At 68.0% G+C, this 57,671-nt stretch carries 38 protein-coding genes and 1 tRNA gene (2 of these 39 only partly in view); 26 read left to right on the top strand and 13 right to left on the bottom strand.

The window, feature by feature from the left end; genetic code table 11:
* Positions 1 to 758, top strand: the 3' portion of a protein-coding gene (locus QM841_RS00555; protein ID WP_283330547.1) for a hypothetical protein. The gene continues 190 nt to the left of window position 1, outside the view; the window shows 758 of its 948 coding nt (coding positions 191-948); its start codon lies off the left edge, out of view; the stop codon is at positions 756 to 758.
* 104 nt (positions 759 to 862) lie between these two features.
* On the opposite strand, the gene QM841_RS00560 is transcribed toward QM841_RS00555, so the two are convergent.
* Positions 863 to 1,687, bottom strand: coding sequence for a crotonase/enoyl-CoA hydratase family protein (locus tag QM841_RS00560; RefSeq protein WP_283330548.1), 825 nt, complete (start codon positions 1,685 to 1,687; stop codon positions 863 to 865).
* A 79-nt stretch (positions 1,688 to 1,766) separates the two neighbouring features.
* Here QM841_RS00560 and QM841_RS00565 point away from each other — a divergent pair, with 79 nt between their 5' ends.
* The gene (locus tag QM841_RS00565; protein WP_283330954.1) at positions 1,767 to 3,419 is read left to right on the top strand and encodes an acyl-CoA synthetase; all 1,653 of its coding nucleotides are present in this window, start codon (positions 1,767 to 1,769) and stop codon (positions 3,417 to 3,419) included.
* On the top strand, positions 3,420 to 4,535 hold the full coding sequence (locus tag QM841_RS00570) for an NAD(P)H-dependent flavin oxidoreductase (RefSeq protein WP_005262901.1): 1,116 nt from the start codon (positions 3,420 to 3,422) through the stop codon (positions 4,533 to 4,535).
* 41 nt (positions 4,536 to 4,576) lie between these two features.
* Here QM841_RS00570 and QM841_RS00575 read toward each other — a convergent pair whose 3' ends face one another.
* Genes QM841_RS00575 through QM841_RS00585 form a run of 3 tightly spaced genes read right to left on the bottom strand, consistent with a single transcriptional unit; the run spans position 4,577 to position 8,458 of the window.
* Complete coding sequence (locus QM841_RS00575; RefSeq protein WP_283330549.1) at positions 4,577 to 6,148, bottom strand: long-chain-fatty-acid--CoA ligase; 1,572 nt, start codon at positions 6,146 to 6,148, stop codon at positions 4,577 to 4,579.
* On the bottom strand, positions 6,145 to 7,266 hold the full coding sequence (locus QM841_RS00580) for an acyl-CoA dehydrogenase family protein (RefSeq protein ID WP_283330550.1): 1,122 nt from the start codon (positions 7,264 to 7,266) through the stop codon (positions 6,145 to 6,147). Before QM841_RS00580 ends, QM841_RS00575 begins: the two co-directional genes overlap by 4 nt.
* 10 nt (positions 7,267 to 7,276) lie before the next feature.
* Positions 7,277 to 8,458, bottom strand: a complete 1,182-nt coding sequence (locus QM841_RS00585) for an acyl-CoA dehydrogenase family protein (protein ID WP_054245864.1) — start codon at positions 8,456 to 8,458, stop codon at positions 7,277 to 7,279.
* A gap of 247 nt (positions 8,459 to 8,705) precedes the next feature.
* Here QM841_RS00585 and QM841_RS00590 point away from each other — a divergent pair, with 247 nt between their 5' ends.
* From QM841_RS00590 to QM841_RS00655, 14 genes are all read left to right on the top strand, one after another.
* A complete protein-coding gene (locus tag QM841_RS00590) occupies positions 8,706 to 8,897 on the top strand; it encodes a ferredoxin (protein WP_283330551.1) in 192 nt (63 codons plus the stop codon).
* A gap of 103 nt (positions 8,898 to 9,000) precedes the next feature.
* A complete protein-coding gene (locus tag QM841_RS00595; protein WP_283330552.1) occupies positions 9,001 to 9,918 on the top strand; it encodes a 3-oxoacyl-ACP reductase in 918 nt (305 codons plus the stop codon).
* A gap of 578 nt (positions 9,919 to 10,496) precedes the next feature.
* Positions 10,497 to 11,261 (top strand): MlaE family ABC transporter permease, encoded by a 765-nt coding sequence (locus tag QM841_RS00600; RefSeq protein ID WP_016884001.1) that lies wholly within the window; start codon positions 10,497 to 10,499, stop codon positions 11,259 to 11,261.
* Between the two features lie 20 nt (positions 11,262 to 11,281).
* The gene (locus QM841_RS00605; RefSeq protein WP_005244538.1) at positions 11,282 to 12,133 is read left to right on the top strand and encodes an MlaE family ABC transporter permease; all 852 of its coding nucleotides are present in this window, start codon (positions 11,282 to 11,284) and stop codon (positions 12,131 to 12,133) included.
* 12 nt (positions 12,134 to 12,145) lie between these two features.
* The gene (locus QM841_RS00610) at positions 12,146 to 13,321 is read left to right on the top strand and encodes an MCE family protein (RefSeq protein WP_009477765.1); all 1,176 of its coding nucleotides are present in this window, start codon (positions 12,146 to 12,148) and stop codon (positions 13,319 to 13,321) included.
* Positions 13,318 to 14,340, top strand: a complete 1,023-nt coding sequence (locus QM841_RS00615) for an MCE family protein (protein WP_005562660.1) — start codon at positions 13,318 to 13,320, stop codon at positions 14,338 to 14,340. The genes QM841_RS00610 and QM841_RS00615 overlap by 4 nt, the downstream gene beginning before the upstream one ends.
* A 2-nt stretch (positions 14,341 to 14,342) precedes the next feature.
* Complete coding sequence (locus QM841_RS00620) at positions 14,343 to 15,398, top strand: MCE family protein (protein WP_283330553.1); 1,056 nt, start codon at positions 14,343 to 14,345, stop codon at positions 15,396 to 15,398.
* Positions 15,395 to 16,687, top strand: a complete 1,293-nt coding sequence (locus QM841_RS00625; protein ID WP_280778855.1) for an MCE family protein — start codon at positions 15,395 to 15,397, stop codon at positions 16,685 to 16,687. Before QM841_RS00620 ends, QM841_RS00625 begins: the two co-directional genes overlap by 4 nt.
* Positions 16,684 to 17,913, top strand: coding sequence for an MCE family protein (locus QM841_RS00630; RefSeq protein ID WP_283330554.1), 1,230 nt, complete (start codon positions 16,684 to 16,686; stop codon positions 17,911 to 17,913). The genes QM841_RS00625 and QM841_RS00630 overlap by 4 nt, the downstream gene beginning before the upstream one ends.
* Positions 17,910 to 19,325, top strand: coding sequence for an MCE family protein (locus QM841_RS00635; protein WP_283330555.1), 1,416 nt, complete (start codon positions 17,910 to 17,912; stop codon positions 19,323 to 19,325). The genes QM841_RS00630 and QM841_RS00635 overlap by 4 nt, the downstream gene beginning before the upstream one ends.
* Entirely contained in the window at positions 19,322 to 20,065 is a 744-nt protein-coding gene (locus QM841_RS00640) for an Rv1363c family protein (protein WP_283330556.1), read from the top strand. The genes QM841_RS00635 and QM841_RS00640 overlap by 4 nt, the downstream gene beginning before the upstream one ends.
* Entirely contained in the window at positions 20,062 to 20,580 is a 519-nt protein-coding gene (locus tag QM841_RS00645; protein ID WP_283292838.1) for an Rv1363c family protein, read from the top strand. The genes QM841_RS00640 and QM841_RS00645 overlap by 4 nt, the downstream gene beginning before the upstream one ends.
* Positions 20,581 to 20,582: 2 nt before the next feature.
* Positions 20,583 to 21,407 carry a nuclear transport factor 2 family protein gene (locus QM841_RS00650; protein ID WP_283330557.1) on the top strand — a complete coding sequence of 275 codons (825 nt, stop codon included), beginning with the start codon at positions 20,583 to 20,585 and terminating at the stop codon, positions 21,405 to 21,407.
* An 88-nt stretch (positions 21,408 to 21,495) separates the two neighbouring features.
* Positions 21,496 to 22,506, top strand: coding sequence for an NAD-dependent epimerase/dehydratase family protein (locus tag QM841_RS00655; protein ID WP_283330558.1), 1,011 nt, complete (start codon positions 21,496 to 21,498; stop codon positions 22,504 to 22,506).
* Here the strand turns inward: QM841_RS00655 and QM841_RS00660 are convergent.
* Together QM841_RS00660 and QM841_RS00665 are read right to left on the bottom strand one after the other, a co-directional pair.
* Positions 22,476 to 24,023: an alpha,alpha-trehalose-phosphate synthase (UDP-forming) gene (locus QM841_RS00660; protein ID WP_105412841.1), complete on the bottom strand. Its 1,548-nt coding sequence runs from the start codon at positions 24,021 to 24,023 to the stop codon at positions 22,476 to 22,478. The genes QM841_RS00655 and QM841_RS00660 overlap by 31 nt on opposite strands.
* A 33-nt stretch (positions 24,024 to 24,056) precedes the next feature.
* Positions 24,057 to 24,230, bottom strand: coding sequence for a hypothetical protein (locus QM841_RS00665; RefSeq protein ID WP_005262874.1), 174 nt, complete (start codon positions 24,228 to 24,230; stop codon positions 24,057 to 24,059).
* Positions 24,231 to 24,397: 167 nt separating this feature from the next.
* On the opposite strand from QM841_RS00665, the gene QM841_RS00670 reads away from it, so the two are divergent.
* Together QM841_RS00670 and QM841_RS00675 are read left to right on the top strand one after the other, a co-directional pair.
* Positions 24,398 to 26,101 carry an ABC transporter ATP-binding protein gene (locus QM841_RS00670; RefSeq protein WP_283330559.1) on the top strand — a complete coding sequence of 568 codons (1,704 nt, stop codon included), beginning with the start codon at positions 24,398 to 24,400 and terminating at the stop codon, positions 26,099 to 26,101.
* Positions 26,098 to 27,846, top strand: a complete 1,749-nt coding sequence (locus QM841_RS00675; protein ID WP_283330560.1) for an ABC transporter ATP-binding protein — start codon at positions 26,098 to 26,100, stop codon at positions 27,844 to 27,846. Before QM841_RS00670 ends, QM841_RS00675 begins: the two co-directional genes overlap by 4 nt.
* A gap of 58 nt (positions 27,847 to 27,904) precedes the next feature.
* On the opposite strand, the gene QM841_RS00680 is transcribed toward QM841_RS00675, so the two are convergent.
* Positions 27,905 to 28,840 carry a methionyl-tRNA formyltransferase gene (locus QM841_RS00680; RefSeq protein WP_105412844.1) on the bottom strand — a complete coding sequence of 312 codons (936 nt, stop codon included), beginning with the start codon at positions 28,838 to 28,840 and terminating at the stop codon, positions 27,905 to 27,907.
* A gap of 110 nt (positions 28,841 to 28,950) precedes the next feature.
* Between QM841_RS00680 and QM841_RS00685 the strand changes: the two genes are divergently transcribed.
* From QM841_RS00685 to QM841_RS00705, 5 genes are all read left to right on the top strand, one after another.
* Positions 28,951 to 29,754, top strand: coding sequence for an alpha/beta fold hydrolase (locus tag QM841_RS00685; protein ID WP_105412845.1), 804 nt, complete (start codon positions 28,951 to 28,953; stop codon positions 29,752 to 29,754).
* A gap of 44 nt (positions 29,755 to 29,798) precedes the next feature.
* Positions 29,799 to 30,998 (top strand): sensor domain-containing diguanylate cyclase, encoded by a 1,200-nt coding sequence (locus QM841_RS00690; protein WP_283330561.1) that lies wholly within the window; start codon positions 29,799 to 29,801, stop codon positions 30,996 to 30,998.
* Between the two features lie 289 nt (positions 30,999 to 31,287).
* The gene (locus QM841_RS00695; protein WP_283330955.1) at positions 31,288 to 48,063 is read left to right on the top strand and encodes a non-ribosomal peptide synthetase; all 16,776 of its coding nucleotides are present in this window, start codon (positions 31,288 to 31,290) and stop codon (positions 48,061 to 48,063) included.
* A 159-nt stretch (positions 48,064 to 48,222) separates the two neighbouring features.
* The gene (locus QM841_RS00700) at positions 48,223 to 49,569 is read left to right on the top strand and encodes a lysine N(6)-hydroxylase/L-ornithine N(5)-oxygenase family protein (protein ID WP_283330562.1); all 1,347 of its coding nucleotides are present in this window, start codon (positions 48,223 to 48,225) and stop codon (positions 49,567 to 49,569) included.
* Complete coding sequence (locus QM841_RS00705) at positions 49,566 to 49,817, top strand: MbtH family protein (protein ID WP_005244517.1); 252 nt, start codon at positions 49,566 to 49,568, stop codon at positions 49,815 to 49,817. Before QM841_RS00700 ends, QM841_RS00705 begins: the two co-directional genes overlap by 4 nt.
* A gap of 106 nt (positions 49,818 to 49,923) precedes the next feature.
* Here QM841_RS00705 and QM841_RS00710 read toward each other — a convergent pair whose 3' ends face one another.
* Positions 49,924 to 51,363, bottom strand: a complete 1,440-nt coding sequence (locus QM841_RS00710) for a threonine/serine exporter family protein (RefSeq protein ID WP_280778839.1) — start codon at positions 51,361 to 51,363, stop codon at positions 49,924 to 49,926.
* Between the two features lies 1 nt (position 51,364).
* Positions 51,365 to 51,742 (bottom strand): nuclear transport factor 2 family protein, encoded by a 378-nt coding sequence (locus tag QM841_RS00715; protein ID WP_009477786.1) that lies wholly within the window; start codon positions 51,740 to 51,742, stop codon positions 51,365 to 51,367.
* A 72-nt stretch (positions 51,743 to 51,814) separates the two neighbouring features.
* On the opposite strand from QM841_RS00715, the gene QM841_RS00720 reads away from it, so the two are divergent.
* A tRNA-Thr gene (locus QM841_RS00720) sits at positions 51,815 to 51,889 on the top strand.
* Between the two features lie 111 nt (positions 51,890 to 52,000).
* Here the strand turns inward: QM841_RS00720 and QM841_RS00725 are convergent.
* The 4 genes from QM841_RS00725 to QM841_RS00740 all read right to left on the bottom strand — a co-directional run bounded on the left by QM841_RS00725 (position 52,001) and on the right by QM841_RS00740 (position 57,064).
* Entirely contained in the window at positions 52,001 to 53,413 is a 1,413-nt protein-coding gene (locus QM841_RS00725; RefSeq protein WP_283330563.1) for a lipase family protein, read from the bottom strand.
* 100 nt (positions 53,414 to 53,513) lie between these two features.
* Entirely contained in the window at positions 53,514 to 54,149 is a 636-nt protein-coding gene (locus QM841_RS00730) for a TetR/AcrR family transcriptional regulator (protein ID WP_283330564.1), read from the bottom strand.
* A gap of 42 nt (positions 54,150 to 54,191) precedes the next feature.
* Positions 54,192 to 56,084 carry a glycoside hydrolase family 15 protein gene (locus QM841_RS00735; RefSeq protein ID WP_280778836.1) on the bottom strand — a complete coding sequence of 631 codons (1,893 nt, stop codon included), beginning with the start codon at positions 56,082 to 56,084 and terminating at the stop codon, positions 54,192 to 54,194.
* Positions 56,085 to 56,176: 92 nt separating this feature from the next.
* Positions 56,177 to 57,064 carry a sigma-70 family RNA polymerase sigma factor gene (locus tag QM841_RS00740; protein ID WP_283330565.1) on the bottom strand — a complete coding sequence of 296 codons (888 nt, stop codon included), beginning with the start codon at positions 57,062 to 57,064 and terminating at the stop codon, positions 56,177 to 56,179.
* A gap of 105 nt (positions 57,065 to 57,169) precedes the next feature.
* Here QM841_RS00740 and QM841_RS00745 point away from each other — a divergent pair, with 105 nt between their 5' ends.
* Positions 57,170 to 57,671, top strand: the 5' portion of a protein-coding gene (locus QM841_RS00745) for an SDR family oxidoreductase (protein WP_283330566.1). 263 nt of this gene lie beyond the right edge of the window; 502 of the gene's 765 nt are visible here — the first part of the coding sequence; its start codon is at positions 57,170 to 57,172; its stop codon lies beyond the right edge, outside the window.

Genomic DNA, 57,671 nt, shown 5'->3' on the forward strand with positions numbered 1-57,671 from the left:
TCCAGCACCGAGTGCTCGCAGCTCGTCTGTTCTGCGGTCGCGACTCGCTCGTCACAGGACGCTCGGCACTGCGGTGCCACGGCTTCGGGAGCTACTCCGGTGACGTGGACGTGCTCGTCGCAGTCGATCGCCGCGTGCAGTCGACGGGCTTCATCAAGGTCGAGCGCACGTCGCGCATGCCCGACGCCGACGTGCGCGGAGATGTCGCGTGCGCACCGTTGCCGAGGGCACTGCTCGACGCGGCGCGCAGGTGCACGACCGTCGACGCGGCGCGGGCAACGATCGCGGAAGTCGTCCAGCGCGGAGCGGTCACCGCGGAAGAACTCGTCGTCGAACTCGAGGCGGGCAGTGGTCGCGGATCCGCGATCCCCCGGATCGTGCTGCGGGAAATGACGGCCAACGTCCACTCCGTCTCCGAGGCGCATGCGCGTCGGTTGTGGCTGCGCAGTGGGCTTCCCGAGATGATGTTCAACAGGAAGATCGCCGATGTCGGCGGACGGTTCATCGCGATGCCGGACGGTTGGATCGACGAGGTCGCGTTCGCCTGGGACATCGACTCGCTCGATTGGCACCTTGCGCCTCAGCAGTACAAGCACACGGTGGAGCGTCGGACGCGGATGCAGAACGCCGGCATCATCGTGCTGCCGACACTGCCGAGCGCTGTTCGTGATCAGCCGGAGCGGGTGATCGCCGACCTCCGGGCCCACTTCGAGCTCGCCGCGTCGCGTCCGAGGCCGAATGTTCGGATGCTGCCCTAGCCGCGCCTAGCCGCGCCTAGCCGGGCCTGGACGAACGGGACGCTCGTTCGATCTGACGCAACGAGCGTCCCGTTCGTCCGGAAAGGGGAGGGGACCGCCCGGGGTCAGCGGCCCTCGAATTTCGGCGCGCGCTTTTCGGAGAAGGCGCGGGGGCCTTCCTTCGCGTCGGCGCTCTTGAAGACCTCGGTGCCGAGGGCGGCGTCGACTTGAAATGCCTCCTCCTCGTGCATGCCTTCGGTGTCCCGGATGGTCTTCAGGATCGCCTGGACGGCGAGGGGTCCGTTGGCGGAGATGAGGTCGGCGAGTTCGAGGGCCTTGTCGAGGGCCTGACCGTCGGGGACGACGTGTCCGATGAGGCCGATCTCCTTGGCCTCGGGGGCCTTGATGTGACGTCCGGTCAGCAGGATCTCCGCGGCGACGGTGTACGGGATCTGCCGGACGAGGCGCACGGCGGAGCCGCCGAGGGGGAAGAGTCCCCATTTGGCTTCGGAGACACCGAATTTGGCGCTCTCCCCGGCGACCCGGATGTCGGTGCCCTGCAGGATTTCGGTGCCGCCGGCGATGGCGGGACCCTCGACTGCGGCGATGAGGGGCTTGGTGAGGCGCCGTCCCTTGAGGAGCGCCTCGATCTTCGACAGGTCCCAGCCGCCGCCCGAGAACGAGTCGCCGGGGTGCTGCGACGTCATGGCCTTGAGGTCGGCGCCCGCGCAGAATGCGCCGCCTGCGCCGGTGAGGATGGCGACCCGGATGTCCGGGTCGGAGTCGACCTGATCCCACGCGTCCCGCATGATCGCCATCATTTCGCCGGACAGCGCGTTCTTCGCCTCGGGGCGGTTCATCGTGACGATGAGGACGTGCCCGCGCTTCTCCACGAGGCAGTGCGGCGACTGTGCCGAAATGTCGGATTTCTCGGTCGTTGTAGAGGACACTGAAGTCTCCCGAAGGGTGTGTGAGCTGGCTCTCAAATTGGGTCTTGCCAGAAACGGTAACACGTTCTACTTTGTTGACGTGGCCCTTAATATCGCAGACCTCGTAGAGCACGCAATCGACCTCGTTCCGGACCGCGTCGCGTTGGTGTCCGACGACCGGGAAGTGACGTACGCGCAGATGGAGGAGAGGGCCAATCGCCTCGGCCACTACCTGCGCGAACAGGGTGTCCAGCCCGGCGACAAAGTGGGCATCTACTGCCGGAACACGATCGAGGCGATCGAGGCCATGGTGGCGGTCTTCAAGATCCGTGCCGTGATGGTGAACGTCAACTACCGGTACATCGAGAACGAGTTGCAATATATCTTCGACAATTCGGACATGGTCGCGCTCGTTCACGAGCGCCGCTACTCCGACAAGGTGGCGAGCGTGCTCCCCGAGACGCCGCTCCTGAAGACCACCGTCGTGGTCGAGGACGGCACCGATCTCGACTACGAGGGCATCGAATACGAGGCCGCACTGGCGCAGGGTTCCCCCGACCGCGACTTCGGCGAGCGCACTGGCGACGACCTGTACATGCTCTACACCGGTGGCACCACCGGCAAACCCAAGGGCGTCATGTGGCGTCACGAGGACGTCTGGCGGGTGCTCGGCGGCGGCATCAACTTCATGACCGGTGAATACGTCGAGGACGAGTGGGACCTCGCGAAGCTGGGCGCCGAGAGCCCCGGCATGACCCGCTTCCCGATCCCGCCGATGATCCACGGCGGCAGCCAGTGGGCGGTGTTCCAGAGTCTGTTCGGCGGCGGAAAGTGCGTGATGCACCCCGAATTCGACGGCCACGACGTGTGGCGGATCGTCGATCAGCACAAGGTCAACCTCATCTTCATCACCGGCGACGCGATGGCACGACCGATGCTCGACGCGCTGGTGGAGGGCGACAAGGCGAGCGGCGAGCCGTACGACCTGTCGTCGCTGTTCCTGATGGCGAGTTCGGCGGCGCTGTTCTCGCCCAGCATCAAGGAGAAGTACCTCGAACTGCTGCCCAACCGGATGATCACCGACTCCATCGGTTCGTCCGAGACCGGTTTCGGCGGCCTCAGCGTGGTCGCGAAGGGTGACTCGCACGGCGGCGGCCCGACGGTGAAGATCGACGCGTCCACCTCCGTCCTCGGCGAGGACGGCAACCCGGTCGAACCCGGCTCCGGCGTGATCGGCATCCTGGCGCGCAAGGGGCACATCCCCATCGGCTACTACAAGGACGAAGAGAAGACCAAAGCCACGTTCAAGGAGATCAACGGCATCCGCTACTCCATCCCCGGCGACTTCGCGCAGGTGGAGGCGGACGGCACGGTGACGATGCTCGGCCGCGGGTCGGTGTCCATCAACAGCGGCGGCGAGAAGATCTTCCCCGAGGAGGTCGAGGGCGCGCTCAAGTCGCATCCGGACGTTTTCGACGCCATCGTGGTCGGCATCCCCGACGAACGGTTCGGCCAGCGGGTCGCCGCCGTCATCCAGGCCCGAGGCGGGGCGCGCCCGAGCCTGCACGAGATCGCCGACGCGGCACGCAAGGAGATTGCCGGATACAAGGTTCCGCGCAGCCTCTGGTTTGTCGACGAGATCAAGCGCTCGCCGGCGGGTAAGCCCGACTACCGCTGGGCCAAGGAACAGACCGAGACCCGACCGGCCGACGACCACAACGGCAACGGCTCGCCCGAAAGCAAAGGCGCGTAAATGCACACCAGTTTGAGCGAGAAGTTCGGCATCGAGTACCCGGTCTTCGGGTTCACTCCCTCCGAGCACGTGGCCGCGGCGATCTCCCGGGCCGGCGGTCTGGGTGTGCTCGGTTGCGTCCGGTTCAACGACCCCGAGGAACTCGAGGCCGTCCTGTCGTGGATGGACGAGAACACCGACGGCAAGCCGTACGGTGTCGACATCGTGATGCCTGCGAAGGTTCCCACCGAGGGCACATCGGTGGACCTCGAGTCGCTGATCCCCGCGGAACACCGCGCGTTCGTCGACCGGACCCTGGCCGAGCTGGGCGTGCCGCCATTGGATTCGGGCGCCGAACACGCGACCGGTGTGCTCGGGTGGCTGCACTCGGTGGCGCGTTCGCATGTGGACGTCGCGCTGAACCATCGAATTGCCCTGATCGCCAACGCTCTCGGTTCGCCGCCGAAGGATGTCATCGACCAGGCCCACGAGAAGGGCGTTCCGGTGGCCGCGCTGGCCGGCGCCGTGGAGCACGCGCGCAGGCACGTCGCGAACGGTGTCGACATCGTCATCGCGCAGGGGTACGAGGCCGGTGGGCACACCGGTGAGATCGCGTCGATGGTGCTGGTTCCCGAGATCGTCGATGCCATCGGTGATTCCGCCGCGGTCCTCGCGGCCGGTGGTATCGGCAGCGGACGTCAGGTCGCTGCTGCGCTGTCGCTGGGGGCGGCGGGGGTGTGGATGGGGTCGTACTGGCTCACCACCTCCGAGTACAAACTCGGCAGCGCGTCGTCCGAGGGGCCGTCGGCGATCCAGCGCGCCCTGCTCGGTGCGACGTCCGCCGACACGGTGCGGTCCCGGATCTACTCGGGCAAGCCCGCGCGCCTGCTCAAGACCAAGTGGACCGACGCCTGGTCGAAGCCGGATGCACCGGCGCCGCTGCCGATGCCGCTGCAGAATCTGCTGGTCAGCGAGGCACATCAGCGGATCGCCGCGTCGGAGAACCCGGATGTCGTCGCGATGCCGGTGGGACAGATCGTCGGCCGGATGAACGAGATCCGTCCGGTGGCCGAGGTGATGGACGAACTCGTCAAGGGCTTCGACTCGGCGGTGTCCCGCCTCGACAGCTTCCGATAGCCGATGTGAGTGGCAAAGTATGCGTCAGCACACTTTGCCACTCACCTGGGGGAGTAGCCGGTTCCCTCGCGGACCCACACCGGATCGGTGCACTCGGCGGCCTCGGCGCTCAATACGCGGGTGAGGACCTTGAACGTGGCGGTCCGCGGGAACTCGGCACACACCCGGATCAGACTCGGGCGCTGCTTCGGACCAAGGTCGGACTGCGCGTCGAGGAAGCGTGTGAAGGCCACGGGATCGAAGTCACGCGTCGGGACGACGGCCGCCATCACCCGGTCCCCGACGTCGGGATCGGGCACCGCGTACACCGACACCTGGGCGAAGCCGTCGTACCGCATCAGGATGCGTTCGATGGGCGCCGAACCGATGTTCTCGCCGTCGACGCGCAACCATCCGGAACTGCGTCCCGCGAAGTACACGAACCCGTCGGCGTCCCGGTAGGCGAGGTCGCCGCTCCAGTACTTGCCGTCGCGGATCCGCTCGGCGTCGGCCTCGGGATTGTTGTAGTAGCCCGCGAACGCCCCCGATCCGGCGACGTTGACGAGTTCGCCGGTCGCGGCCTCGGCATTGAGCACCCGGCCGGCGGAATCGAATTCGGCCGGGGGACAGGGGTTGCCGGTCTCGGGGTCGAGGATCGCGATGCCCTCGGGGAGCTTGCCCAGAGAACCTGCCGGCGCCTCGGGGCTGCCGGAGATGGCGACACCGCCCTCGGTGGAGCCGAATCCGTCGACCACCGCGGTGCCGAAGCGGCGCGCGAACGCCGCGACCGCGGGCGCGGACCCCTCGTTGCCGTACATCACCCGAAGGGTGTTGTCGGCGTCATCGGACATTTCCGGGGTAGCCAGCACATACGACAGCGGCTTTCCGACGTAGTTGGCGTACGTGACGCCGAATTTCCGCACGTCGGACAGGAAGTTCGACGCGGAGAACTTGCGCCGCAATGCAATCGAGCTGTGTCCCGCGAGCGCCACGGACCACGCCGCCATCATGGCGTTGGAATGGAACATGGGCATCGACATGTAGACGACGTCGTCCGGGGTCAGGCCGAAGCGTTCGGCGAGCATGATGCCGGGGCCGGTGATCTTCGCGTGGGTGCAGCGCACCGCCTTCGGATCGCCGCTCGTGCCCGACGTGAAGATGAGCATGAACAGGTCTTCGGCCGCGGCGGCCCTCGGCGTGAATTCGGGGCGCTCGCCGGCGAGCAGGGCATACCAGTCCGGTGAATCCACGTTGACGACGGGAACGCAGGGGTCGAGACCGTCCAGCAGCGCGGACCGCCCGGATTCGGTGAAGACCACCTGGCAGTCGGCCAGCGCGATGTCGCGGGCCAGTGCCGCCCCGCGTCGAGTGGTGTTGAGCCCCACGAGGACGGCGCCGGACAGCGCCGCCGCTCCGGCGAGGAGCGAGAACTCGGGGACGTTGTCCATCAGCACACCGAAGTGCCGGGGCCGCTGTGCATCGAGCAGGTCGTCGAGGACAGCCGCGCGCCGCAGGCTCGCGCGTACGTGTTCGGACCACGACAGGAACCGGTCCTCGAAGTACAGGCCCTGGGCGTCGGACTTCGAGACGCCCAGGAGCAGGTCCGATACCGTGCGCGCAAGCGTGGCGGTCATGCCGGGACGGTGGCCAGTTCGGCGCCGAGGATCCGCAACTGCTGCGTGGCCGAACCGAGCCGGAATTCGAGTGCCTTGGCCGCGAGGAAGTACCGATGCACGGGGTGGTCCTCGTCGAGTCCGACGCCACCGTGGACGTGGACGAGGGTATGGGCCACCCGGTGTCCGGCGTCGGACGCCCAGAAGTTGGCGGTCTGGATGTCGCCTTCGCTGGGCAGGCCCTCGCTGAGCCGCCACGCCGCCTGCCACAGCGTGAGCCGGACGCCCTTCACGTCGATGTAGCCGTCGGCGAGTCGCTGGGCCACGGCCTGGAAACTGCCGATGGGCCGACCGAACTGCACCCGCTCGCGGGCGTAGGCCGCAGTGAGTTTGAGGGCTTCGTCGAGGACGCCGTACTGGTACGCGCAGGCGCCGAGCGAGCCGCGCTCGACGAGCCAGTCCACGATCTCGCCGCCCTGGTCGGCGGCGCCGAGCACGCGGTCCTCGGCCAGCGACACTCCGTGGAGGGTCACCTCACCGGTGCTGGCCAGGTCGACGGTCTGCTGGCGGGTGACGGTCACTCCGGCGTCGTCGGGGCGGACGAGGAAGACGGCTACACCGTCCGGGGTAGTTGCCGGGACCAGGAAGAGGTCGGCGGACGGCGCCGCGTCGACGACGATCTTGGTGCCGTCGAGGGTCCAGCCGTCCGCGCCGCGTTCGGCACGCGTGACGGGCGCACCCGGAGTGTCGTTGAGTTCCTCGTCGAGGGCGACGGTGAGGATCTTCTCTCCACGCGCTGCCGGAGTACCCCAGTCGGAACGCTGTCGTTCGGTTCCGAACTTCGCGATCGCCCCTGCCGCCATCACGATCGACGACAGATAGGGCACCGGCGCGACGGCGCGGCCCAGTTCGACGAGGATGCTGCACTGCTCGAGGACGCCGAAACCGTCGCCGCCCACCGACTCCGGCAGCGCGGCGCTCAGGACACCGGACGACGCGAGCGCGGACCACAGGCGGCGATCGAGGCGGTCCTCCGCGTTGTCGAGTTCGCGCAGCCGGTCGTTGGTGACGAGGTCCGAGACGATTCCTCGGGTGAGGCCGGCCAGGTCCTGCTGGGCCTCGGTGGGGGTGAAGTCCATTGTCGTAGTCCTAACGCTTCGCGGGGGGCAGGCCGAGGGCGGTCATGGCGATGATGTCGCGCTGCACCTCGTTTGTTCCGCCGCCGAACGTGAGGATCAGCGACGACCGGTGCATCCGTTCGAGTCGCCCGCGGAGCAGGACCCCGGGGGAGTTCTGCCGCAGCGTGGCCGAAGGTCCGAGGATCTCCATCAGCAGCCGGTACGCCTCCGTGGCGAACTCCGTGCCGTAGACCTTGTTGGCCGACGCCGCCTCCGGGCCCGGCGCGTGGTCGGTGGACGAGGCGATCTCCCAGTTCATCAACTTGAGGTACTCGGCCTTGGCGTGGACCCGGGCCAGATTGATCTGCACCCATTCCTGGTCGATGACGCGGCGCCCGTCCGGCAACTTGGTGTTCTGCGCCCATTCGCGCACTTCACGCTGGGCGGTGAGGACCGGCCCGGCGGAGGTCAGGGCGACGCGCTCGTGGTTGAGCTGATTGGTGATCAGTGCCCAGCCGCCGTGTTCGGGGCCGACCAGCGCGGACGACGGAACCCGAACGTCCTGGTAGTAGGTGGCGCTCGTGTCCGGACCCGCCATCGTGTGGACCGGGGTGTACGAGAAGCCGTCGGCGGTGGTCGGGACGATCAGCATGCTGATGCCCTTGTGCTTCTTGGCTTCGGGATCGGTGCGGCACGCCAGCCACACGTAATCGGCGTAGGCGATCAGGCTCGTCCACATCTTCTGGCCGTTGATGACGTAGTCGTCGCCGTCCTTGACGGCGGTGGTCCGGAGGCTGGCGAGGTCGGTGCCCGCTTCGGGCTCGGAGTAGCCGATGGAGAAGTGCAGTTCGCCGGCCGAGATCTTGGGCAGGAAGAACGCCTTCTGCTCGGGGGTGCCGAAGTGCATGATCGTCGGCGCCACCGAGTTGATGGTGAGGAAGGGGACCGGGGCGCCGGCGATGGCGGCCTCGTCCGTGAAGATCAGCTGCTCCATGGCCGACCGTTCCTGGCCGCCGTACTCCTTGGGCCACCCGAGCGTCAGCCAGCCGTCCTTGCCCATCTGAGCGACGACGTCGCGGTAGACGTTGCCCTCGCCGTATTCGCCGGTGGTGGCGGCCAGTGCCTCTCGACGCTCCGGCGTCATCAGCTTCGCGAAGTACGCGCGCAGCTCTTCCCGCAGCTGCTGCTGCTGCGGTGTGTAGGTGATGTGCATCGAAATACCTCTCCAGTCCGAGAGCGGAAGCAGCTGAAATCTGGCACAGGTTCCAGTCTCTGCGGTGCATTCGCGGAGTCGGCCCCGGCCGGCCCCGGAGCGTGCCCGGTAGGCGTGCTCGCAGTCGTGGAACGAATCATTGCACACGACTGGAACAGGTTCTAGTGTTATCGCAGGAACGGAGTGCGCCGCAGCCCGGCGGCACCCGGATCCGCGAGTGACGAGACGAGGAGAAGTGAGGGTTGCCATGGAGGTCAGAGTCGATTTCGACCGTTGCGAGGCCAATGGTGTGTGCGTGGGGATCGCACCCGACATCTTCGAGCTCGACGACGACGATCAGCTGCACATTTCGAGTGCCGTTCCTCCCGCTGACCGGGAGGAATACGTGCGTACGGCGATCGCCCAGTGTCCGAGGGCCGCGCTCACCGAGCACCCCTGAGGATTGTTGCCCGGAATGAGAACACGTTCTACAGTGACGTCGACCTACCGCCGTGTCGTGTTCGCGACCTGCGGCGAGTGCACAGAACCAGGAGAGCGTGTTCATGAATGCTGTGGCTGACCGCGATGTGAACGTGGACGGCAAGGTCGCCGTCGTGACCGGCGCCGGATCCGGCCTCGGGAAGTACGAGGCGATCGCACTGGCCCGCGCGGGTGCGTCCGTCGTCGTCAACGACCTGGTTGCGAACGACGTCGTGGAGGCCACGCTCGAGGAGATCCGGGGCCTGGGCGCGAAGGTCGAGTTCGTGGCCGGCGACATCGGGGAACGGTCCACCGCCGACGCGATCATGGAGGCGGCGCAGAGCCGGCTCGGCAGCCTCGACATCCTGGTGAACAATGCGGGCATCACGCGGGATCGCATGCTGTTCAACATGTCCGACGAGGACTGGGACCTGGTGCTGAAGGTTCATCTGCGCGGCCACTTCCTGCTGTGCCGCGCAGCCGCGTCGTACTGGCGGGGCAAGTCCAAGGAGGCCGGTGCGCCCGTATACGGGCGCATCATCAACACCTCGTCCGAGGCGGGACTGCTCGGCCCCGAGGGGCAGGCGAACTACGGCGCCGCCAAAGCAGGCATCACGGCGCTCACGCTGTCGGCGGCCCGTGGGCTGTCCCGGTACGGCGTCCGAGCCAACGCGATCTGCCCCCGCGCCCGCACGTCGATGACGGAGAACGTCTTCGGAGAGGCGCCGGCCGAGGGGGTCGACCCGTTGTCGCCCGAGCATGTGGCCGCGCTCGTCGCGTACCTCGCATCGCCCGCCGCCGACTCCGTGAACGGCCAGGTCTTCGTCGTCTACGGCCCGATGGTGGCGTTGATGGCGGCACCGGTCGTGGAGCGGCGTTTCGACGCCGCGGACGGTCGGTGGACACCCGGCGCGCTCGCGGCGGAGCTCGGGAACTACTTCGGGGATCGGGATCCTGCCGCGATGTTCTCGGCCTCCGCGGCGCTACGCGAACTGGGCTGATCTGCGTCCTGGGGCCGAAGAACCGACACGAAGGTTGTTTCCGTATCGTTTCCGCAGGTAATGCCCCCGCGATGGGCGATACTGAAGGCAACTGAAGAGCGGCGGAACGGGGGGCCGGGTGACCGTGGAGGGTGTTCGAGTGGTGTGCCGGATATGACTAGATCGTGTTCTAGTTCTGCTGTCGTCGAGCAGTTCGATCGAGCGTGCCCGGCCGGTCCGGCGACTCCCGGGGCCTGCCTCCTCACGCGGTCGCCCGGAACCGAGGCCGGCGACGATTTCGACGGTCGTCGGTACGTGACGAAATTCGCTCAAAGTTCTTGTGCTATAACCTCTTAAGTCCACGCCTCGGCCTTCTCGCTCGGCGCGAATCGTCGGATCCGATCGGGCGGAGACACGCCCGGCGTTTCGGTCGAATTCGGCCCTCGGGACGTGCTGAATGTGGGACGATTCATGCTGATGAGCGACCACCTTTGACAGGTGAACACGTTCTAGTTAATATGACCTGAGTCACAGACCGCTGGGGGGCTGGGCTCGAACTGACAGTCGGTGCTGGGCGAGATCATGGACGAGGAGGACGGATGGTAGACCTCCTCGAGGTGCCGTTGCGTGCGGTCGGCGGGTTCTTCACGATGTCGGGCGAAACGTTGAGGGCAGTCTTTTCGAGGCCCTTCCAGCGTCGCGAGTTCGTGGACCAGGCGTGGTTCGTCGCCCGGGTCTCGATGGTGCCCACCGTGCTGGTGGCCATCCCGTTCACCGTCCTGGTGAGCTTCACGATCAACATCCTCCTCCGCGAGATCGGCGCCGCCGACCTCAGTGGCGCCGGCGCCGCTCTCGGCACCGTCACCCAGGTCGGCCCCATCGTCACCGTGCTCATCGTGGCGGGTGCAGGCGCCACCGCCATCTGCGCAGACCTCTCCGCCCGCACCATCCGCGAAGAGATCGACGCGATGCGGGTGCTGGGCATCAATCCGATCCACCGCCTGGTCGTGCCACGAGTGCTGGCGTCGACCGCCGTGGCGCTCCTGCTCAACGGGCTGGTCTGCACCATCGGCATCCTCGGCGGCTTCGTCTTCTCGGTCTACATCCAGGACGTCAACCCGGGTGCGTTCGTCAACGGCATCACCCTGCTCACCGGATTCGGGGAGCTCGTGATCTCGGAAGTCAAAGCCGGTCTGTTCGGCATGATCGCCGGTCTCGTCGCCGCCTACCTCGGCCTGAACGTCAGGGGTGGCGCGAAGAGCGTCGGTGACGCCGTCAACCAGACCGTCGTGTTCTCGTTCATGGCCCTGTTCGTGGTCAACGTTCTCGTCACCGCCGTCGGCATCAAGCTGACGGCAGGGTGATCGACATGGTGGTGGAGTAGATGGCACTAGCGGCGGCCGGGCGCTTTCCCCGAACTCGCAAACGGTTCGCGTCGGCGTCCCGCTCGATCGACCGGCTCGGTGAGCAGGCGCTGTTCTTCGCGCGTGCCATCGGATGGGCTCCCCGCGCCCTGATGCACTACCCGAAGGAGACGCTGCGGCTCATCGCCGAGATCAGCATGGGCACGGGTGCGCTCGCGGTAATCGGCGGAACGGTCGTCATCGTCGGCTTCCTGACCCTGTTCACCGGCGGCACCATCGCGGTACAGGGCTACAGCTCGCTCGGCAACATCGGCGTCGAGGCCCTCACCGGCTTCTTCGCGGCCTTCATCAACGTGCGTATCGCGGCGCCGGTCATCGCGGGCATCGGGCTGGCGGCCACCATCGGCGCCGGCTCCACCGCCCAGCTCGGCGCCATGCGCGTCTCGGAGGAGATCGACGCGCTGGAGACGATGGCGATCCCGTCGATCCCGTACCTGGTCAGCACACGTGTGATGGCGGGGATGATCGCCATCATCCCGCTGTACGCCCTGGCGGTGATCGCGTCGTTCATGGCCAGCCGGTTCGCGACGGTGGTGCTGTACGACCAGTCGTCCGGCGTGTACGACCACTACTTCTCGACGTTCTTGATACCCACGGACATCCTGTGGTCGTTCGCCCAGGCCATCGTCATGGCGATCGCGATCATGCTCATCCACACCTACTACGGTTTCAACGCCTCGGGCGGTCCGGTCGGCGTCGGTGTGGCCGTCGGCAACGCGGTGCGCTCCTCGCTGATCGCCGTCGTCACCGTCACCCTGCTCATCTCGCTCGCCATCTACGGCGGGTCCGGCAACTTCAACCTTTCGGGATAGGAGTGCCGGTAGATGACTGATTCGGGTGGGAAGAAGAAGCTCGCGGCACTCGTCCTCGTGGTGAGTCTTCTCGCGATCATCGGTGTGTCACTGGCCATGTTCAACGGAACCTTCAGCGAGACCACGCCCGTCACCGTCACGTCGGATCGCTCCGGGCTGGTGATGGAACCCGACGCCAAGGTCAAGCTCCTCGGTGTCGAGGTCGGCCGTGTCGGCTCCATCGAACACGTAACGGACGGCGCCGAGCTGAAACTGGCGATGTATCCCGACATGATGTCGCTGATTCCGTCCAACGCCACCGTGGAGATCAAGTCCACCACCGTGTTCGGCGCCAAGTACGTCAACTTCGTGATGCCGGACAACCCGTCGTCCACCCCTCTTCAGGCAGGGGACGTGATCGCGTCCGACAACGTCACCGTCGAGTTCAACACGGTCTTCCAGCACCTGTCCGACGTGCTGGCCCAGGTACAGCCGGAGAAGCTCAACGCCACCCTCGGGGCCATCTCGTCGGCGCTGCGCGGGCGGGGTGAGGAACTCGGCGCCCTGCTCGAGCAGAGCGACAGCTACCTGGCGAAGATGAATCCGAGTCTGCCTCAGCTGCAGGAAGATTTCGCGAAGGCCGCGCAGGTCACCGACGTGTACGCCGACACCGCACCGGATCTGCTGCGAGTGCTCGACAACGCGACGGCCACCAGCGGCACGGTCGTCGACGAACAGGACAACCTGGATGCCGTGCTGCTCAACGTCACCGGGCTGGCCGACACGGCCAACACCGTACTGACCGAGAACGAGCAGAACCTGAACTCCTCCCTCGACCTGTTGCTCCCGACGACGGATCTGCTGGCCGAGTACTCGCCCGAGATCTCCTGCTTCATCGTCGGCCTGAACAATGTGATCCCCCTCGCCGAACAGCTCATCGGTGGCAATCAGCCGGGCATCGCGCTGAGCGCCAGCTTCATGTACGGGCAGGAGCCGTACACCTATCCGAAGGACCTGCCGAAAGTGAATGCGACAGGTGGGCCGAACTGCCACGGTCTTCCCAATCCTGATCTCAGCAAGCATGCGAACTTCGTCGTGGCCGACACCGGAACGGTGCCGTTCGTGCCGTCGACGGAAGTCCAGGTGCACCTGCCCAAGGTGTTCCAGCTGCTGTTCGCGGGTGTGTACCCCGGGCAGGGTGGGCAGTGACTGTGCGAGCGACCACGGTCAAGCTGTTGATCTTCGCGACGGTGATGTCGGTGATCTTCGCCGGACTCGCCCTGGTGTTCAGCCAGTATCGGTTCAGCAGCTCCGACGGCTACCATGCCACGTTCACGGACGTGTCCGGCCTCAAGCCCGGCGACAAGGTGCGCATCGCTGGCGTTCCGGTCGGAGCCGTCGAGAAGGTGAGCATCGACGACGACAATCTCGCCGACGTCGACTTCACCGTCGACACCAAGTACTCGCTGTTCGACGGGACCAAGGCCACGGTGCGGTACGAGAACCTCGTCGGCGACCGGTACATGGAACTTCTCGAAGGCGCCGGATCGGTGGAACCCCTGCCGGACGGCGGATCCATCCCCGTCGAGAACACTTCTCCCGCACTCGATCTCGACCTTCTGCTGGGTGGGTTCAAACCGTTGCTGCGGGCACTGGACCCGCAGCAGGTCAACGATCTGTCCCAGGCGCTGGTCCAGGTGTTCCAGGGGCAGGGCGGAACCCTCGTCTCGCTCCTCGGCAGCACGAGTTCGTTCACGAACACCCTCGCCGACCGGGACCAGTTGATCGGTGAGGTGATCACGAACCTCAACCAGGTGCTCGGCACCATCAACGACCGCGGCGATCAGTTCCGGTCGACGCTCGACCAGTTGCAGCAGTTGGTCAGCGGGCTGTCCCAGGACCGCGATCAGATCGGTGACGCCATTCCCCGCATCGCGGGGGCGACGGGGGATCTCGCGAATCTGCTCGAAGGTGTGCGGCCACCGTTGCAGAGCACGATCGCCGAGGCCAATCGCACTGCAACTCAGCTCCAGGCGGGGGAGGACGACCTCGACTGGGTTCTCCAGAATCTGCCCGACGCCTACCGGCGGCTCATCCGCATCGGCACGTACGGCAGCTTCTTCCAGATGTACGTCTGCACGGTCAAGTTCAAGTTCTCCGGCCCGGACGGATCGGATCTGCTCCTCAATATGCCGGGCGGTCAGACGGCAGGGAGGTGTGCACCGTAGCCATGAAACGCGAACGTAATCCCGTACAGGTGGGAATCATCGGTGTCGCCATCGCGAGCATGATCGTGATCGCGACCCTGCAATACGATCAGCTGCAATTCCTTTCGGGCGGAACGCAGTACTCCGCCTACTTCGAGGACGCGGGTGGGCTGATGACCGGCGACGCGGTGACGCTCGCCGGCGTCGACGTCGGGAAGGTCGCCGACGTCGAACTCGATGAGCAGCACGTGCTCGTCAGGTTCACGATCGAGGACGGCATCGTCCTGGGCGACGCCACCGAGGCGAACATCAAGACCAACACCGTTCTCGGGCGCAAGTCGCTGGCCGTCACCCCGCTCGGGTACGAGACGATGCCGGTGGGGTCGACGATTCCGTTGGAACGCACCAACTCTCCGTACTCCCTCAACGACGCGCTCGGCGACCTGTCGAACACCGTGTCCGAGCTCGACACCGACGAGGTCAACAACGCGTTGAACGCGATGTCCGGCGCTCTCGAGAACACACCGCCCGAGCTGCGCACCGCACTGGACGGCCTGACCCGGTTGTCGGAGAGCATCAATTCGCGGGACGAGACGCTGCGACAGCTGCTCTCGCGTGCCGAGAACGTGACCGGAATCCTCGCCGAGCGCAGCGGGCAGATCAACTCGCTGATCGTCGACGGGAACCAGCTGTTCGGCGAGCTCGACCGTCGCCGCACGGCGATCAGCCAGCTGATCGTGAACATTTCCGCGGTGTCCCGGCAGCTCACGGGATTGGTCCAGGACAACGAGGAGCAGATGAAACCGACGCTCGACAAACTGAACTCGGTGGTCGACGTCCTGCAGCGGAACAAGGACAACATCTCGCAGGCTCTCGACGGCCTCGCGCCGTACGCCACTCAGCTCGGGGAATCGGTCGGTAGCGGTCCGTTCTTCATGGCGTACGTCTACAACATCGGCATCGGCAACCTGTTCCAGGGGCTCAGCGACGCGGTGACGTGGCCGGAGCACCTCCCCAACGACCTCCAGGCCTACCTGCAGACAGGTCCGTCCATCGAGCTGAGGGAACCGCCGCGATGACGACGAACCCGGAAATCACCAACACGCGGAAGAAGTGGCTGATTCGCGGCGGCGTCGCCGCGGTCGTCGTGGTGCTGATCGTGGGCGCCGCAGTGATGTTCGTGCCCAAGCTCTTCCAGAACACGATCACCGCGTACTTCCCGACGACCACCGGGCTGTATTCGGGCGACGACGTCCGCGTCCTCGGTGTGAAGGTGGGGACGATCGACTCGATCGAGCCCGGTGCCGATTTCGCACGGGTCACGATGAACGTGCAGAAGAGCGTCGACATCCCGGCGGACGCGAAGGCCGTCATCGTCGCACCCAGCCTGGTGTCGGGACGGTTCGTGCAGCTGACACCCGTCTACGCGGGTGGGCCGACGATGGGCGACGGCGCGAGCATCCCCGTGGAGCGCACCGCCGTCCCGGTGGAGTGGGACGAGATCAAGACCGAGCTGAACAAGCTGTCGGAGGCGCTCGGACCGCAGGGCGCCGACCCGCAGGGCTCGCTCGGCACGTTCATCGACACCGCCGCCGACAATCTCGACGGCAACGGAGAGTCGTTGCGGAACACGCTGCGGGAACTGTCGGAGACCATGCGGACCCTGTCCGACGGCCGGACCGACCTGTTCTCCACCATCCGCAACCTGCAGACGTTCGTGGCCGCACTGTCGTCGAGCAACGAGCAGATCGTCCAGTTCGAGGGCAGGCTTGCGTCGGTGTCGAATATGCTCGCCACCAACTCCGACGAACTCGGAACCGCGCTGAACGATCTCGACCTCGCACTCGGCGACGTCAACCGGTTCGTCGTGGAGAACCGGGCAAGCCTCAGCGAGCAGGTCGGCCGCCTGGCCGACGCCACCCAGGTGCTCGCCGACAAGAGGCCGCAGATCGAGCAGGTGCTCCACGTCGCGCCCACGGCGCTGGCCAACTTCAGCAACATCTACAAGCCGGCGCAGGGATCACTGGTCGGTGCGGTCGCGATGGCGAACTTCGGGAACCCGGTGAACTTCATGTGCGGTGCCATCCAGAGCCTGCAGGCCAATGAGGCGAACCGAAGCGCGGACCTGTGCACGCAGTACCTGTCGCCGGTCCTGAACTCGCTGACGGCGAACTACCTGCCCATCCTCACCAACCCGACGACGGGGGTGAACGCATTCCCCGACCAGATCGAATTCACGCCGCCGAGCCTCGGGGCCTCCGTACCCCCGCGGTCCGCGCCGCCGATGACCGGGGCCCTCGCCGGGATGCCGACCGTCGCCGTGCCCAAGGACCTCAACGATCTGCTGCAGCCGGGAGGTGGGCGATGACGAAGCGCACACGGTTGCGTCGCGGCGCCATCGCGGCTGTGGCGATCACGTTGTCCCTCACCCTGACCGGGTGCGAGTGGGAAGGGCTGAACTCGCTTCCCCTGCCGGGCACCGAGGGACAGGGCGACGACGCGTACACGGTCGAGATCCAGATGCCCAATGTCACGACGCTGTCGCAGAACTCGCCGGTCCGCGTGAACGACGTGACGGTGGGTTCGGTGACGGGCATCGACGTGCAGGACTGGCATGCACTGGTCACCGTCTCGATCAACGGCGACGTCCAACTGCCTGCCAATGCGACGGCCAAGATCGGCCAGACCAGCCTCCTCGGCTCGCAGCACCTCGAACTGGCTCCGCCGACCGACGCCGAGCCCGAAGGCCGGCTCGAGAACGGCGACGTGATCCCCATCGAGCGGGCGGGCGCCTACCCGACCACCGAGCAGACGTTGTCGTCACTGTCGGTGGTGCTCAACGGTGGCGGCATCGCCCAGATCCACGACATCACCCAGGAACTCAACGCCGCACTGGGTGGCCGGGAGGACTCGATCCGGGATCTTCTCCCGCAGCTCGACCAGCTCGTCACGAGCCTGGATCAGCAGCGCGGCGACATCATCGGCGCGATGGAGGGACTCGACCGGTTGGCGGGCACCGTCAACGAGCAGAAGGCCACCCTGGACGCGGCGCTGGACGGCATCCCGCCCGCGCTGGAAGTGCTCGTCACCCAACGGCAGAACCTCACCACCGCGCTGGTCGAGGTGGGCAAGCTCAGCGACACCGCTTCCCGTCTCGTGGAGAACAGCGGCGAGGAACTGAAAGCGAACCTGGCAAACCTGACACCGGTGCTGCGTGAACTCGCCAACTCGGGTAGCGCGCTGACCGAGGTGCTGACCCTGATGCTCACGTACCCGTTCCCGATGAAGACGATGGACAAGGCGATTCAGGGTGATTACGCGAACCTCATGATGACGATCGACATGACCAACGAACGCGTCGACAGCAACTTCCTGACCGGAACCGGCCTCGGCGGATCGCTCGGCGGCGTCGAGGGCGCCGTGGGATCGCTCGCCGGGGTGGCGGGGCAGTCGGGCAATCCCCTGCAGGCACCCCTGCAGCCGGCTCCGAAGCCGGCACCCGCACCGCCGATGATTCCGGGTCTTCCACAGATACCCGGACTGCCGCAGATCCCGGGCCTTCCGCCGCAATTGGGAGGGGCGCCTACGCCATGAGAATGACGAGATTCGTTCGCATTCAGCTGATCATCTTCTCGATTCTCACCGTCATCGGGCTCGTGGTGATGTCGATCCAGTACGTGAAGGTGCCGGTGCTGTTCGGCGTCGGGCGCTACGAAGTCAGCGTCCGACTGCCGTCCACCGGTGGGCTCTACTCGCACGCCAATGTCGCTTACCGCGGCACCAACATCGGTGTCGTCGAGAACGTGACGCTCACCGGCGACGGTGTGGAAGCGAAGATGTCACTCGACAGCGACTACAAGATTCCGGCCGACGTCGACGCGGCAGTCAAGAGCGTGTCGGCGGTCGGCGAGCAGTACGTCGATCTGATTCCCCGGGACGGCGCCGCCGAGGCCGACGGCCCGTACCTCGCGGACGGCGACGTGATCCCGTTGGACCGGGCCACCATTCCGCAGGACGTCGGCGAAATGCTCGACCAGGCCGACGAACTGCTCGCCAGCATTTCGGACACCAGGCTGCAGACGGTGATCGACGAGGCGTTCACGGCGTTCAACGGATCGGGCCCCGACCTGCAGCGGCTCATCGACTCGGCCCGGTTGTTCGTCGAGGAGGCCGATGCGAACAGCGACGCGACGAAGGCCCTGATCGACCAGGTCGGCCCACTGCTCGACACCCAGGTGGTCAGCAGCGACGCCATCCGGTCGTGGACCCAGGACCTGGTGACGTTCACCGACCAGTTGCGGGCGAGCGACCCGAGCCTGCGGTCGGTGCTGGAGAAGGGCCCGGGAACGGCGCAGGAAGCCACCCGGCTGTTCCAGGACCTGCAACCGACACTGCCGATTCTGCTGCGGAATCTGGTGAGCGTCGGCCAGGTCGGGGTGATCTACAACAAGAGCATCGAACAGGTGCTGGTCATCTACCCACCCCTGACCGCGGCGCTCGTGACGGCCGCGACCGGCGGGCCGGTGGAGGACGGCGCGATTGTCGACTTCGCCCTGCAACTGCACGACCCGCCGGCCTGCACGACGGGATTCCTGCCCCCGGAGCAACGCCGGTCGGGAGATCAGACCGACCCGATCGCGACACCGAACGACCTGTACTGCAAGGCCGCTCCGGACGACCCGTCCGTGGTGCGCGGCGCGCGGAACCTGCCGTGCATGGAGTTCCCGGGACGTCGCGCGCCGACGGTCGAGGCGTGCCGCGAGGGCTGGGAGGCGTCGGGCAACAACCCGCCGTACGGGCCGATCATGCCGCCGGATGTACCCTCGTACACAGCCGTTCCGAGTTCCTACGAAGGCGCCGCGGGTGCACCGGTCGCGGCCGTGCCCTACGACCCGGCCACCGGTAGCTTCATTGGTTCGGATGGAAAGACGTACACCCAACCGGATCTGGCGGTGCAGGGAAAGGACTCGACGTGGCAGACGATGATGACAGGTCAGCAGATTTGAGTTCCAGCACAGACGAGCGCGCAACCGACTCCGCGGAGCAGGCGACCGAGCAGAGCTCCGCGGCGAAGGACCGGAGCAGGCGAAGAGCGGTCCGGCACGCCGGCCCGCCGGTGGGGGAGACCGAGGCCCCGAAGCCGGTGGTCCTGGCCAAGCCGACAGACGCGAACGCCGCGCCCGAGGCGGAAAAGGTGTCGACGGCGAAGGTCGCGTCCCCGGACGCTCCGGCGCCCGACGCGCCGAAGCAGCGTCGTCCCCTGAAGTCGTTGCTCGCGTGGGGTGTTACCGCGGCGGTCGTCGTCGCACTGGTCGTCGCGGCGGTGGTCCTGCTGCTCGACCAACAGTCCGCACAGGAACGGGACGACCGCCGTCAGGCCTTCGTCGACACGGCCCGGCAGACGGTGCTCAACCTGACAACCATCCATCCCGAGACCGCGAAGGAAGACGTCGACCGGATCATCGCCGGCGCGTCGGGTCAGTTCCTCGAAGAGTTCCAGGGCCGTGAGGATCCGTTCGTCGGCGTCGTGCGGGATGCGAATGTGACTACCGAGGGCCAGGTTGTCGAGGCCGGTGTCGAGAACGGGAGCGAGACCTCGATCTCGGCGAACGTTCTGGTGGCCGCGCGGACGATGGTCAGCAGCAAGGAACAGCCCGAACCCTCACCGCGCGACTTCCGAATGCGAGTGACCGTCAGCGACGTCGACGGAAAGTTGACCGCATCGAAGGTGGAGTTCGTCCCATGACCGACAACAACGAAGACAAGCGAAAGTTCGCCGTCACCAAGCAGACAGCGCTGAAGATCGCGGCCGCGGTCGTGGTGGTCGCCCTCGCGGTGGTGGTGGGTTTCCTCTGGTACGACCACCGGCAGGACCAACTCGCGGAGCAGGCGCGCACCGAGGCCGTCGACGCCGCGGGCAAGCAGGCCGTCGCGATGCTGGCGTACGACTTCGCCGACGTCGACAACCAGTTGGCGGCTGCCGCAGACGGACTCACCGGTTCTTTCCGCGACGACTACACCACGCTCGTGCAGGAAACGATCGCGCCGGGCGCCAAGGAGAAGCAACTCACCGTGCAGGTGTCGGTGCAGGCCGCGGCGCCCGTGTCGACCACACCCGACGAGGCGGTGGTTCTGCTGTACCTCAACCAGACGACGACGAGCGCCGACGCTCCCGACGCCCGGACGTCGGGCAGCCGCGTGCGGGTGTCGCTGCAGAAGGTCGACGACGACTGGCTCGTCGATCAGCTGACCCCGGTGTAGCGGTGCCGGACTCCACGCCGACCGTGGCGGAACTCCTTGCTGTCGTGGGGCGTTCACCGTCCGCGGTCGCGGTGCACGACCGCGCCGCGTGGGTCGGGCTGTTCTCGGACGGCGCTCGGGTCAACGACCCGGTGGGCTCGCGGCCACACGTCGGCACGAAGGCGATCGAACGGTTCTACGACACGTTCATCGCCCCCAATTCGATCACATTCCATGTGAAGCGGGACGTGGTGTGCGGAATGACCGTGGTCCGCGACCTCGACCTCGAGACCCGGATGTCGACGGGAGTGGTGCTGACGGTGCCGATGCACCTGCGCTACGACCTGGTGGCGGAGTCGGGTGTCGTGGCCGTCGACGGGTTGTATGCGCACTGGGAACTGTCCGTGATGATCGCCCAGTTGGCCGCGGCGGGGTGGCGGGGCGCGGCGGCGTCGGTGAAGCTGGCGCCGCAACTTCTCGCGAATCAGGGCGTTCTCGGTGTAACAGGTTTCATGCGAGGCCTGCGGACCGTCGGGCGTCCGGGCAGGAATGCCGCCATCGGATTTCTGGTCGCCGTCCGCCGTCAGGACGCGGCCGCAATGTCGGAGAGGCTTGCTCCCGGTGCGGTTCTCGAACTGTCACCGGATGCCCCGCTCTCGCCCACTCACTTCGCGGACAGTCTCCGTGACCTGCAGTGGAGCAAGATGATCGTGGCGGGGCGTGCCGTGACCGCATCCGTGCGCGCTGCCGGGTGGGAGGGTGTGGCCCTGCTGGAGTTCGCACACCGATCCCACGAGATCGCACGAGTGCGGATGTTCGTCGAGGCAGTCACCCCCTTCACAAAATGAAACAAGTTCTAGTACTGTCGGGGTCTCCTGGCCGATTGCCGACGCACGACGCTGCGTTGCCTGGCCACAACCGAACGGGGAGTCGTCGATGAAGGTTGCAGTAACCGGCGCCGCGGGATTCGTGGGCAACAATCTGCTGAATCTGCTGGTCGAGGCGGGGCACGAGGTGACCGCAATCGACCGCGTGCGTTCCCGGTACGCACCCGAATACGGGGTCACGTGGGTGAATGCCGATGTACTCGACGTCGAATCCATGAAGCGGGCGCTGGACGGCGCCGAGGTGGTCTACCACCTGGTCGCGATGATCACCCTCGCCCAGAAGGACGACCTGGCCTGGACCGTCAACACCAAGGGCGTGCGTACCGTCGCCGAAGCCGCTCTCGCAGTGGGTGTTCGGCGGATGGTGCATTGCAGTTCGGTGCACTCCTTCGATCAGAGCAATTGCGGCGGAACGCTCGACGAGAACTCACCCCGGTCCGTCGACGCGTCGATCCCGGTGTACGACAGGTCCAAATGGGCGGGCGAGATCGAACTCAGTGAGGTGGTCGAGGCCGGGCTCGATGCGGTGATCTGCAATCCCACCGGGGTGTACGGGCCCGTCGACTACGGACTGTCGCGGGTGAACGCATTGCTGCGCAACGCCGCTCGCGGCCGGGTTCCCGCGGCGGTGCAGGGCGGTTTCGACTTCGTCGACGTCCGCGACGTCGCCGCCGGACTGATCGCCGCCGGGGAAAAGGGCCGGACCGGTGAGAACTACCTGATCTCGGGGCACATGCTCGGCATGCACGATGCCGTGAGGAGGGCTGCGCGTGCGGCGGGTCGTCGGGGGCCGCTGTACTCGTTCCCACTCAGCGTCATCGAACGCGTGCTGCCGATCGCCGAACCGATCGGGGCCCGGTTCGGATCCGACGTTCTGTCACGGTCGGCGATGTCGGCGCTGCTCGCGGCGCCCGTCATCGACGGCTCCAAGGCGCGGTCCGAACTCGGCTACGTTCCGCGTCCCGCCGACGAGACGATCCGCGACTTCGTCGGCTTCCTGGTGACGTCCGGTCAGCTGAGCCGGGGAGGTCAGTTCTCCCCGGTCGCGTCCTCGTTGTAGTCGGACTCGGAAGCCTCAGCGGGCGCGATCAGCGCGGGGCCGGCGGCGCCGCCGTGAGCGAGGGCGTCGAGGAAGGACCTGGCCCACCGGTCGACGTCGTGTGCGAGGACCTGCCTGCGCAGGGCCCGCATGTGGCGTCGGCCGTCCTCCTTCGGCTGGCCCAGGGCCTGCTCCATCGCGTCCTTGACACTGTCGAGATCGTGCGGATTGCACAGGAACGCCTGACGCAGTTCGGCGGCCGCGCCGGTGAACTCGCTGAGCAGCAGTGCGCCGCCGAGATCACTGCGGCACGCCACGTACTCCTTGGCGACGAGGTTCATGCCGTCACGCAGCGGAGTCACCAGCATCACGTCGGCGGCGACGAAGAACGCGATCAGCTCCTCGCGGGGGATCGGCCGGTGCAGGTAGTGCACCACCGGCCTGCCGACCTCGCTGTACTCGCCGTTGATCCGCGACACCTTGCGTTCGATGTCGTCGCGCATCTGCACGTAGCTGTCGACCCGCTCGCGGCTCGGCGTGGCCAACTGCACCATCACCGTGTCGGCCGGGTCGATGCGCTGCTCGTCGAGCAACTCGTGCAGCGCGGCGAGGCGGACGTCGATGCCCTTCGTGTAATCGAGGCGGTCGACGCCGAGCATGATGTGTTTGGGATTGCCCAGTTCCTTGCGGATCTTCTTGGCGCGGTCCCGGATCGACTTGGATCGGGACTGTTCGTCCAGCTGCCCCGAATCGATGGAGATCGGAAACGCGCCGACGCGCACGGTGCGGAATCCCACCTGCACGACGCCGAGCTTGGAGCGCACGCCCACGTTGCCGCGGGACGTCTGCTGACCGGCGAGTTTGCGGGCCAGGTAGAGGAAGTTCTGGGCACCGCCCGGGAGGTGGAACCCGATCAGGTCGGCGCCGAGCAGGCCCTCGATGATCTCGGTGCGCCACGGCATCTGCATGAACAGTTCCACCGGCGGGAACGGAATGTGCAGGAAGAATCCGATGGTGAGGTCGGGGCGAAGCATGCGCAGCATCTTCGGAACGAGCTGCAGCTGATAGTCCTGGATCCATACCGTGGCGCCGTGCGCGGCCGCCTTCGACGTGGCCTCCGCGAAGCGCCGGTTGACCTCGACGTAGGCGTTCCACCAGTCGCGGTTGTACTCGGGCTTGACGATGACGTCGTGGTACAGCGGCCAGAGGGTGGCGTTGGAGAAGCCCTCGTAGTAGTCGGCGATCTCCGCGGCGCTCAGCGGAACCGGGTAGAGCTCCAGGTCGTCCTCGACGACGGGATCGAGCTCGGCGTCCGCGACCCCCGCCCAGCCGACCCATGCGCCCTTGTTGCGGCGCAGGATCGGCTCGAGCGCGGTGACGAGGCCACCGGGGCTGCGCTTCCAGCGTGTGGTGCCGTCCGGAAGGCGTTCGAGGTCGACGGGGAGTCGGTTCGCGACGACGACGAAGTCGGCTTGCCCGGAAACAGGATCAGAAGTCGAGCGTGATGACGATGCTGACGATTCCGAACTGGCAGCCACGGGCTTCCTTCGCAGTCGAAGTGGATGAAATTCTCAGTCGAGCTTGCTGGTGGGTCCGATTCCGAGCATGGAGAGCAGCATCCTGCACTCGTCGGCATCTTCGGCGTATGCAGCGACAACGCGCTGCGCCTGGCGGGCGGTCTCGTCGGCTAGGGGTTCGAGATCCTCGTCCGCGATGTCGTTTTCGGCGGTCGTCTTCGCGGCCATCTTTGTCCTCTCGGGCTTGCTGCTGCGTCACGCGCAGTAGTTCGTATCGGCGACTCTATGAGAACCGGGCATGTCAACGCTAGTTGCCCATCGATTAGGGTTCATCTAGTTAGGGTCTGCTTACTTCGTTGGTGGGTGGGGAAGCGTCGGCGTTGGGAGTTACGCGCGTGAAGACTGGTGGCACCGCAATTCTGCGTCGCACGCTGGTGCGGAATCGTGTTCGGCTGGGGATCGGCACCGTGCTCGTCTGCCTGCACCAGGTGGCCGAGACACTGGTCCCGATATCGATCGGCGTGATCGTCGACCGGGCCGTCGCGACCGGAGACGTGTTCGCTCTCGCGGTGTGGCTGTGCGCCCTGGCGCTGCTGTTCCTGGTGCTCACCGCGGCGTGGCGGTTCGGTGCGCGGTTCATCGTCGTGGCGATGCAGAACGAGGCCCACCAGCTGCGGATGGAGGTCGCGCACCGCATCCTCGACCCGCGGGGAGTGCGCACCGACCTGCGGGCCGGTGAGCTGCTGTCCGTGTCGACGTCGGACGCCGACCGCGCGGCCTGGATCGCGGACATCACACCGCGGGCCGCGGCGGCCCTCACCGCGGCGATCGGATCCGCCGTCGCCCTGCTGCTGATCGACGTTCCCCTCGGACTCGCCGTTCTGATCGGCACCCCCGTGATCCTCGGTCTCCTCCAACTCGCGGCGCCGCTGATCACCCGCCGGGCCACCGATCAGCAGGCCGCCGTCGCCCGGGCATCCGCCATGGCCACCGACCTCGTGAGCGGGCTCCGGCCCCTGCGCGGGATCGGCGCAGAGGTGTCGGCGTCGCGGCGATACCGGACGGTCAGCCGCGACGCGCTCGGCGCCACCCTGCACACGGCGAAGAGTTCCGCCGTGTTCGCCGGGGTGTCGATGACCGTCAGCGCCCTCCTCGCCGTCGGTGTCGCGGGTGTCGCCGGCTGGTTCGCCCTCGAGGGACGCATCACCATCGGTGAACTGATCACCGTCGTCGGACTGTCCCAGTTCTTCATCGAACCGCTCGGCGTCCTGGCCGGCCTGCCCGGGTTCCTCGCCCTCGCCCGCGCGTCGGCGGACCGTCTCGCCCTGGTCCTGGACGCGGAACCCCTGCTGCCCGCCGGGTCCGGCCGGACACTCGACGGCAGCGAACTCAGCCTGAGCGGCGTGTCCTACCGGTCCCTGAGCGCGCTGGATCTCCGGGTCACCCCCGGCGAACTGCTCGGTGTCGTCGCGTACCGCCCGCAGGACGCGGAGGCGCTGGCCGCGCTGCTGTCCGGGCAGGTTCCGCCCGATCGGTACGACGGCGAACTGACGGTGGGCGGAGTGCGGTTGTCGGACGCGGATCTCGCGCAGGCCCGCCGGGCGCTGCTCGTCGAGCCGCACAACGGCGACCTGTTCTCCGGAACCGTCGCGTCGAACGTGACCGCGGGCAGACCCGGCGCCACGGCGTCCGAGGTGCAGGCGGCGCTCTCCGCGTCCGCGGCGGTGGACGTCGTCGAAGCACACCCCGAGGGCCTCGACCACGAGGTCGCCGACCGTGGGTCCTCGCTGTCCGGCGGTCAGCGGCAGCGGGTCGCCCTCGCGCGTGCACTGGTGGCGCAGTCGCCGGTGATGGTGCTGCACGATCCGACGACCGCGGTGGACGCGGTCACCGAACACACGATCGCGGGCGGCATCGCGGACCTGCGGCATCGCGACTCCGAGGACCGGCAGACGACGATCCTCATCACGAGCAGCCCCGCGCTGCTGTCCGTGACCGACCGCGTCGTCGTCCTCGACGACGGAACGGTGGTCGGCGAGGGCACGCACTCGCAATTGGCGACCGAGAACGCGAACTACCGTCAGGCGGTCCTGCGATGAGTGAACTTCTGCCCATCGCGAACGCACGCGACACGTGGGCGTGGCTGAAGTTTGAACTGGGACGCCGCCGCGGCCGGAGCGTCGTCACCCTGCTGGTCGCCGCCGTCGCGGCCGGTATGGCGCTGGTCCCCGTCTATGTCTTCGGCGTCCTCGTCGACCGGGTGCAGGACGGTGCGCCGCCGTCCACCATCGGGTGGGTGGTCGCGGTGATCGCGTCCGCCGCCGTGATCGGCGGTGTGTGCGCCGGGTTCGCGTCGTTCCTGATCCGCAGCCTCGGCGAGGGAATCCTGGCGGATCTGCGCGAACGCACCGTCGACCGGGCGCTCCGGCTGCCGATCCAGACGGTCGAACGGGTCGGCAAGGGCGACCTGCTGTCGCGGGTCGGCGACGACGTCGCGGTGATCGGCAAGGCCGTCACCGACGTGGTCCCCAACCTCGTCACGGCGGTCCTGCTGGTGGTGCTGAGCATGGTCACGATGCTCGGCATCGACTGGCGGCTCGGGCTCGCAGGCATGGTCGCGCTGCCGATGTACGCGCTGGCGATGCGCTGGTACCTGCCGCGGTCCGCACCGGTGTACGCCGCCGAACGCGTGGCGATGGGAGAGCGTTCGCAGGCCCTGATCAGCAGCATGCAGGGTGCCCGGACGGTGCGCGCCTACGGTCTGGAAGACAGCCATCTGGCGCAGATCAACGGTGCGTCGGAACAGGCCCGCGACCTGTCCGTCGGCGTCTTCGCACTGTTCACCCGGTTCGCTGGGCGCGGCAACCGGGCCGAGTTCGTGGGGCTCGCCACCATCCTCGCCGCCGGATTCGCCCTGGTGAACGCGGACATCGTCACCGTCGGCCAAACCACAACCGCGGCACTGCTCTTCCACCGGTTGTTCAATCCGATCGGCATGCTGATGTACACGTTCGACGAGGTGCAGTCGGCGGGTGCGAGCCTGGCCCGGCTCGTCGGCGTCGTCGACCTCGACGACGAGTCGGGCACCGGGACCGCCGCCGTCCGGGAGGCCGCCGATTCGACGCTCGAACTCGCCGACGTCCGGCACACCTACGACGGCACCCACGAAGTGGTGCACGGCATCAGCCTGCACGTGAAGTCCGGTGAACGTGTCGCCCTCGTCGGCTCGACCGGAGCGGGCAAGACGACGGTCGCGGCGATCGCGGCCGGCTCGATCGTCCCGACGTCCGGGTCGGTGCGCATCGGCGGCACCGCGCTGCCCGATCTGGAGCCGGGGGGTCTCCGCCGTCTGGTCGCCATCGTCAGCCAGGAAGTCCACGTGTTCGCCGGACCGCTGATCGACGACCTTCGGCTCGCCGCACCCGACGCCTCCGAGGAGGACGCGGCGATGGCACTGAAGGCCGTCGGCGCCGACGGCTGGGTGAACGCACTGGACGACGGCGTCCAGACCGTGGTCGGGGAGGGCGGCCACGAACTGACCGCCGCCCAGGCACAGCAACTGGCTCTGGCGCGACTCGTCCTCGCCAACCCGTCGGTCGCGATCCTGGACGAGGCGACCGCCGAAGCCGGCAGCGCGGGTGCGCGGGAACTCGAGGCGTCGGCCGAGGCCGCGACCCGTGGTCGCACGACGCTGGTGGTGGCCCACCGGTTGACGCAGGCGGCCGCCGCCGATCGGGTCGTCGTCCTCGAACACGGCCGGATCGTCGAGCAGGGTCCACATGCCGATCTCGTCGCCGCGGGTGGGCGCTACGCCGAACTCTGGTCGGCGTGGGAGGGGCGGTAGGGCGTTCCGCCCCGTGCGCCTTTCTGGTAGCTCCCGCTACCAGAAAGGCGCACGGGCGTCAGCTGAGGTAGCCGCCGCCGTGGGGGAAGAATTCGGTGCCGGCGAGTTCGGTGCCGTCGTCGAGCCGGACGCGCTGGATCTTGAGGCCCTTGTTCTGACCCGTGCGAGCGTCGGGCCCGGCGACGATGACCATTCCGTCGCCTTCGTGGATGAAGACACGCCCGGGCGTTCCACCGTAATTTCCTTCGGACACGGCGGCCTTCAGAACCCGGACACGCTGTCCCTTGTAATGGGTGAAGGCGTTCGGGTACGGGTCGGACTGCGCGCGGACGAGTCGTTCGATCGCGTCGGCGGGCCACGTCCAGTCGATGAGGCTGTCCTCGGGGGCACGCTTGTGGAAGAACGTGGCCTGCGAGCGGTCCTGTGGCGTCCAGTCCGTGCGACCGGACGCGATCAGCTCGAGTGCGTCGAGGGTGATCGGGCCGATCATGTCGACGGTGCGGTGGAACAGATCGGTGACGGTGTCCGTCGGCCCGACGGGCGTCGACCTCTGCAAAACGATGTCGCCGGCGTCGAGTTCCTCGTCCATCAGGTGCGCGGTGAGGCCTACTTCTTCTTCACCGTTGATGAGCGCCCAGATGAGCGGGGAGAATCCTGTGTACTTGGGCAGGAGCGAGTCGTGAATATTGAGGGTGCCGTAGCGGGGAGAGTCGAAGACGTCCCGTGGCAGCCAGGTGCGCCAGTTGTTGGCGACGACGATGTCGGGGTCGGCCTGCTTCAGCGCGGACTTGAAGTTTTCGTCCGGCTTGGTGGCGATGTGCACGGGCACCCCGTGCTCGGTGGCCAGGTCGGCGACGGAGTCCGCCCACATCTGTTCGTAGACGTGGTCGCTCTTGGGGTGGGTGATCGCGAGGACGACCTCATGGTCGGACTGGAGCAGGGCCTGCAGGGTACGGTGACCCCAGGTTTGATATCCGAGTGTGGCGACTCTCAACGCGGTCCTCCTGGACGAGCTTGTCGGTCAGCGCCGCATGCAAGCGGCCGCCAAGCCAGCTTAGGCTATCCAATCTAAAACGGTGAGACCGCCCATGGAAGGAAGGCAACATGACGATCGCCACGATCAACGGGATCCCCCTGAATTACCAGGTCAAGGGATCCGGCGATTTAGTGGTGCTCATCATGGGAACCGGCAGCCCGGGACGGGTGTGGGATCTGCATCAGACCCCTGCGCTCATCGACGCCGGCTACCGCGTCTGTACGTTCGACAACCGAGGCATCGCGCCGTCCGGTGAGAGCGTCGACGGGATCACCATGGACGACCTCGTCGCCGACACTGCGGGACTGATCGAGCACCTCGGCGGCGGACCGGCCCGTGTCGTCGGCACCTCGATGGGTGCCCGCGTCGCGCAGGAACTGGCCCTGACCCGGCCCGACCTCGTGCACAAGGCGGCGTTCCTCGCCGGTCACGCCCGCATGGACTACTTCCAGCAAACCCTCACCGAGGGCGAGCGCGCCCTCCACGACAGTGGTGTCGAACTCCCGGCCAAGTACCGGGCCGCGGTGACTGCCGTGATGAATCTGTCGCCCGCGTCGCTCGTCGACCCGCACACGGCCCGCGACTGGCTCGACCTGTTCGAGTTCAGCGGCGGCCGGACGTCGGACGGCGTGCGCGCGCAGATGGAGATGGACCGCAGCTTCGATCGCAGGCAGGCATACCGGGCCATCACGACACCGTGCCTGTCCATCGGGTTCGCCGACGACAGGATGATCCCGCCGTATCTCTCGCGTGAGGTGGCCGAGGCGATCCCGTCGGCCCGGTACTACGAGATCCCCGACGTGGGGCATTACGGCTACCTCGAACAGCCCGAAGTGGTGAACAAGGTGCTGCTCGAGTTCCTCGCCAACTGACAATTCCGAGCGGCTGGGGCGATCACGGTGACGGCGAGGTTCTGATGGCGTTGGGTATTCCGCGCCTCGGGGTGGGCATCGTCCGGTACGACGTCGTGAACGGGGCCTTGTGGTGGGATGAAAAGGCCGCCGCCATCTTCGAGGACGACGGTTCCCGGCCACCGCTCGAATTGTGGCGGGAGCGGGTCCATTCCGAAGACATCGGCGCGGTGCGTCGCATGTTCGGTGACACCGCCGGGTCCGTCGGCGCGGAATGCGTGTTCCGCATCGTGCTGGCGGATCGGTCGACCCGGTACATCCTCACCCGCAGCATCGACGTCACCACCGACGCGTCCGGTGCCCCTGTCGAGCTGACGGGAGTGGTCATCGAACTCGGACACGTGGCCGGCCGGGACGTGCAGCTCGCGTCGTTGCTCGACCGGGTGGGCCTGGGGTTCATGGCGCTCGACGAGGACCTGCGGATCATCTACGTCAATTCCGGCTGCCTGCGGCACGTGCGGCGGTCGCGGGACGAACTGCTCGGCCGTGTCGTCACCGAGGTTCTTCCCGAAACGCAGGGCAGCTACTTCGACGCACTGTGCCGCAAGGTTCTCGCCACGGGCCGCGAGCAGCAGACCCGGGTGGACTCGCTGTACTCGCCGGGGATGACGATCGAGGTGACCGCCGCAGCCGATTCCGGCGCGCTGGTCGTGCATTTCCGGGACGTCACCGCGGAGATTACCGCTCAGCAGCAGGCGGAGGAGGCGCACGCGCTTCTTCTGCACGCTGCCACGCACGACAGTCTCACCGGACTGCTCAATCGCGCCGCTATCACGGAGCATCTGCAGCGTCTGTTCGAGCGTGGCGCGGGACCTGCTGTCGCGTTGTTCCTCGACGTCGACGGTTTCAAGGACGTCAACGACACCCGTGGGCATCGCGTCGGAGATCGCATCCTGCAGGGGGTGTCCGAGCATTTGCGCCTCGCGATGCGCGCGCCGGCCGCGGTCGGCAGGCTCGGCGGCGACGAGTTCGTCGCCATCCTTCCCGACGTCGACGAATACGACGTCGACGACGTGGTCACCCGGATGCTCGCGTCGATCACGACACCGATCGACGTCGGCGACGAACTCCTCGTCGTGACCCTCAGCGTGGGGATGGCGCGCAGCACGTCGGCGCGCACGGTCGACGAACTGCTCCATCATGCGGACATCGCCCTCTACGCCGCCAAGCGTCGCGGTGGGAACACGGCGGTCTGGCACCACTAGGTTGCTGGGCGGCTGCCCCCGGCGGTCGCCGCCACCACCGGCGTGCCGAACCCGCGAACGCGCGGTATGTTTACGCGGTCGAAGGCGACGTCGGGACCGCTTCGGCGGGGTGAATGCCGGCGGCGGTGCGGGGGACACGCGTTCGTGGTGATTGAACTCGAATTGCCGCTGTGATAACTGGCACCTGTGAACTTGCCGGCAACCGGCTTGTTGCTGGTGGGTAGCCTAACCTAAACTCCGTCGGGTGCCCGTCGTTGGACGGGCGCTCTCGACGGACGATCGGATCACCATGTCTCCGGACCACTCGGCGGCTGCTCGCCCCCAGCGCACTTCGGCTGAGCGCACTTCTTCCTCGGCTCGCGTCGGTTCGGCGCCTGTCGCGTTGCCGGTGACGGCCGCGCAGTCCGAGGTGTGGGTCGGGCAGCAGTTGAACCCGGGCAGCCCGGTCTACAACCTCTCGCTCGTCGTCGAGGTCGCCGGCCGGATCGACCTGGACCGTGCCGCCGAGACGATCCGGAAGACCGTCGAACGGGCCGAAGCCCTGCACGTGCGTTTCGAGCGAGGCGACGGCAACGAACTGCTGCAGGTGCCGACAGCCCCCGACGGGTGGACCCTTGCGGTCGTGGACCTGCGCGGCGACGAGGATCCCGAAGCACGTGCGCGCGTGTGGATGGACCGCGACATGGAGACCGTGGTCGACGTCGAGGGCGACGAACCGCTGTTCCGGCACGCCCTGCTGCGCACCGGGGACGAGTCGGTGATCTGGTACCAGCGCTACCACCACAGCCTCATCGACGGATACGGCATCACTCTGCTCGTGGCCGACGTCGTCGATCGATACGAACACCCCGAACTCGAGACGTCCACGGCACCGTGGCCCCTCGACACGCTCGTGGCGTCCGACCGCGACTACCGTGCGTCGACGCGCTTCGCGTCCGACCGCGACTTCTGGATCGAGCAGGTGATCGATGCGCCGGAGCCGCCTCGGCTGCTCCCGCAGGTCGTCGACCACACCGGGGCGCCGATCTCCGCCGTCGTGGAGATCGACGGGGACGACGCCGACGCGATCTACACCTTCGCCTCCGACGCCGGGATCAGGCGCACCCGGCTGCCGCTCGCCGCGATCGTGGCGTACATCCACCGGTTCACCGGCCGCCGCGACCTCACGTTGTCGCTGCCGATGACGGCGCGGGTCGGACGCGAACTGCGCCGCATCCCCGGAATGTGCTCGACGATCCTGCCGCTCCGGGTGCAGGTGGATCCCGAGATGACGGTGGGTGAGCTCGCCACCCGCATCGACACGACGCTGATCTCGGTGCTGCGGCACGGGCGTTACCGCGGCGAGGACCTCGCCCGCGACCTGCGGTCGATCGATCCGGACCGTCAGATCTTCGGTCCCGGAATCAATTCCATGATGTTCGAGCATTCGCTGACGTTCGGCGGGTTCCCGGCGTGGGTGCGGGGTTCGGCCACCGGACCGGTCCGCGACCTCGATTTCTCCATCCGCGGTGGGCAGGATTCGGAGCCCATCCAGATCGATCTCCGGGCCCCGGCCGGTCTCGGCGCCGAGCTCGAGGAACATCGTCGCAGGCTCGAGCACTTCGTCGGGCAGTTCGTCGCCGACCCGTCGCAGCCCATCGCCTCGCTCGATCCGATGACCGAGGCCGAGCGCAGGCAGTTGCTGGTGGAGTTCAACGACACGGCGTCCCCGCAGGAATCGGTGACGGTTCCCGACCTCTTCCACGCTCAGGTCTCGCGGACGCCGGATGCCGAGGCCCTGATCGCCGGCGACACCCGGCTCACCTACCGCGAACTCGGGGAACGCGTGGCGCAGCTGTCCCATCACCTGCGCGCCCGCGGTGTCGAGGCGGAAACAGTTGTGGCGGTCGGTCTTCCGCGATCGGCGGACATGGTCATCGGCCTGCTCGCCGTCATGTGTGCGGGTGGGGCGTTCGTGCCCCTCGACCCGTCGTGGCCGGAGGACCGCCGGACGTCGGTCCTCGCCGACGCCGGGGCCGCGCTCGTGCTCACCGGGCCCGGTGGAGTTGCCGACGCGGGGGAGCGGGCCGTGCCGGTCGACCTCGCGGCGTGGGCGTACGCCGAGGAGCCCACCGAGCCGCCCGCGGTGACCGTGCAGGGTTCGCGGCTGGCGTATGTCATCTTCACGTCGGGTTCCACGGGCAGGCCCAAGGGCGCCATGATCCGTCACGAGGCCGTCTGCGCGCGACTGCTGTGGCAGCGCGACGAGATCCTGGGCTTCGGGCCCGCGGACGCGTCGCTGTTCAAGGCGCCGCTGTCGTTCGACATCTCCGTGAACGAGATTCTGCTGCCTCTGGTGGCGGGTGGCCGGCTGGTGGTGGCCGAGCCCGGCGGGGAGCGGGACCCGCAGTACCTGCTGGACCTGATCGCCGGCGAGTCGGTGACGTTCGTCTACCTCGTGTCGTCGATGCTGGACGTGCTGCTCGACCTGTCGCGGGGCACGGATCGGCTGGCGGCGCTGAAGCACGTGTGGTGTGGCGGTGAGGTTCTCACGCCGCGCCTGTTCGAGAGGTTCCGGTCGCAGCTCGCCATCACGCTGTACCACGGCTACGGCCCGGCGGAGGCGACGATCGGGGTGTCGCACGTGATCTATCGGGAGGATGCGGCGCGGATCGCGACGTCGATCGGTCGCCCGAACCCCAACACCCAGCTGTACGTGCTGGACGAACACCTGAACCCGGTGCCGCTCGGCACCGGCGGTGAGCTGTACGCCGGCGGATTCCTCCTCGGCCGCGGTTACGTGGACGCTCCGGGGCTGACGGCGTCCCGTTTCGTCGCCAACCCGTTCGCGAACGACGGCTCCCGGTTGTATCGAACCGGTGACCTCGCGCGGTGGGCGCCGGACGGGTCCCTCGACTTCCTCGGCCGCGCCGACAATCAGGTGAAGATCCGGGGCATGCGACTCGAACTCGAGGACGTCGAGGCGGGCATCGTGTCGCATCCCGACGTTCGGCACAGTGCCGTCGTCGTTCGGGAGACGCCGTCGGGGGCAAAGTATCTCGCGGCCTACGTCGTGGCGAAGCAAGATTCGGTTCCGGACGTCGCCGAACTGCGGGTCTGGGCGTCGTCGAAGCTGCCGGAGTACATGGTGCCGTCGTCGTTCGTCGTCCTCGATCGGTTCCCGCTCACCCCCAACGGAAAGTTGGATAGGCGTGCGCTGCCCGAGCCGGACCTCGGCGCGGCCGGCGAGAACGTCGCGCCCCGCACCGCTGCCGAGGAAACCCTGTGTGCGCTGATGGCGGGTGTCCTCGGGGTGGAGTCGGTGGGCGTCACCGACGACTTCTTCGCGTTGGGTGGCGACAGTATCGTCGCGATCCAGCTGGTCAACCATGCTCGGCGGGAGGGTCTTTCGATCAGCCCGCGGGAGATCTTCCAGCTCCGCACCGCCGAGGCGCTCGCCCGGGTCCAGGACGGCCGGACCGCGGCCGCCGTGGACTCCGACGACGTCGCCGTCGGTGAGGTCCGCAGCACCCCGATCGTCGCCCGCATCGCGGAGCGGGGTGGTGAGATCGCCGCGTTCCACCAGTCGGTGCTCGTGCAGACTCCGGCCGCCCTCGACGAGCATGCCGCGAAGGCGGCACTCGCCGCGGTGCTCGAGCGGCACGACGCCCTGCGCGCGACGCTCGTCCGTGGTAACGGAAGCGGCCTCCGCCGCGGGGGCGACCGCTGGACGCTGTCCGTGCCGGAACCGTCCCCGGCGACGCTCGACGGAATCCTGCGGGTCGTCGAATTCGACGGCAGCGCCGAGCAACTCGACATCGAGGCACGGGCGGCCGTCGGAAGGCTCGACCCGGATGCGGGCACCATGGTGCAGGCCGTCCTCTTCTCCGCGGCCGAGGGTCCCGGCCGGTTGCTGCTGATCGGACACCACTTGGTGGTCGACGGGGTGTCCTGGCGCATCATCCTCGAAGACCTCGCCCGCGCGGGCACAGCCGTGGCGGCCGGGGGCGTCCCCGAACTCGCTCCGGTCGGGACGTCGCTGCGCCGCTGGTCCGAGCTGCTCGACGAGCAGACGCGGTCGGGTGCCTTCGACCACGAACTGTCCTTCTGGGTGGACGCGGCGACCACAGAAGACCCGCTCCTCGGTTCGCGTGCGCTCGATCCGGCCCTCGACCTCGCCGGCGACGCCGAAACCCTCACGGTGACATTGCCTACGGAGTTCACCCGACCGCTGCTCTCCACCGTGCCCGCGGCGTTCCACGGACACGTCAACGACGCGCTCCTCACCGGTGTCGCGGTGGCGTTGCAGAGGTGGCGAGACGGAGGGCCGGGCCCGGTGCTCCTCGACCTCGAGGGGCACGGACGCGAGGAAGACCTCGTGCGCCGCAGCGACGGACCCGCCCTCGACCTCTCCCGGACCGTCGGCTGGTTCACCACCGTCTATCCGGTGGTGCTCGACCCCGGCGCAGCGGCGGACGAGGCGGGAATCGCCGACGCGCTGAAGGCGGTGAAGGACCAGCTGCGCCGCATCCCGGGTTCCGGGTTCGGCTACGGCGCGTTGCGCTACCTCGGTGTCCCGAAGCCGGAACTCGCGCTCGCGCCGACCCCGCAGGTGCTGTTCAACTACCTCGGACGGGTGACGTCCGCGGAGGGCGTCGACTGGCTGCCCCGCGCCATGGGCGGCGCGGACGACCCGCGGATGCCGCTCGGACACGCCCTGGCGTTCGACGTGATCGCCGAGGACGGCGCGGACGGCCCCGTCCTGCGCACGACGCTGACGTGGGCGCCCGGTGTGCTCACCCGTGACGCCGTCGTGGCGCTCGCCGACGAGTGGACCGCGGTGCTGCGGGTGCTGGCCGGAATCGACCGTCTCGGCGGTCACACGCCGTCGGACTTCCCACTTGTGTCGCTGACACAGCCGGACGTGGACGCGCTGGCGGGGGCGGCCGACGTGCTTCCGTTGACACCGCTGCAGGAAGGCATCTACTTCCAGTCGGCATTCGAGGACACCGGCACGGACCCGTACGTGGTGCAGCAGGTGATGGAACTGACCGGGCCCGTCGACGCGGCGGCGTTGCACCGCGGGCTGCAGGCGGTCGTCGACCGGCACGCGGCCCTCCGCGTCGGAGTGCGGGCGGTATCGGACGGCCGGGTCGTGCAGGTGGTCGGCGAAAACGTCCAGGTGCCGATGGAGGTGCTCGATCTCACCGGTGTCGCGGATCCGGAGCAGCGCGTGGAACAGGTGCTGGCGGCAGATCGGGCCCGGGGCTTCGATTTCGAGCGTGGCCCCCTGCTGCGCTACACGCTCGCGCGGGTGAAACACCAAAAGTTTCTTCTGCTGCAGTCGATTCACCACATCGTCGCCGACGGGTGGTCGGTGCCGGTGATGTTGCGGGAATTGATGAACCTGTACAGCGTCGAGGGGAAGCCGCTGGCGCTGCCGACGCCCACGTCGTACCGGAGCTACCTCGAATGGCTGGGGGCGCGCGACCGTCAGGCGTCGCTCGCCGTGTGGCGGGAGGCGCTCGCCGATAGCCCCGAGCCGGTGGACCTGCCGACGCCGTCGTCGACGGGGGAGTCCGGGATCCGCAGTGTCCGGGCGACACTGCCGTCGGACGCCACCGTCGCGCTGTCCGCGGTCGGCCGGTCCCGCGGATTGACGCTCAGCACGCTCGTGCACGGCACGTGGGGTCTGGTCCTCGGCCGACTCACCGGCCGGGAGGACGTGGTGTTCGGTTCGACGGTGTCGGGCCGCGGCGGCGACCTGCCCGGAATCGAGACCATGGTGGGCCTGTTCATCAACACCGTGCCCACCCGGCTGCGGTACCGGCCCACCGACACGGTGGCCGAGACCCTCGCCCGGTGGCAGCACGAGCAGTCGACGCTGCTCGACCACCAGTATCTCGGCCTGCCCGAGCTGCGCCGGGAAGCGGGACTGCAGAACCTGTTCGAGACGCTCGTCGTGTTCGAGAATTATCCGCTCGGCGACGGCGCGGTGGCGGATCCCACCGGTGCGGTGCAGTTGACCGACATCAGGTTCGACGAGCACCCGCCGTACCCGATGACGCTGATCGTCGTGCCCGGTGACGCGCTGACACTCGAGCTGAAATACGACGCCGCCCGCATCGATGCGGCGACCGCGACCCGATTCGCGGAGTCGACGGTGGCGTATCTCGCGGAGCTGACCCGGGACGTCGACCAGAACGTGTCTTCCGTCGCGCTGGCGTCGCGCGAGCCGATCGACGCGGCACTGCGCGACGTCGAGGTGGAGTTCCCCGACACGACGGTGACGGCGCTGCTCGAGGAGCAGGCGGAGCGGACACCCGACGCGGTGGCCGTCGTGTTCGAGGACGAACACCTCACCTACGCCGAATTGCATGCGCGCGCGAACCGCCTCGCCCGACTGCTCGTCGACCGCGGGGTGGCGCCCGAGTCGAAGGTGGCGGTGGCGCTGCCCCGTTCGCTGGACCTGATGGTGGCGCTCCTCGCGGTCGGGAAGGCGGGCGGCGCCTACGTTCCGCTCGACACCGGTTACCCCGCCGACCGGCTGGCGTTCATGCTGGAGGACGCGGAACCGGTATGCGTTCTCACCGACGGCACCGTGCCATTCTCCGGGTCCGCTGTTCCGCAGGTCCGGGTATCGGACGCCGAGCGGTACTCGCCCGAGCCGCTGACCGGTGTCGCGCTCGCGCCGCAGCACCCCGCCTACGTGATCTACACGTCGGGCTCGACGGGACGGCCCAAGGGGGTCGTCGTGCCGCACGCCGGCATCGTCAACCGTCTGCTGTGGGTTCAGCGGTTCCGGCCGATCACCCCGACAGACAACGTGTTCCAGAAGACGCCGTCCAGCTTCGACGTGTCGGTGCTGGAGTTCTTCGGACCGCTCCTCGCCGGGGCGACCCTCGTGCTGGCGCGGCCGGACGGACACAAGGACCCGGCGTACCTCGCCGACGTCATCGTCCGGCGGTCGATCACGCGTGTGCATTTCGTGCCCTCGATGCTCGAGGTGTTCCTCGCCGAGCCCGCCGCCGCCCGGTGCACCGGACTCCGGATCATCTCCTGCAGCGGTGAGGCGCTTCCCGTGGCCTCCGCCCGGCGCGTCGCCGAACTCCTGCCGGGAGTGGAACTCGACAACCTCTACGGTCCGACCGAGGCGTCGGTCGACGTCAGCTACGCCGCGTCCGTTCAGGGAATCGACGTGTCCGCGCCCTCCGTGTCGATCGGCCTGCCGACGTCCAACACCGGCCTCTACGTGCTCGATCGGTACCTGCAGCCGGTGCCCGCGGGCGCCGCCGGTGAGCTGTACCTGTCGGGGCCACAGCTGGCCCGCGGCTACCTGGGCAGGCCCGGGTTGAGCGCAGAGCGGTTCGTCGCCGATCCGTTCTCCCACACCGGGTCCCGCATGTACCGCACCGGCGACATCGCCCGGGTGAACGCGGAGGGCGCGGTCGAGTACCTCGGCCGGGTCGACGACCAGGTGAAGTTGCGCGGCTTCCGCATCGAACTGGGCGAGATCGAAGCCCAGATGGCGGCGTGCCCCGGAGTGCGGCAGGCCGCCGCCGTCGTGCGCACGGACCGGCCCGGTCGGCAACAACTGGTCGGGTACGTCGTGGGCGACGCCGACGTCGACGACGTCCGTGCGCGCCTGGCTGCGGCCCTGCCGGACTTCATGGTGCCCGTCGCGTTCGTGATCGTGCCCGAGTTCCCGGTCGGCCCCAGCGGGAAGCTGGACCGCACAGCGCTTCCCGCGCCGGACTTCTCCGCGCACATGAGTTCGGGGCAGGCGACGTCCGCGCCGGTCCTCGAGAGCGGACCGGCAGCGGTGCTGGCCGCCCACTACGCCGAGGTTCTCGGTCTCGGGACTGTCGGGGTGGACGACGACTTCTTCGCGCTCGGCGGCGACAGCATCCTCGCCATCCGCCTGGTGAATCTCGCTCGCCGGGAGGGAATCACCGTAACCCCGCGGCAGATCTTCGAACAGCGGACGCCGGCCGCGCTCGCGCGACTCGTCGCGGCCACCGTCGTCGCGCCGGCCCCGCGCGTGGAGGAGTCGGGCACCGGCGTCCTGTCGCCTCTGCCGGTGGTCCATCGGCTGTCCGAATGGAGTGGCGGAAGGAACCGGTTCAACCAGGCCGTCCTGCTCCACACACCGGCGGGCACCAGCGCCACCGTCCTGACGGCCGCCCTGCACTCGGTGATCGGTCACCACGACGGCCTGCGGCAGAAGCTCACCCGGCACGCGCCGGGTGTGTGGTCGCTCGAGATCACCGAATCCGCAGACCTGGAACTGCGTCGTGTCGACGTCACCGGACTCGACGCCGCCGCGCTGCGCGAAATCGTGGCAGCAGAATCCGACGCCGCGACCGACCGGCTCGACCCCGACGACGGCACCATGCTGTCGGCGGTGTGGTTCGACGCCGGCCCGCAGGAGCTGGGCAGGCTCCTCCTCGTCGCGCATCATCTGGTGATCGACGGGGTGTCGTGGCGGACGCTGATCGAAGATCTGGCCATGGCGTGGGTGGCGGCCGACAGCGGCCAGGACGCGGCGCTCGACCCGGTGCCCACGTCGCTGCGCGGATTCGCCCGCATCGTCACCGAGCAGGCGCAGGCCCCCGACCGGCTCGCCGAACTCGACCACTGGCTGCGCGTCACCGAACCCGGTGCCGATCTGGTGCGGGGCACCGACGGGCACGCGGTGGTGAGCAGTGGCGCACGACGGACGGTGCTGCTGGATCCGCAACTCACGACGGCGCTGCTGACCACCGTTCCCGCCGTGGTCGGCGCCGACGTCACCGATGTGCTGCTGGCGGCCCTGCGGCTGTCGGCCGATCGGTGGCTCGCCGGCCGTGGGCGCGAGAACGACCTGCTGGTGGACCTCGAGCGGCACGGCCGCGAAGAACTCGCCGAGGGCGTGGATCTGTCCCGGACCGTCGGCTGGATCACCAACGTCACCCCCGTCCGGTTGCGCAGCCGGACGGGCGCACTCGAGACGCTGAAGGACGTCAAGGAGCAGCTGCGCGGCGCCCCCGACGGCGGCATCGGCTACGGCATGCTGCGGTACGTCAATGGGCGCACCGCGGGCCTTCTTGCGGCACGGGCGGAATCGCAGGTGCTGTTCAACTACCTGGGGCGCATGCCGCACGCGGTGCCCGGACCGTGGACTCCCGCGGTCGAATCCGACTCGCTGGCAACCGATCCCGATGCCGATCTCGGTGGCCCGTACCGGCTGGTGATCAACGCCCTGTGCGAGGAGTCCGAGCGGGGCACCGAACTGCAGGCCGTCTTCGCCTGGTCGGACGCCGACCTGAGCGAGGCCGACGTCCTCGCGTTGAGCGACGGCTGGGTGGCCGCACTGCGTGAACTGGCCGACGCCGCAGGAGAGCACGACGGACCGGCGATGATCACCCCGTCCGACCTTCCCCTCGTGGCGTTGACGCAGGAGGAGATCGACCGGATCGTCGAGGCGAGCCCGAGCGGGGTCGACACAGTGCTGCCGCTGTCGCCGCTGCAGGAGGGTCTCTACTTCCAGGCCGGGTTCGACTCCGGCGCCGACATCTACACGGCACAGTTCTCACTCGACTTCGCGCACCGCCTCGACACCGACAGGCTCGCCGCCGCGCTCCGCACCCTGCAGCGACGCAATCCCACGCTGCGAGCGGGATTCGTCAGTGCAGGCCTGCCCGCGCCGGTGCAGTTCTTCGGCGCCGGACTGGACGTGCCCATCGCCGAGTTCGACCTCAGGGAACTCGACGAGCCCGAACGCACGTCCTACGCCGAACAGCTGACCGCGCAGGACCGGCTGACACCGTTCGACCTCACCTCCCCGCCGCTGTGGCGGGCAATGGTGTTGCGGCTCGGCGACTCCCACGACCGACTGGTGATCAACCGGCAGTTCCTGCTGTGGGACGGATGGTCCAACGGCCTCGTCGTCAGCCAGCTGCTCGCCCTCTACGAATCGGGTGGCGACGACTCCGGGTTCGCCGCCCCGGAAGGATCTTTCGAGGACTACCTGCAGTGGCTGGCCACCCGGGACTCCGATGCCGCGCAGTCGGCGTGGACCGACGCGCTCGCCGGGCTCGACGAACCGACGCTGCTGGCCGCGACCGTCGCGGGGGCGCCGCAGCCACCGCAGCGCCGGGACGCGGTGCTGTCCGAGGAACTGAGCGAACGGCTCCGTGCCGGTGCCCGCGGCGCCGGTGTCACGTTCAACGCGGTGCTGAGCGCCGCGCTGGCCGTCGTACTCGGAATCGAGACCGGGCGCCGGGACCTCGTGTTCGGCACCACCGTGGCCGGACGCCCACCGGAAGTCCCGGGCATCGACGCGGTGGCCGGAATGTTCCTCAACACCGTCCCCGTCCGGACGACGCTGCGGGCCGACGAGACCGTCACCGACCTGCTCCGGCGAATCCAGTCGGAGCGGCTGGCGCTGACCCCGTACGACTACCTCGGGCTCGCCTCCATCCAGCGGGTGTCCGAGCACCGGCAGCTGTTCGACGTGCTGTACGTGCTGCAGAACTTTGTCGACGAGAAGCAGGTGTCGGCGCTCAATGCGGCGCACGACATCAGCGGCGGCGACAGCATCGATCACACGCACTACCCGGTCACGGTCGTCGTGACCCCGGGCGCGAGCGTGAAGGTGAAGTTCGAGTTCCACCCCGAGAAGATCTCGGAGTCGCGGGTCGAACGCATGCTGTCGCGGTACCTGACAGTGCTCGAGGAGTGGTCCACCGACCTGTCCGGTGTGGTCGGCGGAATCGCCGGTGCCGCAATGCCCGTGCCGGTCGAGCGGAAGGCCCTGCCCGACAGAACCATCGCCGATCTGTTCGCCGACGCGGCCCGCGGCCGGCCCGAAGACACGGCCCTGGTGTTCGGCGACCGCACCGTGAGCTACGCCGAACTCGACGCCGACGTGAACCGGATGGCCCGGGTCCTGCTCGGCCACGGCGCGGGCCCGGAGCGGATCGTCGCGCTCGCACTGCCGCGGACGGTGGAGATGGTGGTCGCGCTGTTCGCCGTGCTGCGCACCGGATCCGCGTACCTGCCGCTCGAACTGGACCACCCCGCCGAGCGACTCGTCGCGATGCTCGACGACGCGCGTCCGACGGTCCTGGTCACCATGTCGGACATCGCCGGAACGCTCGCCGCTGCGATGGTCGACACGCTGGTCGTCGACACCGTGGACTTCGGCGCGGTCGCGTCCGGACCGCTGTCGGAGGCCGAACTCGGCGGATTCGCGCCCGGAACCCCCGGGCGCCTGGACCATCCGGCGTACGTCATCTACACGTCCGGGTCCACGGGCAAGCCGAAGGGCGTCGTCACCCCGTACCGCGGTCTGACCAACATGCAGTTCAACCATCGTGAGGCTATCTTCGAACCCGTCGTGACTGCCGCGGGCGCTCGGCGGCTGCGCATCGCGCACACCGTGTCGTTCGCGTTCGACATGTCGTGGGAGGAACTGCTGTGGCTGGTGGAAGGCCACGAGGTCCACATCTGCGACGAGAACCTGCGGCGTGATGCCGAGGCGCTCGTGGCCTACTGCGACGCCCACGCGATCGACGTCGTCAACGTGACGCCGACGTACGCGCAGCACCTCGTCGAAGAGGGTCTGCTGGACGACGGCCCGGGGCGGCACCGGCCGCCACTCGTACTCCTCGGCGGCGAGGCAGTGTCGGATTCGGTATGGAACCGGTTGCGCGACACGGACGGAACGGTCGGGTACAACCTGTACGGTCCCACCGAGTACACGATCAACACCCTCGGCGCCGGTACTCCCGACAGCGTGACACCCACCGTCGGCACCCCGATCTGGAACACGTCCGCCTACGTGCTGGACGCGTGGTTGCGTCCGGTTCCGGACGGCGTTCCCGGCGAGCTGTACATCTCCGGGGTCGGGTTGGCGCGCGGCTACCTCGACCGGTTCGCGCTGACGGCGGAACGTTTCGTCGCCGACCCGTTCGAGGAATCCGTACGTATGTATCGGACGGGCGATCTCGTCCGGAGACGTGAGGACGGGAATCTCGACTTCCTCGGCCGGACCGACGATCAGGTGAAGATCCGCGGTCACCGGGTGGAACTCGGCGAAATCGCGTCCGCGCTCGAAGCTCTGGACGACGTCCGCCAGGCCGCCGTCGTCGTCGATTCGGGCCCGGGTGGGTTCAAGCGGCTCGTCGGCTACGCCGTACCCGTGAGTACTTATCAACCGCGGGACGTTAACAAGTACTCACAGGCGCTGCGCGCAACGTTGCCGGACTACATGGTGCCCGCCGTGGTCATCGAGGTCGACAGCCTGCCGATGACGGTCAACGGCAAACTCGACGTCAAGGCGCTGCCGTCGGCGGACGACGTGCTCGGCCGCAGCGGCGGCGCGCGCACGGAACCCCGCACCGACACCGAACGGGTGCTGTCCGCCTTGTTCGGGGAGATCCTCGGCGTCCCCGCCCCCGGGGTCGACGACGACTTCTTCGACCTCGGCGGTCACTCGCTGCTGGCCACCAGGCTGATCAGCCGGGCGCGGGCCGCGCTCGACACCGACCTCACCCTGCGCGACCTGTTCGAAGCACCGACGGTCGCCGAACTCGCCGCCCGGATCGGCGACGACACCGGTTCGACCCGTCCGGTGCTGGTTGCCGGGCCGCGGCCCGAGCATCTGCCGCTCTCCGCTGCGCAGCAACGTCTGTGGCTCCTGCAGCAGATGGAAGGCACCTCGGTTCGGGATGGGGCGGGCCCCGCCGTCGCCTACAACTTCCCGATCGTCCTCCGACTGCAGGGTGCACTGGACCCCGGGGTGTTCGAGCAGGCGCTGACCGACGTCGTGTCGCGGCACGAATCGCTGCGAACGGTGTTCGGGGAGCACGACGGCGAACCGGTGCAGGTGATCCTCGAAAACGCCCGGCCCGACGTCGCGGTGCTGGACGGCACCGAGGCCGATCTGGTGCGGCTCGTCACCGAGACCGTCGGCCGCCCGTTCGACCTGGCGACGGAGATCCCGGTGCGCGCGAGCCTCATCCGGGTCGCGGACCAGCAGGTGCTGGCCATCGTGCTGCACCACATCGCCACCGACGAATGGTCGGACCGCCCGTTCCTGCGGGACCTGATGACGGCGTACGCCGCTCGCGTCCAGGGCTCGGCGCCGGCGTGGGAACCGCTCGACGTGCAGTACGCCGACTACACGCTGTGGCAGCGCGACGTCCTTGGTGATCCACAGGACCCGTCCAGCCTCGTCAGCCGTCAACTCGACTACTGGGCGAAGACTCTCGACGGGGCGCCGGAGGAGCTGGTGCTCCCCACCGACCGCACCCGTCCCGCGCGGCCCAGCTTCGCCGGCGGTGCGATCGAGACGACGCTCGACGCCGCGACGACGCGGGCCCTGCGTGCGCTCGCCCGGACGTCGGGAACCAGCATGTTCATGGTGCTGCACGCGGCGTCGGCGGCGTTGCTGCACCGTCTCGGTGCGGGCGACGACCTGCCGATCGGCGCGCCGGTCGCCGGCCGCAGCGAACAGGGTCTCGACGACCTGATCGGGTTCTTCGTCAACACCGTGGTGCTGCGGACGGACGTGTCGGGCAACCCCACGTTCGACCAGCTGCTGGCACGGGTCCGTGACACCGACCTGGCGGCCTTCTCGCATGCGGACGTTCCGTTCGAAACCGTTGTGGAGAAGGTGAATCCGGCGCGAACCCTGGCCCGGAACCCGCTGTTCCAGGTGATGGTCGGCTATCACAGCCGGACGTCCGATTCGGCGCTCGCACCCGGCTCGGCCCTCACCCCGGTGGCGTTCGAGGAACGCACCGCCAAGTTCGACCTGGTGTTCAACTTCACGGAGTACCTCTACGACGACCGGGTCGACCTGCGCCTCGAGTACGGCTCCGACCTGTTCGACCGGGCCACCGCGGAGAAGATCGCGCGCAGGCAGGTCGTGCTGCTGGACGCCCTCGCATCCGACTCGGGTCGCGCGGTCGGCGACCTCGACGTGTTCCTCGGCGACGAACGCGAACTCGTGGTGCACGGGTTCAACGACACGTCACAGCCGGTGGCGGAGGAGACGTTCTACGAGGCGTTCGCGCGCCACGTGGCGGCGACCCCCGACGCCGTGGCCGTCGTCGACGGCCACGGCGAGGTGACGTACGCGGACCTGAGTGTGCGCGCCGACCGAGTCGCCGCACTGCTGCATCGTCGCGGCGTCTCCGTCGAAGACGTTGTGGGACTGGCGGTACCGAGATCGGCGCAGATGGTCGCGGTCGTGCTCGGGGTGCTGAAGCTCGGGGCGGCATACCTTCCGCTCGACCTGAACCACCCGTCCGACCGCATCTCCTACATGCTCGCCGACTCCGCCGCGCGGGTGCTGGTGACCACGGTGGGGGAGAGCCCGCGCATCGCGGACGTCGACGGCCTCACTCGCGTTCTCCTCGACGACGAGTCCGTCGTCACGGAACTCGGGACCGGGCCCGCCCTGCAGGTGCCGCGGCCCCCGCAGGGCCTGGACCACGCCGCGTACGTCATCTACACGTCGGGCTCCACCGGTAAACCCAAGGGTGCGATCCTCACTCACGACGGGATTCCCAGTCTCGTCGCGACCGCCGAACAGCGGATGAAGCTCGTCCCGGGTTCGGTGGTGATGCAGTTCGCGTCGATCGGATTCGACGTCGCGGTCTTCGAGTTGTCGATGGCACTGTGCACGGGGTCCCGCCTGGTCATCGTGCCCGACGAGTCCCGTGTCGCCGGACCGGAACTCACCGATTTCATGGCCGCACACGCCGTGACGCACGCGATCATTCCGCCGTCCCTGCTGGCGGCGCTGCCGTCGGGTTGCGCCGTCCCCGAGGGCTGCACCGTGCTGGTGGGCACCGAGACCGTGCCGCCGGAACTGATCGGACGCTGGGCGGAACGGCTCAACCTGCTGGCCGCGTACGGTCTCACCGAGGCCACCGTCAACAACACGCTGTGGCAGGCACGGCCCGGATGGAACTCGGCTGTGCCGATCGGCATCCCCGATCCCAACGAGCAGGCGTACGTCCTCGACGACCGCCTGCAGCCGGTGCCGCCGGGGGTGGCGGGCGAGTTGTACATCGCCGGACGCGGACTGGCCCGCGGATACCTCGGCCGGCCCGACCTCACGTCGGCCCGGTTCGTGCCCAGCCCCTTCGGCGACGCGGGCTCCCGGATGTACCGGACCGGTGACCGGGCGCGCTGGCGGGAAGACGGCAACATCGACTTCCTCGGACGCGTCGACGACCAGGTGAAGATCCGTGGATTCCGCATCGAACTCGGCGAGATCATCGCGGCCCTCGGAAGTCATCCTGCGGTGAAGCAGTCGGCGGTCGTCGCGGACCGGTCCGGTGACATCGTCCGGCTCGTGGGCTATGTGACACCGGCCGACGGTCACGCAGCCGGGCGGATCGATCCGCAGGCCGTGCGGGAACACGCCGCCGCGCGGCTGCCCGACTACATGGTGCCGACTCGCGTGGTCGTGCTGGACGGGGATCTCCCGTTGACACCCAACGGCAAACTCGACCGCAAGGCGCTGCCGCTGCCGGATTGGTCGGCCCTGACCGGGGACGGCACGCCGCAGACGCCGGAGCAGAAGGAGATCGCCGCAGCGTTCGCCGACATCCTGCATCTGCCGTCGGTGGGCATCCACGACAACTTCTTCGACCTCGGCGGCAACTCCATGGCATCGATGCGGTTGGTGGGACGTATCCGCGGGCGGTTCGCCGTCGACATCGGTATCCGGGACGTGTTCGACAGTTCCACGGTGGCCGAACTCGCCGCGATGGTCGCGGGGGCCTCGTCCATCGGCAGACCGGTGCTCACGGCGGCGGACCCGAGACCGGGGGTGCTGCCGCTGTCCGGGCCGCAACGCCGGTTCTGGAAGCAGTTCCGGGCGGCAGGCGCCGAGGCGCGGGCCAGTCACGCACTGTCGCTGCAGCTTCGCGACGCCGTCGACCCCGAGATCCTGGCGCAGGCCGTCGACGACGTCACGTCCCGGCACGAACCGCTGCGGACCGTGTACGTGGAGGCCGGGGACAGCGTCGTAGCGCAGGAAGCGGTGCGGCCCGCCCTCGAACTCGTCGACGTCGGAGACGGAGACGTCCACCGCACGGTCTTCGAATTGGCGCAGGAGCCCCTCGATCTCACCGAGCACGCACCGCTCCGGGTGCATCTCGTGACCGGCGGCGACGGCACCCAGGCACTGCTTCTCGCGATGCACTACATCGCCGTCGACGAGTGGTCCGTGGTGCCGTTGCTCGGTGATCTGATGGGCGCATACGCCGCGCGCTCGCACGGCGAGGAACCCGCATGGGAACCGCTGCCCATCGGATACGCCGACTACGTCGTGTGGTCGCAGGCGCTCGTCGGCGATCCCGAGGACCCGGACAGCCGTCGGTCGCGTCAGCTCGACTACTGGCGGGAGACGCTGGACGGCATGCCGTCCCGGCTCGAACTGCCCGCCCCGGCCGTGCGCGGACCGCGGACGGCGGAGATCGTGCCGGTCGAGATCGACGCGGAACTCCACAGCGCGGCCCGGAAGTTCGCGAGCGAGACGGGCACCAGCCTGTTCATGGTGTTGCAGGCCGCACTCGCCACCGTGTTGACACGGCACGGCGCCGGCACGGACATTCCGCTGGGGTCGCTCGTCGCGGGACGCACGGAGGAGGCGCTGGACGCGCTGGTCGGCTGCTTCTTCAATATCGTTCTGTTGCGAACGGATACGAGCGGTGATCCCGATCCCGTGGAGTTGCTGTGGCGTATCCGCACCGCGAATCTCGACGCGCTGGACAACCAGGACGTGGCGTTCGCCGACGTCGTGGAGGCGGTCGGCGAGACGCCGGTGCTCCGTCCGCAGGTCATGCTCGTTCATCACGAGCAGGCCAGGCTCGGTCATCTCGACGCGCTGGGTGGGTTGATGCCGGTGCCGGTGGGGGTTCCGGATTCGGACCTGACGCTGAGTTTCTACGAGCCGATCGGTGACGGACCTGTCCACGCGTATTTCTCGTTCTCCTCGGATGTGCTGGACGCCGAGGAGGTCCGTGGCTGGGCGTCGGAACTGTCGTCGCTGGTCACCGCATGGGCGGAAGGAGCCCGGTGATCAAGAGTGATCTAGATCGCAGTTCCGGGGCGGAGTTCGCCGCCGCGAGGGCCGGAAGTACTTGGTACTGTGCTGGAAATAAGGATAGGCTTCACTATCTTTTCGGAAGGCAGACGGCGGCTGGGTCGGGTGCGGCGCGGCGTCGAGGACGGACGAGCTATGAGTGAATCGCCGGAAACGGTCGGTACAGATCTCCCAGTGCGAGATGTCGTGGGTGTCGGATTCGGTCCCGCTAACCTCGCCCTGGCCATTGCCATCGAGGAACACAATGCGGAGTGCCCCCCGCGTGAGCGGATCAGCGCGCAGTTCTTCGAGAAGCAGGATCGATTCGGCTGGCATCCCGGGATGCTTCTCGACGGCGCGACGATGCAGATCGCGTTTCCGAAGGACCTGGTGACGTTCCGGAATCCGCGTAGCGCATTCACCTTCTTCAATTACCTCTTCGATCAGGGTCGCCTCGTCGACTTCGTCAATCACCAGACCTTCTTTCCGACTCGTCACGAGTTTCACGACTACCTGCAGTGGGCGGCACGCCGAGTGGACGCCGACGTGCGATACGGCACCGCAGTGGAGACCGTACGCGGAATCCGCGGCGACGACGGGGTGATCGACCGTTTCGAGGTCCGCACCGCCGACGGCAGCACGGTCATCGCGCGCAACGTCGTGATGGGCGCCGGTCTGCGTGAGCGAATCCCGGAGTGGGCCAACCCCTCTGCGCGGTGCTTCCACAACCACCAGTTCCTGTTCCGGCTCGGCGAGATGCCGGCCCCGGTCCACCATCGGTTCGTCGTCCTCGGGGCAGGCCAGAGCGCCGCCGAGATCGTGCAGTACCTGCACGGAAACTACCCCGAAGCCGAAGTCCACAGCGTCTTCTCGCGGTACGGGTACAGCCCGGCCGACGATAGTCCGTACGCCAACCGCATCTTCGATCCGGAGGCCGTGGACGATCTGCACGGTGCCCCGGAGGCGGAGCGTCTGCGATTGCTGGATGTCCATAGGAGTACGAACTATTCGGTGGTCGACATCGAGCTCATCAACGAGCTCTACGCGACCGAATACCAGGAACGCGTGCGTGGGCGTCGCCGCCTGTTCATGCGCCGCGCGTCGGAGATCATTGCCGTCGACGAGACTTCGGACGGAATCGAGGTGGCTGTCCGCAGCGGGGTGGACGGCCTCACCGACACCCTCGCTTGCGACGCACTGATTCTGGCCACCGGTTTCACCCCCGCACCCCTCGAGCCTCTACTCGGCGATCTCGCGCCGAAAACCCACCCGCCGCGCGAAGTGGGCCGAGATTACAGATTGGCGGTTTCACCGGACGTCGCAGCGGGAATCTATCTGCAGGGCGGCACGGAGAAAACGCACGGAATCACGTCGTCGCTCCTGTCGAATGTTGCCGTGCGGGCGGGAGAGATCGTTACATCTGTCGTAACAAGGCGTGGCCGCAACGGCACGCTTGCTAGTGTGAACGCACAGGACACGTATGCGACAAGCGAGGCGAGATGAGCACCAATCCATTCGATGACGAAGAAGGCCGCTTCTACGTGCTGGTGAACGATGAGGACCAGCACTCACTGTGGCCCACGTTCTCTGAGGTGCCGGCAGGCTGGCGCGTAGTTTTCGGCGAGGAAAGCCGGGCCGCGTGCCTCGAGTACGTGGAGAAGAACTGGACCGACATGCGGCCGAAGAGCCTGCGTGAGGCCATGGAGGCCGACGAGAAGTCGGGCGGACGGCACAGCGTCGACAAGAGCTGACCTCCCCGGCGCCGCGTTTCGGCGACGATGTGCCGGGACGACCGTCCGGTGAGACACCGGCGGTCGTACCCGGCAGACGGCCGAGAGGCCGTCACCTGAAACTGCCTCAGGCCGCCTTCTGTGTGTGTGTTTCGACCGGCTTCCGCCGCCTCGTCTTGAAGACGGGGCGGCGGATGTCGTCTGTGCGACGCAGGATGCGCGGCCTCCGCATGGTCCGGGCGATCCATTCGCCGAGCGTGACGCCCGCCGCGAGCGCGCAACCGATACCGAACGCCGCCAGCAGCGAGCTCAGTCCGATCACCACTTCGTTGTTGAGCAGGGCGTACAGACCCCGGTACAGAGACAGACCCGGCAGCAGTGGCGTGATACCCGCCACCACGACGACCAGCGGCGGCGTGAGCGCGCGGCGGGCCATCAGACCACCGGCGAACCCGACCACGGTGGCCGCGAGTGCCGAACCGATGATGGGGCCGATGCCGAACTGGTGCGCCACCATGTAGACCAGGGCGCCGGCCGCACCACCGAACCACGCGGCCGTGAGCGCGCGCTGCTCGGCGTAACAGGCCAGCGCATAGAACATCGACGCGAACGCGCCCGACATCACCAGCACGGGTAGTTGCACGAGTTCCGTGATCTCGACGTTGACGGGTGGCAGCGTCGAACCCAGCACGCCGGTCAGCCGCAACGAGATGGCCACACCGGCGATGATGCCGCCGGTCATCATGACCACTTCGAAGAATCGCGCCGCCGCCGTGATCGGTGCCCCCGTGATGGCGTCCTGCACCGAACCGACCAGCGACAGTCCGGACAACAGCACCACCACACCGGCCGAAATGATCTGCGAGGGTCTGATCTCGACACCCAGCTGATCCTGGAACGTGTAGAGCGTCGCCGCCGGGGTCGCGGCCACCAGACCACCGGCCACCTGCTGGAAGAAGAACGGCAGGCCGATGCGGTTGAGAACGCGGTTGACCCGGTAGATCACCATCGTCGTCAGGAAGGCGACCGATGCGACCAGCACCCCACCGCCCATCAACACGGAGACCGACGCGGCCATGGACGCCCAGGCGAGCGTCGCGATCCAGCGGTTGTACGGGTGCGGCGCCGTGGTGACCGCGGTCAGGGCCTCGTGCGCCTCGCTGGGGGTGACGGCCTCACGGCGGATCCGCCGCGTGAGCCGGTCGACCGCCGCGAGACGGGTGAAGTCCATCGAGCGGTAGTGCACTATCCGCATCGTGCTCGCCGGCGGGAGCGTCGGCCCGCGGTACGCGGACAGCACGATGGAGTTGTACGTGACATCCACATCGCACTGGGCGAGGCCGTACGTGGCGGCGATGAACTGCACCTGCTCGGCGGTGTCCATCGCACCGGTGCCCGACGCGAGGAGCACTTCACCGACACGCACGGCGAGGTCGAGTACTTCGGCGACCACCGCATCGTCGGTGAGGTCGATCGGCTGCAGCGGTGTGGGTGCAGCGGTGACCGCATCGACCGTTGCGCGACGGTCGCCTGTGAGACGTTGGAGGGTTTCTGTGAGCTTGGCCATACTACGTGTCGGAGACAAGGTCTTTCTCGGTCAAATCGGTAGCGGAGAGTGCAGACTCGAGTGTCTCGTGGCGGAACGTGGAGATGACCTGATCGTGGACGACACGGAATGCAGAGGCCAGGATACGCGTCTCCTCGGGGTCCGCCCACGTGGCCTGCTGTTCGACCACCAGCACCCCGTCGTAGTAATACATTCGCTGCGGAATCAGCGTGATGCCCGCGGTAGACGCCCATTCCCGCAGCGCCGCCAGGCCCTGGGTGGCGCCTTTCGGCCCACCCATCTCGATGTCGTCGCTCGACAGCGACAGCAGAGTGTCGATGTCGCCGGAGTTGAGGGCGTCGTGCCAAGCGAGGACAGTGGCGATCTCCGAGGTACTCATGGCTCCAACGCTATCCAATGTGGGCGGAAGTGGCCGACGTTCCTGCAATGGATATGATGGGCGCGCGTGTCCGCCTCCTTAGCTCAGTGGTAGAGCACTCGCCTTGTAAGCGAGCGGTCGTCAGTTCAATCCTGACAGGAGGCTCCACCGCGGAATTACCTCCGCACACAGAGGGCCACCTTCCCCCGGGAAGGTGGCCCTCGGACTTTCATGCACGTGAATTCGTGCAGGTCGGCGGCCTCTGATCGGACCGCGTCCTCACGTGCCGATCGGCTGACCGAGCAGGCTCGCGATCGTGTCGCCGACGATCGACGACCACACCGGCCACGTCGCCTCGTCGAGGGCCATCGATCCCACGTCGTGGGTGCTGCATCCGGTCTCGGCCGGGACCCCGGCGAACCGGTCCCGCAGCCACATCAGGGCGCTCGCCGCCGCGACCGGTTCGAGGGACAAGTGCTCGCTGGCGTGGTCGCGGGTGTACGTCACCCGGGCGTTCGGGTCCTGACAGTAGGTGTCCACCAGTGCGTCGACGGGCCCGACCGGCACCAGCCAGTCCGGGTTCGCCTGGTACATGAACATCGGGACGTCCGGGACCCGGTGACCCATCTTCGTCCGGTCGAGTACCGACTCGACCACCGGATCGCGGAGTGGGTCGCCGCTCGGGCTGTCGAACAGGCCCCTCAGGTTCGCGAACGGCAGCAGCGCCGACTGGTAGCTGACGCAGAGGTTGCTCTTGGCGGCAAGGAGCTGTTTGCCGAGTGGATTCAGGTGCGTGTCGAGATACTCCGCGAGTTCGGGATAGTCACGGCTCACGCCGAACACGCCGCCCAGCACGATTCCGGCGCCCAGGTTGTTGTCGGCCAGATCGACGAGGGCGCCGAGATCGGCCGGGATGCCGCCCTCGGCAGCACCGACGATGTTCAGGTCCGGTGCGTAGCTCGCATGGAGTTCGGCGGCGTGACCCGTCGCGATCGCGCCTCCGGAATAGCCCATCAACCCGACAGGGGTCTGCCTGCCTGTCAGGCCCAGGGGTTCGAAGTTCTCCGCCGCCCGGATCCCGTCCAGGGTGATGCGGCCCGCGAGGGGCCCGGCCGCATACGCGGCGTTCGGACCCTGGTGATCCGGCATCACGACGGCCCATCCCTGGGCGAGGGCGGCCTGCGCCTCGAGGAACTGCAGCGGCGCGACGACCTGACCGGTCAGCGGCGCGGGCACGGACCACTGCTGCAGTGCGTACGAGGCGGCACAGTACTTGCCGAGGGAGTCTTCCGCCGGCTGGAGCGAGAGCAGATTGCGGACGCCGTCGATCGTGCCCCGGGGCTTGACGACAGTCGCGACCGCCGGGATCGGCTCGTCCCGCGAGTTGGTGGAGCGATACGACAGCTGCCACGCGTCGACGTTCACCGGAAGCACCGACAGGTTCGCCAGGTGTACTTCGCGGGCGGCGATGATCTCGCCCGGCTCGGCCGCCGCGACCACGGAGGCCGGTGGTTCGTAGAAGCCCCGGTCGGCCTCGGGCCAGGCGGGGACGGTAGGGGCCGGCTGCACGTCGACCGGCGTTCCGTCGTCGGCGGGAGCCCCGATGGACGGCGCGGCGACGGCGAGCTGTGCGCCCACCACCATCGCTCCCACCAGCAGCATTCGGCGTCGTCGTGCTCTCGGTCCGATCATGTGGTCCTCCCCGGCCGAAGTGAGACGTCTATGTCTCACTTTGTGAGCAGACCTTAGAACAGGTGTGACGGGTATCGCAATACTCGCGAGTAAGTTCGGTTCAGGTCTGATCGGTGACCAGCGCGATGAGCATCGTGCTCAGGACGTCCACCAGCACCGACGCGGACGGCCGGGGGGAGGCGGTGCTCCAGTGGTGGGCGAGATCGTTGACCGCCCCGATGAAGGCGATCGACACCATCGCGAACCGCTCGGGCGGGTCGACGATGCCGCCGTCGATCGTGCGGGTGACGGTTTCGAAGAGTTGCGCCCACTGCGTGCGGCGCGCGAGGCGATACTGCTCGACCCGGGGGCCCGCCCCGACCACCTCCACGAAGATGATCCTGGCCCGCCGCTCGTCCGTGCCGACCGATTCGATGTACGCCGTCATGACGGTGCCGGCGACAGTCCGGGGATCCCGCGAGGGAGCCCGGTCGTTCGCGGCGAGCACCGCGTCCCGGGCCTCGTCCTGAATCGTGTCGTAGAGCGCGAGGAGGATGTCCTCGCGGCTGCCGAACTCCTCGTAGAACTGGCGACGTGACAGTCCGGCGTGGGCACAGATGTCGCTGATCGAACTGTGGGCGTACGTCTTCTCCGCGAAGACCGACAGGGCGGAGTCGAGGAACCGCGCCCGGCGGGCTACGCGACGTTCCGCAACCGGTTGGCCGCTGTACGTCCGATTCGACTCTGCTCGGGACACGATCTCAGCCTACGGTGACGGGACGTCGGGGCCCGCCTGGGCTCACATCAGTTCCCGCATCCGCTCGTGCAGGATGATGCGCCCCGCGGCCTCGATCAGTGCGAGGTGGGAGAACGCCTGCGGGAAATTGCCGAGATGACGGCCGGTGCTCGTGTCGAACTCCTCGGCGTACAACCCCAGGGGCGAGGACACGCTGAGCAACCGCTCCATCAAATCGGTTGCCTCCTGTACCTGTTCGACCACGGTCAGTGCCGACACCAGCCAGAAGGAGCAGATCAGGAAACTACCTTCCTTCCCCGACAGTCCGTCGTCGGTTTCGCCGGTGCGGTAGCGCAGGACGAATCCGTCTTCGGTGAGATCGGTTGCGATGGCGTCGACCGTGGCACGCAGGAGCTGGTCCCCGCGGGGAAGGAATCCGAAGACCGCGGCGAGCAGGGTCGACGCGTCCAGCGCCTCGGTGTCGTAGTGCTGGCGCAGCACCCCGTTCTTCACCCCGTGCTCGAGGATGTCGGCGCGGATCTCTTCGGCTGTGGCACGCCAGGTTTCCTCGGCCGAGCGATCGCCGCGGATACCCGCGATCTTCGACGCCCGGTCGAGTGCCACCCAGCACATCAGCTTCGACGACACGTAGTGCTGCGGTGCGCCGCGGGCCTCCCAGATCCCCTGATCGGGGTTGCGCCACACCGCGGACGCGCACGTCGCCTGCTGCTGCACGAGCGGCCACAGCCGGCGGGGGAGGCGCTTGCTGCGCACGGTGTGCAACAGGATCGAGTCGAGGACGGCGCCGAACACGTCGTTCTGCCGCTGGTCGAACGCTCCGTTGCCGATGCGCACCGGTCGCGCGCCCGCGTAGCCGGACAGGTCGTCGCGGGTCGACTCCGTCAGGTCGCGGGTGCCGTCGATTCCGTACATGATCTGCAGTGCGCCATCGCCGTTCGACTCGAGATCGGCGATGAACTGCATGAACTCGTCGGCCTCCCAGTCCAGGTTCAGATAGTGCAGAGCCTGCAGGGTGAACGTGGAGTCCCGCATCCAGGTGTACCGGTAGTCCCAATTACGTTCGCCGCCGGGAGTTTCCGGCAGCGATGTGGTGAGGGCCGCGACGGTGGCGCCGGTCGGCATGTACGTGAGTCCCTTGATGGTCAGGGCGGACCGCTGGATCGCCTCCCGCCACCGGTGGTCGGGAAACCGTGCGTGGCTGAACCAGCGCCGCCAGAACGTAGAGGTTGCATCGAGTTGCGCGACGGCCTCTTCCGCCGTTTCCGGTGCGGCGAGCTCCGCCGCCCAGGACAGTGCGCAGTAGAGGGTTTCACCCTTCTCCAGCACGTGGCGGGCGCGAACCCGCCCACCCTCGATGCCGAGCGCCATGTCCGTCCGCAGTCGGAGGGTCCGACCCGCGCCGCTCGCGTCGGCGGTGTGCCGATCGCCGTCCACCAGAACCCACTCCGCCGGTGTACGCCCGTAGTCGAACACGGGCTCGCACACCAACTCCACCTCCACACTGCCGTCGAGGCAGGTGACCGTGCGGACCAGCATGTGATCGGCGTCCTCGTCTGCCGGCGGCCGTGTGTGGGGCGTGACGGTGTCCTCGCCGCGGCTCGGACCCATCGTCAGCGCGCTGCGCACGGTCACCCAGCCGGTCGGCGTGTTCCACACCGCCGAGATGGTGTTGCTTCCCGGCTCGTACTGCCGGGACGCCGGAACGTTGAGCCCGAACGGGCCGATCCGGAACATCCCCGCTTCGCGGTCGAGGAGGGACCCGAACACGCTGGGTGAGTCGAACCGGGGCACGCACAGCCAGTCGACGGAACCGTCCGGCGCGATCAGCGCCCCCGTGTGGCAGTTCGAGAGGAAGGCGTAGTCGGCGATCGGCGGGAACGGGGACGGCGCGGCCGCGCTCTGGGGTGGGGCATCGTCGTCCGAGGCAGTAGTCACGTTCGCGCCCCTCTCCGGGCAGTGTCGACCACCTCCATGCTGGGGGTCGGGGCGCGCAGGGTCATCACCCTGTACGGGTGACCGGCGTCCCGTCAGTCATCGAGAACCGCGAGATCGAGTCGGCGGACCCGATCGGGTTCTGCGATGACATCGATCTCGGTGATCCTGCCGTCCGCGATCGTGAACGCCAACACCAGGTGCAGCCGACCGTGGAGAGCCATCACGAGCCCGGCTGCCCCGTTCACCAGGGCGACCTGCGTGGACCGGGCCCGTTCCGAGGAGGCGAGCGCGCCCCTGGCCACGACCCGGGCGCCCCGGATCAGGAGAGGCGCCGGGGTGGGTCCGACCGCCGGATCCGCCCGGAGCACCACGTCCGGATCGAGCAGGGCGACCAGAGCGTCGAAGTCTCCGCCGCGGGTCGCGGCCAGATAGGCGTCGACGACACGGCGCTGGCGGTCCAGATCCGCAGTGTCCGGCGCCGGGGAGGCTCCTTTCACCCGTCGGCGGGCGCGGCTGGCGAGTTGCCGCACCGCTGGGGAGGAGCGGCCCACGATGGGGGCGACGTCGTCGAAGGGCACGTCGAACATGTCGTGCAGGACGAACGCGAGCCGCTCGGCCGGGGTCAGCGTGTCGAGCACCACGAGCAGTGCCAGGCCGACCGAGTCCGCCAGCATCGCTTCGTGTTCGGGGTCTCCACCGTCCTCGTGAGCGACGACCGGGTCGTGTGCCTGGACGTCGAGAGGTTCCTCGCGCCGCTGCTCGCGTGAGCGCAGCACGTTCAGGCACACCCGCGACACCACCGTGATCAGCCACGCCTCGAGATTGTCCACGACGTCGGTGTCGGCGCGGCTCATACGCAGCCACGCCTCCTGGACGGCGTCGTCGGCCTCGCTCACCGAGCCCAGCATCCGGTACGCGACAGCCCGCAGCCGGGGCCGGTGTTCCTCGAAACGCTCCGTCAGCCGATCGCGGTCGTCCACCGTGTCACATTCCTTCCTCGCCGCGTGTCTTAGCAGTAGATCCACCGAAAACCAGCTGTCGAGACCGGGAAACCGAGTCCCGCACCCAACGAATCTGGAGAGATCATGACATCACCCATTCTGATCACCGGCGGCACGGGCACGCTCGGACGTCAGGTCGTCCCACTGCTGCGGGCGGCGGGACGGGACGTGCGCGTTCTCAGCCGGCACGGCCGCGAGCCGGGCGACGGCGTCCAGTATGTGGCCGGTGACCTGTTCGAGGGCAAGGGAATAGAGCCCGCGCTGGAGGGGGTCGAGACCGTTCTGCACCTGGCGGGCGGACCCAAGGGTGACGAGGTCGCGACGCGGAACCTGGTGGAGGCCGCCTCGCGCGCCGGGGTGCAGCACCTGGTGTACATCTCGGTGATCGGCGCCGACGGAGTTCCGCTCGGCTGGTTCGGATCCAAGCTGGCCGCGGAACGAGCGGTGGCCGACTCGGGTGTGCCGTGGACGACGCTGCGCGCGGCCCAGTTCCACGACCTGGTGCTGACCATGCTGCAGAAGATGGTGAAACTGCCGGTGATTCCGGTTCCGGGCGGACTGCGGTTCCAGCCGGTCGACTCGGCGG

Source organism: Rhodococcus sp. IEGM 1307 (assembly GCF_030056915.1).
GTDB lineage: Bacteria > Actinomycetota > Actinomycetes > Mycobacteriales > Mycobacteriaceae > Rhodococcus_F > Rhodococcus_F opacus_D.

Excerpts from the sequence above, each read along its gene's own strand:
- QM841_RS00570 (WP_005262901.1), top strand. The coding sequence starts at position 3,420 with ATGCACACCAGTTTGAGCGAGAAGTTCGGCATCGAGTACCCGGTCTTC.
- QM841_RS00575 (WP_283330549.1), bottom strand. The coding sequence starts at position 6,148 with ATGACCGCCACGCTTGCGCGCACGGTATCGGACCTGCTCCTGGGCGTC.
- QM841_RS00580 (WP_283330550.1), bottom strand. The coding sequence starts at position 7,266 with ATGGACTTCACCCCCACCGAGGCCCAGCAGGACCTGGCCGGCCTCACC.
- QM841_RS00585 (WP_054245864.1), bottom strand. The coding sequence starts at position 8,458 with ATGCACATCACCTACACACCGCAGCAGCAGCAGCTGCGGGAAGAGCTG.
- QM841_RS00590 (WP_283330551.1), top strand. The coding sequence starts at position 8,706 with ATGGAGGTCAGAGTCGATTTCGACCGTTGCGAGGCCAATGGTGTGTGC.
- QM841_RS00595 (WP_283330552.1), top strand. The coding sequence starts at position 9,001 with ATGAATGCTGTGGCTGACCGCGATGTGAACGTGGACGGCAAGGTCGCC.
- QM841_RS00600 (WP_016884001.1), top strand. The coding sequence starts at position 10,497 with ATGGTAGACCTCCTCGAGGTGCCGTTGCGTGCGGTCGGCGGGTTCTTC.
- QM841_RS00605 (WP_005244538.1), top strand. The coding sequence starts at position 11,282 with ATGGCACTAGCGGCGGCCGGGCGCTTTCCCCGAACTCGCAAACGGTTC.
- QM841_RS00610 (WP_009477765.1), top strand. The coding sequence starts at position 12,146 with ATGACTGATTCGGGTGGGAAGAAGAAGCTCGCGGCACTCGTCCTCGTG.
- QM841_RS00620 (WP_283330553.1), top strand. The coding sequence starts at position 14,343 with ATGAAACGCGAACGTAATCCCGTACAGGTGGGAATCATCGGTGTCGCC.
- QM841_RS00625 (WP_280778855.1), top strand. The coding sequence starts at position 15,395 with ATGACGACGAACCCGGAAATCACCAACACGCGGAAGAAGTGGCTGATT.
- QM841_RS00630 (WP_283330554.1), top strand. The coding sequence starts at position 16,684 with ATGACGAAGCGCACACGGTTGCGTCGCGGCGCCATCGCGGCTGTGGCG.
- QM841_RS00635 (WP_283330555.1), top strand. The coding sequence starts at position 17,910 with ATGAGAATGACGAGATTCGTTCGCATTCAGCTGATCATCTTCTCGATT.
- QM841_RS00645 (WP_283292838.1), top strand. The coding sequence starts at position 20,062 with ATGACCGACAACAACGAAGACAAGCGAAAGTTCGCCGTCACCAAGCAG.
- QM841_RS00655 (WP_283330558.1), top strand. The coding sequence starts at position 21,496 with ATGAAGGTTGCAGTAACCGGCGCCGCGGGATTCGTGGGCAACAATCTG.
- QM841_RS00665 (WP_005262874.1), bottom strand. The coding sequence starts at position 24,230 with ATGGCCGCGAAGACGACCGCCGAAAACGACATCGCGGACGAGGATCTC.
- QM841_RS00675 (WP_283330560.1), top strand. The coding sequence starts at position 26,098 with ATGAGTGAACTTCTGCCCATCGCGAACGCACGCGACACGTGGGCGTGG.
- QM841_RS00685 (WP_105412845.1), top strand. The coding sequence starts at position 28,951 with ATGACGATCGCCACGATCAACGGGATCCCCCTGAATTACCAGGTCAAG.
- QM841_RS00690 (WP_283330561.1), top strand. The coding sequence starts at position 29,799 with ATGGCGTTGGGTATTCCGCGCCTCGGGGTGGGCATCGTCCGGTACGAC.
- QM841_RS00695 (WP_283330955.1), top strand. The coding sequence starts at position 31,288 with ATGTCTCCGGACCACTCGGCGGCTGCTCGCCCCCAGCGCACTTCGGCT.
- QM841_RS00700 (WP_283330562.1), top strand. The coding sequence starts at position 48,223 with ATGAGTGAATCGCCGGAAACGGTCGGTACAGATCTCCCAGTGCGAGAT.
- QM841_RS00705 (WP_005244517.1), top strand. The coding sequence starts at position 49,566 with ATGAGCACCAATCCATTCGATGACGAAGAAGGCCGCTTCTACGTGCTG.
- QM841_RS00710 (WP_280778839.1), bottom strand. The coding sequence starts at position 51,363 with ATGGCCAAGCTCACAGAAACCCTCCAACGTCTCACAGGCGACCGTCGC.
- QM841_RS00715 (WP_009477786.1), bottom strand. The coding sequence starts at position 51,742 with ATGAGTACCTCGGAGATCGCCACTGTCCTCGCTTGGCACGACGCCCTC.
- QM841_RS00725 (WP_283330563.1), bottom strand. The coding sequence starts at position 53,413 with ATGATCGGACCGAGAGCACGACGACGCCGAATGCTGCTGGTGGGAGCG.